At 41.0% G+C, this 47,826-nt stretch carries 47 protein-coding genes and 1 other RNA gene (1 of these 48 running past the window's edge); 35 read left to right on the forward strand and 13 right to left on the reverse strand.

Annotated elements, in window-relative coordinates; translation table 11 throughout:
• The 9 genes from tpiA to ssrA all read left to right on the forward strand — a co-directional run.
• Nucleotides 1–639, forward strand: partial view of a triose-phosphate isomerase gene (gene tpiA, locus J7E81_RS19485; RefSeq protein WP_215045107.1) — the 3' portion only. It extends 123 nt beyond the left edge of the window; only the last 639 of its 762 coding nucleotides appear in the window; the start codon falls outside the window, past its left edge; the stop codon is at nt 637–639.
• On the forward strand, nt 632–2,164 hold the full coding sequence (gpmI, locus tag J7E81_RS19490; protein ID WP_215045109.1) for a 2,3-bisphosphoglycerate-independent phosphoglycerate mutase: 1,533 nt from the start codon (nt 632–634) through the stop codon (nt 2,162–2,164). The genes tpiA and gpmI overlap by 8 nt, the downstream gene beginning before the upstream one ends.
• 27 nt (nt 2,165–2,191) lie before the next feature.
• On the forward strand, nt 2,192–3,490 hold the full coding sequence (eno, locus tag J7E81_RS19495; protein WP_215045110.1) for a phosphopyruvate hydratase: 1,299 nt from the start codon (nt 2,192–2,194) through the stop codon (nt 3,488–3,490).
• A gap of 132 nt (nt 3,491–3,622) precedes the next feature.
• Nucleotides 3,623–4,168 carry a DUF6241 domain-containing protein gene (locus J7E81_RS19500; RefSeq protein ID WP_215045111.1) on the forward strand — a complete coding sequence of 182 codons (546 nt, stop codon included), beginning with the start codon at nt 3,623–3,625 and terminating at the stop codon, nt 4,166–4,168.
• A 101-nt stretch (nt 4,169–4,269) separates the two neighbouring features.
• Entirely contained in the window at nt 4,270–4,503 is a 234-nt protein-coding gene (gene secG, locus J7E81_RS19505) for a preprotein translocase subunit SecG (RefSeq protein ID WP_215045112.1), read from the forward strand.
• 1,227 nt (nt 4,504–5,730) lie between these two features.
• A complete protein-coding gene (locus J7E81_RS19510) occupies nt 5,731–6,477 on the forward strand; it encodes an alpha/beta hydrolase (protein WP_215045113.1) in 747 nt (248 codons plus the stop codon).
• A gap of 72 nt (nt 6,478–6,549) precedes the next feature.
• Nucleotides 6,550–8,874, forward strand: coding sequence for a ribonuclease R (rnr, locus tag J7E81_RS19515; RefSeq protein ID WP_374104070.1), 2,325 nt, complete (start codon nt 6,550–6,552; stop codon nt 8,872–8,874).
• 93 nt (nt 8,875–8,967) lie between these two features.
• A complete protein-coding gene (smpB, locus tag J7E81_RS19520) occupies nt 8,968–9,435 on the forward strand; it encodes an SsrA-binding protein SmpB (protein WP_215045115.1) in 468 nt (155 codons plus the stop codon).
• A gap of 172 nt (nt 9,436–9,607) precedes the next feature.
• Nucleotides 9,608–9,942, forward strand: a transfer-messenger RNA (tmRNA) gene (gene ssrA, locus J7E81_RS19525).
• A gap of 336 nt (nt 9,943–10,278) precedes the next feature.
• Here ssrA and J7E81_RS19530 read toward each other — a convergent pair.
• The 3 genes from J7E81_RS19530 to J7E81_RS19540 form a co-directional block, all read right to left on the reverse strand.
• Nucleotides 10,279–10,686 (reverse strand): LAGLIDADG family homing endonuclease, encoded by a 408-nt coding sequence (locus J7E81_RS19530; RefSeq protein ID WP_215045116.1) that lies wholly within the window; start codon nt 10,684–10,686, stop codon nt 10,279–10,281.
• A 238-nt stretch (nt 10,687–10,924) separates the two neighbouring features.
• Complete coding sequence (locus J7E81_RS19535) at nt 10,925–11,563, reverse strand: DUF2085 domain-containing protein (RefSeq protein WP_215045117.1); 639 nt, start codon at nt 11,561–11,563, stop codon at nt 10,925–10,927.
• 79 nt (nt 11,564–11,642) lie between these two features.
• Complete coding sequence (locus J7E81_RS19540; protein ID WP_215045118.1) at nt 11,643–11,861, reverse strand: hypothetical protein; 219 nt, start codon at nt 11,859–11,861, stop codon at nt 11,643–11,645.
• A gap of 312 nt (nt 11,862–12,173) precedes the next feature.
• On the opposite strand from J7E81_RS19540, the gene J7E81_RS19545 reads away from it, so the two are divergent.
• The 4 genes from J7E81_RS19545 (at nt 12,174) to J7E81_RS19560 (ending at nt 15,595) form a co-directional block, all read left to right on the forward strand.
• The gene (locus J7E81_RS19545) at nt 12,174–13,187 is read left to right on the forward strand and encodes a polysaccharide deacetylase family protein (protein ID WP_215045119.1); all 1,014 of its coding nucleotides are present in this window, start codon (nt 12,174–12,176) and stop codon (nt 13,185–13,187) included.
• A gap of 100 nt (nt 13,188–13,287) precedes the next feature.
• Nucleotides 13,288–14,289 (forward strand): AI-2E family transporter, encoded by a 1,002-nt coding sequence (locus J7E81_RS19550; protein WP_215045120.1) that lies wholly within the window; start codon nt 13,288–13,290, stop codon nt 14,287–14,289.
• Between the two features lie 88 nt (nt 14,290–14,377).
• Nucleotides 14,378–14,611: a group-specific protein gene (locus J7E81_RS19555; protein ID WP_215045121.1), complete on the forward strand. Its 234-nt coding sequence runs from the start codon at nt 14,378–14,380 to the stop codon at nt 14,609–14,611.
• 15 nt (nt 14,612–14,626) lie between these two features.
• Nucleotides 14,627–15,595, forward strand: a complete 969-nt coding sequence (locus J7E81_RS19560) for a cation diffusion facilitator family transporter (protein WP_215045122.1) — start codon at nt 14,627–14,629, stop codon at nt 15,593–15,595.
• 356 nt (nt 15,596–15,951) lie between these two features.
• On the opposite strand, the gene J7E81_RS19565 is transcribed toward J7E81_RS19560, so the two are convergent.
• A complete protein-coding gene (locus J7E81_RS19565) occupies nt 15,952–16,464 on the reverse strand; it encodes an acyl-CoA thioesterase (protein WP_215045123.1) in 513 nt (170 codons plus the stop codon).
• A 125-nt stretch (nt 16,465–16,589) separates the two neighbouring features.
• Between J7E81_RS19565 and nadE the strand changes: the two genes are divergently transcribed.
• The 8 genes from nadE to J7E81_RS19605 all read left to right on the forward strand — a co-directional run bounded on the left by nadE (nt 16,590) and on the right by J7E81_RS19605 (nt 26,491).
• Nucleotides 16,590–17,411, forward strand: coding sequence for an ammonia-dependent NAD(+) synthetase (gene nadE / locus J7E81_RS19570; RefSeq protein ID WP_215045124.1), 822 nt, complete (start codon nt 16,590–16,592; stop codon nt 17,409–17,411).
• A gap of 193 nt (nt 17,412–17,604) precedes the next feature.
• Entirely contained in the window at nt 17,605–19,035 is a 1,431-nt protein-coding gene (locus tag J7E81_RS19575; protein WP_215045125.1) for an amino acid permease, read from the forward strand.
• Nucleotides 19,036–19,170: 135 nt separating this feature from the next.
• Nucleotides 19,171–20,019: an amino acid ABC transporter substrate-binding protein gene (locus J7E81_RS19580; RefSeq protein WP_308162242.1), complete on the forward strand. Its 849-nt coding sequence runs from the start codon at nt 19,171–19,173 to the stop codon at nt 20,017–20,019.
• Complete coding sequence (locus J7E81_RS19585; RefSeq protein WP_215045126.1) at nt 20,006–20,704, forward strand: amino acid ABC transporter permease; 699 nt, start codon at nt 20,006–20,008, stop codon at nt 20,702–20,704. The genes J7E81_RS19580 and J7E81_RS19585 overlap by 14 nt, the downstream gene beginning before the upstream one ends.
• A 22-nt stretch (nt 20,705–20,726) precedes the next feature.
• Nucleotides 20,727–21,461 (forward strand): amino acid ABC transporter ATP-binding protein, encoded by a 735-nt coding sequence (locus J7E81_RS19590; RefSeq protein ID WP_215045127.1) that lies wholly within the window; start codon nt 20,727–20,729, stop codon nt 21,459–21,461.
• 179 nt (nt 21,462–21,640) lie between these two features.
• Nucleotides 21,641–22,186, forward strand: a complete 546-nt coding sequence (locus J7E81_RS19595) for an NfeD family protein (RefSeq protein ID WP_215045128.1) — start codon at nt 21,641–21,643, stop codon at nt 22,184–22,186.
• A gap of 13 nt (nt 22,187–22,199) precedes the next feature.
• A complete protein-coding gene (locus tag J7E81_RS19600) occupies nt 22,200–23,720 on the forward strand; it encodes a flotillin lipid rafts scaffold protein FloT (protein ID WP_215045129.1) in 1,521 nt (506 codons plus the stop codon).
• Between the two features lie 428 nt (nt 23,721–24,148).
• On the forward strand, nt 24,149–26,491 hold the full coding sequence (locus tag J7E81_RS19605) for an immune inhibitor A domain-containing protein (RefSeq protein WP_251028762.1): 2,343 nt from the start codon (nt 24,149–24,151) through the stop codon (nt 26,489–26,491).
• A gap of 42 nt (nt 26,492–26,533) precedes the next feature.
• Here the strand turns inward: J7E81_RS19605 and J7E81_RS19610 are convergent, their stop codons facing one another.
• Complete coding sequence (locus J7E81_RS19610; protein WP_215045131.1) at nt 26,534–27,895, reverse strand: HAMP domain-containing sensor histidine kinase; 1,362 nt, start codon at nt 27,893–27,895, stop codon at nt 26,534–26,536.
• Nucleotides 27,896–28,234: 339 nt separating this feature from the next.
• Between J7E81_RS19610 and J7E81_RS19615 the strand changes: the two genes are divergently transcribed.
• Nucleotides 28,235–28,945, forward strand: coding sequence for a response regulator transcription factor (locus J7E81_RS19615; RefSeq protein ID WP_215045132.1), 711 nt, complete (start codon nt 28,235–28,237; stop codon nt 28,943–28,945).
• A complete protein-coding gene (locus tag J7E81_RS19620) occupies nt 28,923–30,296 on the forward strand; it encodes a HAMP domain-containing sensor histidine kinase (RefSeq protein ID WP_215045133.1) in 1,374 nt (457 codons plus the stop codon). Before J7E81_RS19615 ends, J7E81_RS19620 begins: the two co-directional genes overlap by 23 nt.
• Before the next feature lie 29 nt (nt 30,297–30,325).
• Here the strand turns inward: J7E81_RS19620 and J7E81_RS19625 are convergent, their stop codons facing one another.
• The 5 genes from J7E81_RS19625 to J7E81_RS19645 form a co-directional block, all read right to left on the reverse strand.
• Nucleotides 30,326–31,087, reverse strand: a complete 762-nt coding sequence (locus J7E81_RS19625; RefSeq protein WP_215045134.1) for a (S)-benzoin forming benzil reductase — start codon at nt 31,085–31,087, stop codon at nt 30,326–30,328.
• Nucleotides 31,088–31,227: 140 nt separating this feature from the next.
• Nucleotides 31,228–32,010, reverse strand: a complete 783-nt coding sequence (locus tag J7E81_RS19630) for an ATP-binding cassette domain-containing protein (RefSeq protein ID WP_215045135.1) — start codon at nt 32,008–32,010, stop codon at nt 31,228–31,230.
• Nucleotides 32,007–32,705, reverse strand: a complete 699-nt coding sequence (locus J7E81_RS19635; RefSeq protein ID WP_215045136.1) for an ABC transporter permease — start codon at nt 32,703–32,705, stop codon at nt 32,007–32,009. Before J7E81_RS19635 ends, J7E81_RS19630 begins: the two co-directional genes overlap by 4 nt.
• A 74-nt stretch (nt 32,706–32,779) precedes the next feature.
• Complete coding sequence (locus J7E81_RS19640; protein ID WP_215045137.1) at nt 32,780–33,649, reverse strand: ABC transporter substrate-binding protein; 870 nt, start codon at nt 33,647–33,649, stop codon at nt 32,780–32,782.
• The gene (locus J7E81_RS19645; RefSeq protein ID WP_215045138.1) at nt 33,646–34,584 is read right to left on the reverse strand and encodes a substrate-binding domain-containing protein; all 939 of its coding nucleotides are present in this window, start codon (nt 34,582–34,584) and stop codon (nt 33,646–33,648) included. The genes J7E81_RS19640 and J7E81_RS19645 overlap by 4 nt, the downstream gene beginning before the upstream one ends.
• A 237-nt stretch (nt 34,585–34,821) precedes the next feature.
• On the opposite strand from J7E81_RS19645, the gene J7E81_RS19650 reads away from it, so the two are divergent.
• On the forward strand, nt 34,822–35,484 hold the full coding sequence (locus J7E81_RS19650; RefSeq protein ID WP_215045139.1) for an FMN-dependent NADH-azoreductase: 663 nt from the start codon (nt 34,822–34,824) through the stop codon (nt 35,482–35,484).
• 37 nt (nt 35,485–35,521) lie between these two features.
• Here the strand turns inward: J7E81_RS19650 and J7E81_RS19655 are convergent, their stop codons facing one another.
• Nucleotides 35,522–36,304 (reverse strand): undecaprenyl-diphosphate phosphatase, encoded by a 783-nt coding sequence (locus J7E81_RS19655; RefSeq protein ID WP_215045140.1) that lies wholly within the window; start codon nt 36,302–36,304, stop codon nt 35,522–35,524.
• A gap of 192 nt (nt 36,305–36,496) precedes the next feature.
• Here J7E81_RS19655 and J7E81_RS19660 point away from each other — a divergent pair, with 192 nt between their 5' ends.
• From J7E81_RS19660 to J7E81_RS19670, 3 genes are all read left to right on the forward strand, one after another.
• On the forward strand, nt 36,497–37,264 hold the full coding sequence (locus J7E81_RS19660) for a DUF4931 domain-containing protein (protein ID WP_215045141.1): 768 nt from the start codon (nt 36,497–36,499) through the stop codon (nt 37,262–37,264).
• 90 nt (nt 37,265–37,354) lie between these two features.
• Nucleotides 37,355–38,524 (forward strand): FtsW/RodA/SpoVE family cell cycle protein, encoded by a 1,170-nt coding sequence (locus tag J7E81_RS19665; protein WP_215045142.1) that lies wholly within the window; start codon nt 37,355–37,357, stop codon nt 38,522–38,524.
• Between the two features lie 611 nt (nt 38,525–39,135).
• Nucleotides 39,136–39,384 carry a DUF2573 family protein gene (locus tag J7E81_RS19670; RefSeq protein WP_215045143.1) on the forward strand — a complete coding sequence of 83 codons (249 nt, stop codon included), beginning with the start codon at nt 39,136–39,138 and terminating at the stop codon, nt 39,382–39,384.
• A 35-nt stretch (nt 39,385–39,419) separates the two neighbouring features.
• On the opposite strand, the gene J7E81_RS19675 is transcribed toward J7E81_RS19670, so the two are convergent.
• Nucleotides 39,420–39,791, reverse strand: coding sequence for a DUF378 domain-containing protein (locus J7E81_RS19675; RefSeq protein ID WP_215045144.1), 372 nt, complete (start codon nt 39,789–39,791; stop codon nt 39,420–39,422).
• A 97-nt stretch (nt 39,792–39,888) separates the two neighbouring features.
• Nucleotides 39,889–40,020, reverse strand: coding sequence for a YuzL family protein (locus J7E81_RS19680; RefSeq protein WP_215045145.1), 132 nt, complete (start codon nt 40,018–40,020; stop codon nt 39,889–39,891).
• A gap of 204 nt (nt 40,021–40,224) precedes the next feature.
• Here J7E81_RS19680 and J7E81_RS19685 point away from each other — a divergent pair, with 204 nt between their 5' ends.
• From J7E81_RS19685 to J7E81_RS19720, 8 genes are all read left to right on the forward strand, one after another.
• Nucleotides 40,225–42,612, forward strand: coding sequence for a 3-hydroxyacyl-CoA dehydrogenase/enoyl-CoA hydratase family protein (locus tag J7E81_RS19685; protein WP_215045146.1), 2,388 nt, complete (start codon nt 40,225–40,227; stop codon nt 42,610–42,612).
• Between the two features lie 31 nt (nt 42,613–42,643).
• Nucleotides 42,644–43,819, forward strand: coding sequence for an acetyl-CoA C-acetyltransferase (locus J7E81_RS19690; RefSeq protein ID WP_215045147.1), 1,176 nt, complete (start codon nt 42,644–42,646; stop codon nt 43,817–43,819).
• A gap of 22 nt (nt 43,820–43,841) precedes the next feature.
• Nucleotides 43,842–45,623, forward strand: a complete 1,782-nt coding sequence (locus tag J7E81_RS19695) for an acyl-CoA dehydrogenase family protein (protein ID WP_215045148.1) — start codon at nt 43,842–43,844, stop codon at nt 45,621–45,623.
• 168 nt (nt 45,624–45,791) lie between these two features.
• Complete coding sequence (locus J7E81_RS19700) at nt 45,792–46,148, forward strand: arsenate reductase family protein (RefSeq protein ID WP_215045149.1); 357 nt, start codon at nt 45,792–45,794, stop codon at nt 46,146–46,148.
• A 45-nt stretch (nt 46,149–46,193) separates the two neighbouring features.
• Nucleotides 46,194–46,577 carry a glycine cleavage system protein GcvH gene (gcvH, locus tag J7E81_RS19705; RefSeq protein ID WP_215045150.1) on the forward strand — a complete coding sequence of 128 codons (384 nt, stop codon included), beginning with the start codon at nt 46,194–46,196 and terminating at the stop codon, nt 46,575–46,577.
• 107 nt (nt 46,578–46,684) lie between these two features.
• Nucleotides 46,685–46,924 (forward strand): YusG family protein, encoded by a 240-nt coding sequence (locus J7E81_RS19710; protein WP_215045151.1) that lies wholly within the window; start codon nt 46,685–46,687, stop codon nt 46,922–46,924.
• Between the two features lie 131 nt (nt 46,925–47,055).
• A complete protein-coding gene (locus J7E81_RS19715) occupies nt 47,056–47,412 on the forward strand; it encodes a toprim domain-containing protein (RefSeq protein ID WP_215045152.1) in 357 nt (118 codons plus the stop codon).
• A gap of 6 nt (nt 47,413–47,418) precedes the next feature.
• The gene (locus tag J7E81_RS19720) at nt 47,419–47,727 is read left to right on the forward strand and encodes a thioredoxin family protein (RefSeq protein ID WP_215045153.1); all 309 of its coding nucleotides are present in this window, start codon (nt 47,419–47,421) and stop codon (nt 47,725–47,727) included.
• Nucleotides 47,728–47,826 lie beyond the last annotated feature (99 nt).

Genomic DNA, 47,826 nt, shown 5'->3' on the forward strand with positions numbered 1-47,826 from the left:
GCACCGGCTTTATTTTTACAAAGCCTTGTCGAAGTAACAGAAGGTACGAACGTGAAAATTGGTGCTCAAAATATGCACTTTGAAGAAAGCGGAGCATTCACTGGCGAAATCAGCCCGAAGGCACTTGCTGACCTAGGTGTTCAATATGTCATTATTGGACACTCAGAGCGCCGTGAAATGTTCAATGAAACAGACGAATCTGTTAACAAAAAAGCTCTTGCAGCGTTTAACTATAACTTAACACCAATCATTTGCTGTGGTGAAACACTAGAGCAGCGTGAAAATGGTGAAACCAACCAATTAGTTGGTGACCAAATCGAAAAAGCGCTTGCTGGTTTCACCGATGAGCAAGTAAAACAATCTGTTATTGCTTACGAACCAATCTGGGCAATCGGAACAGGTAAATCTTCTACTTCTGCTGATGCGAATGAAGTTTGTGCGCATATCCGTCAAGTTGTGGCAGAGCAATTCTCACAAGATGTTGCCGATGCAGTACGCATTCAGTACGGCGGCAGTGTAAAACCAGAGAACATCAAAGAATACATGGCACAGCCAGATATTGATGGTGCATTAGTAGGCGGAGCAAGCCTTGAAGCACAATCATTCCTAAAGCTACTGGAGGCAGGTCAGTATGAGTAAATCTCCAGTTGCGCTGATCATCCTTGATGGATTTGGATGCAGAAGCGAAACAAAAGGAAATGCAGTGGCACATGCAAAAAAGCCAAACTTTGACCGTTTTTGGGACAATTATCCGCATTCCCATTTAACCGCATCTGGTGAGGCTGTTGGTCTTCCAGAAGGTCAAATGGGTAACTCTGAGGTTGGTCACTTAAATATTGGGGCTGGCCGGATTGTGTACCAAAGCTTAACGCGTGTAAATATTGCAATCCGTGAAGGAGAATTTGAAAAAAATGAAACCTTTACGGGTGCCATGGATCATGTGAAAAAGAATGGCACAGCCCTGCACCTATTTGGTTTATTATCAGATGGCGGTGTTCATAGCCATATTCAGCATATGTTTGCTTTATTAAAATTGGCAAAAGAAGAAGGCGTGGAAAAGGTTTATGTCCATGCATTCTTAGATGGACGTGATGTGGGTCCAAAAACAGCTGAGTCATATATTCAGCAAACACTGGACAAAATGAAGGAGTATGGCGTTGGTGAATTCGCGACGATCTCCGGGCGCTATTATTCCATGGACCGTGACAAGCGTTGGGAGCGCGTTGAAAAATCATACCGCTCGATGGTTTATGGTGAAGGACCTGCCTATACCAATCCGCTTGACGTTGTGAAGGATTCTTATGAGCACGGAATTTTTGATGAATTCGTGATCCCATCTGTGATTACAAAAGAAGATGGACAGCCTGTGGCTACGATTCAGGACAATGATGCTGTTATTTTCTATAACTTCCGTCCGGACCGTGCCATTCAAATCTCTAACACATTCACAAATGAAGACTTCCGGGACTTTGATCGCGGACCAAAGCATCCAAAACATTTATTCTTTGTCTGCTTAACGCACTTCAGTGAATCGGTAGATGGTTATGTGGCATTTAAGCCAACAAACTTAGACAACACAATAGGTGAAGTCCTTTCTCAAAATAACTTAAAGCAGCTCAGAATTGCTGAAACGGAAAAATACCCCCATGTCACCTTCTTTATGAGCGGCGGACGTGAGGCGAAATTCCCTGGAGAAGAACGAATTTTAATCAATTCTCCAAAGGTTGCAACCTATGACCTTCAGCCTGAAATGAGTGCTTATGAAGTAACGGATGCGCTATTGAATGAAATCCAAAATGATAAGTTTGATGCCATCCTGTTGAACTTTGCTAACCCAGACATGGTTGGACACTCAGGAATGCTAGAGCCTACCGTTAAAGCGATTGAAACCGTTGATGAATGCTTAGGTAAAATTGTCGATTTAATCCTTGAAAAAGGCGGAACAGCCATTATTACAGCTGACCACGGTAATGCCGACGAAGTAGTAACACTAGAAGGCGAGCCAATGACAGCACACACAACAAACCCGGTACCAGTGATTGTTACTAAACAGGGTGTCGAACTTCGTGATGGCGGTATTCTTGGTGACTTAGCTCCAACCATGTTAGACTTATTAAATGTGGAAAAACCAGCTGAAATGACTGGAACTTCATTAATCAAATAAATTATTCTTTTTAAGGAGAGAAATTAAATGCCATATATTTTAGATGTATACGCTCGTGAAGTATTAGATTCACGCGGTAACCCAACGATCGAAGTAGAAGTAACAACTGATTCCGGTGCATTCGGCCGCGCTTTAGTACCAAGTGGTGCTTCAACTGGTGAATATGAAGCAGTTGAACTACGTGATGGCGACAAAGAACGTTACCTTGGAAAAGGTGTTCTTAAAGCGGTTGAGAATGTAAACACAATCATTGCTCCACACCTTGTACAAGAAGAATTAAGCGTTCTTGATCAAGTAGCTGTTGACCGTGCATTGATCGAATTAGATGGTACTGAAAACAAAGGTAAATTAGGTGCAAACGCGATTCTTGGTGTCTCTCTTGCTGTAGCTCGTGCTGCTGCTGATTACCTTGGCGTAACTTTATACCAATACCTTGGCGGTTTCAATGCGAAGCAGCTTCCAGTTCCAATGATGAACATCGTAAACGGCGGAGAGCACGCTGATAACAACGTAGATATTCAAGAATTCATGATCATGCCTGTTGGTGCTCCAAACTTCAAAGAAGCACTTCGCATGGGCGCTGAAATCTTCCATACATTACGTTCTGTATTAAAAGGCAAAGGCTTAAACACTGCAGTTGGTGATGAAGGCGGATTTGCTCCAAACCTAGGATCAAACGAAGAAGCACTTCAAACAATCGTAGAAGCGATCGAAAAAGCTGGTTACAAGCCAGGTCAAGAAGTATTCTTAGCAATGGATGCTGCATCTTCTGAGTTCTACAACAAAGAAGACGGTAAATATCATCTTTCTGGCGAAGGTGTTGTAAAAACATCTGCTGAAATGGTTGACTGGTACGAAGAGCTTTCTTCTAAATACCCAATCATCTCAATCGAAGACGGTTTAGATGAAAACGACTGGGAAGGCCACAAACTATTAACTGAGCGCCTTGGTAAAAAAGTTCAATTAGTAGGTGACGACTTATTCGTTACGAACACTAAGAAGCTTGCTGAAGGTATTGAAAAAGGAATCGGCAACTCCATCCTTATCAAAGTTAACCAAATCGGTACATTAACTGAAACTTTTGATGCAATCGAAATGGCTAAGCGTGCAGGTTACACAGCAGTTATCTCTCACCGCTCTGGTGAAACAGAAGACAGCACAATTGCTGATATCGCTGTGGCTACAAACGCTGGTCAAATCAAGACTGGTGCACCATCACGTACTGACCGTGTAGCGAAGTACAACCAATTACTTCGTATCGAAGATCAATTGGCTGAAACAGCTCAATACAACGGCCTTAAATCTTTCTATAACCTGAAGAAGTAATTCTATATAAGGTAAGCCCTCGTTTCTAGTGAACGGGGGCTTTTTTAATTCCTGAAAATGTCAAGCAGGGAAATCGCAAGGTTGTGTTTAATAATACAATAAACAACTTGCGATAGGGATTGGGGTAAAACGATGAAAAACTATTTCAAACAACTATCATGGGCACAGCGTGTGATGATTATGATTGCAGTTATGGTCTTAGGTATCTTTTCTTATTATCAAACGACAGGTTCACTTCCTTTTCAAAAGAAACCTGTCACGGTAATGGTACAAACATCAAAGGATGGTCAATCAGCGATTAAAATCGATGACCCGGCCAGCAAAGAAATTGAAAAGGACTTTCCTATGAATATGACAGAAGATGAAGTCATGGATGCGATTCATAAAATGTCTCATCAAAAAGTGGAAGCCAGTAAGAAGTGGGGAGCAATCCCACTGACACCCGGCCGTGTCAATCAACTTTTAAAAGTAGTTCAAAAGAATGCTAATCACTATGCCAATTCCTCTGTATACATAGACATTTTAGAGCGCTGGTCTAAAGGGGATTTTTCAGCGGTAGACAAGGATCATAACAGAATTTGGAATTTGCAAGGAGGAACCATAGGCAAGGCAGTGGGGATTTTATCGGTGGAAGAAGAGAAGGCGTATATTGAAGAGAATTATAAGATTAAACGATAAGGCTTACGGTAACTTGTCACAATAACGACTATTGTCTAAAGGGAAATTGTATGGTAAATTTAATATACTGTGAACTGTACGTCTAACAGGAGGTGGCTTACATGCATGCATTAGTCGTAACATTATTAGTTATCGTTAGTATTGCTCTTATTGCAGTTGTTTTACTACAGTCTGGTAAGAGTGCTGGCTTATCTGGTGCCATTTCTGGCGGTGCTGAAACTTTATTCGGTAAGCAAAAGGCACGAGGAATGGACTTGATCTTACACCGAATTACAGTTGTATTATCCGTATTATTTTTCCTGCTTGCCCTTGCGGTTACTTATTTTAAAATTTAATGTAAACATCCAAACCTAGCCGTTGTGCTGGGTTTTTTGTTTTTTATTTGGGGATTTGCTGTGTGGGTGCGGAATTAATCAAGAGACACGTGGAATGGTAGGCTGGTGCGAGCCTGTTTTGCGGAAATACTTCAGAAATCCACGGAAATAATTGGAGAACGTACGGAATTAATTAGAGATCATACGGAAATAAAGATCAAGTTCGCGGAATTAATCCAAAAGTACACGGAATTCAAGGTTGGGGCATGCCTCAAATTAGGAGTTTGCGGAAATAATTAAGAAATCCACGGAATTAATTGGAAAACGTACGGAATTAATTAGAAATCATACGGAAATAACGATCAAGTTCGCGGAAAAAATTTATAATTTCACGGAATCCCAGGTAGGAGCATGCCTACAATGGGGAGTTCGCGGAAATACTTCAGATATCCACGGAATTAATCGAGGAACGCACGGAATTAATTAGAAATCATACGGAAATAAGGTTTAAGTTCCCGGAAAAAATCAAATAGTACCCAGAATTCAAGGTTGGAGCAAGCCTCTAATGTGGAGTTTGCGGAATTAATTTAGAAATCCACGGAAATAATTGAAGAAGGTACGGTATTATTTAGTAATCATACGGAAATAAAGATCAAGTTCGCGGAATTATTCCAAAAGTTCACGGAATCCAAGGTGGAGGTATGCCTCTAATAAAGGAGTTCGCAGAAATATTATTTAAGAAACCCACGGAAATAATTGAAGAACGTACGGAATTAATTAGAAATCGTACGGAAATATCGACCAAGTTCGCGGAATTAATCTAAAAGTTCACGGAATCCAAGGTTGGAGCATGCCCCAAATTAGGAGTTCGCGGAAATAATTAAGAAACCCACGGAAATAATTGAAGAACGTACGGAATTAATTAGATATCATACGGAAATAACGTTCAAGTTCGCGGAAAAAAACCAAAAGTTCACGGAATCCCAGGTAGAAGCAAGCCTCTAATTAGGCGTTTGCAGAATTAATTCAGATACCCACGGAATTAATTAGTAAGCATACGGAAATATCGATCAAGTCCAGGGAATTATTTCACAAATCCACGGAATTAATCAAAACAAGCAAAGTATCCCATCCCCACATTCTCCAGCTAATCGTTTTGCTAACACCCCACAAGGCTTTTTTCTGGAATGTTACCTCTTTTAATGCTTAAACTAAGAGAAGCTACTAGAATTAAAAGGAGTTTTTAACATGAAAGTTGCACCACCGAAACCATTTACCTTTGAAGGAGGAAAACGCGCCGTCTTGCTGCTCCACGGGTTTACCGGAAATTCAGCAGATGTCCGGATGCTGGGCCGCTTTTTAGAAAAAAAAGGCTACACCTGCCATGCCCCGCACTATAAAGGCCATGGCGTACCACCGGAAGAACTCGTCCATACCGGTCCCGAGGATTGGTGGCAGGACGTCCTTAATGGATACCATTTTTTAAAAAATAACGGACATGACGAAATTGCTGTCGCCGGACTTTCACTTGGCGGCGTATTTTCCTTGAAATTGGGTTACACTGTACCTATAAAGGGTATTGTACCGATGTGTGCCCCGATGCATATAAAAAGTGAAGAAGTCATGTACCAAGGAATTCTCGATTATGCCCGCGAATATAAAAGGTATGAAGGAAAAACAGACGAACAAATCGAAGTGGAAATGAATGAGTTTAAAAAGACCCCCATGAAAACATTAAAAGCACTTCAGCAATTAATTGCCGATGTGCGTAACCATGTAGATATGGTCTATGCCCCAACATTCGTTGTCCAAGCACGTCACGATAAAATGATTAATACCGAGAGTGCCAACATCATTTACAACGAAATTGAATCGACCATAAAAGAAATCAAGTGGTATGAAGAATCAGGACATGTCATTACCCTAGATAAAGAGCGTGAACAGCTTCATGAAGATGTTTATGCTTTCTTAGAGAGTCTAGATTGGCAAGTATAAATAAAGCACCCCAAAGGAGGGAATAGTTTGGAAGATAACATTCAAAAGCACATCGATAAGCTTTTGCAATATATGAGAGATGAAGCCTACAAACCATTAACCGTGCAGGAACTGGAAGAAGCATTTGGCATTCAAGATTCCGGCGACTTTAAAGAGTTTGTTAAGGCCCTAGTTCAAATGGAGGAAAAAGGTCTTGTTGTGAGGACACGCAGCAACCGCTACGGGCTCCCGCAAAAAATGAATTTAATTCGCGGCAAGCTGATTGGACATGCCAAGGGCTTTGCATTTGTGGTACCAGATGAACCGGGAATGGACGATATTTTTATTCCGCCCAATGAAACGAATACCGCTATGCATGGCGATATCGTGCTTGCTCGAGTTTCATCAGAAACATCCGGTACTCGCCGTGAAGGTAGTATTATTCGGATAATTGAACGCGGTGTCCAGCAAATTGTGGGGACCTACGTCGAGAGCAAAAGCTTTGGCTTTGTGATTCCGGATGATAAAAAGTTTGCCAACGATATCTTTATCCCGAAGAATGCATCAAAAGGAGCGGTCGAAGGACATAAAGTGGTCGTTAAACTTGTTACCTACCCGGATGGACGTAAAAGTGCAGAAGGTGAAGTCATTCAAGTTCTTGGGCATAAAAATGACCCAGGCGTAGACATTTTATCCGTCATACATAAGCACGGGCTGCCAATGGCATTTCCTGATGATGTATTAACGCAGGCCAATGAGACACCTGATACGATTGATGAAAGTGAACTAGCGAACCGCCGCGATTTACGTAATGAAACCATTGTGACGATTGACGGTGCCGACGCAAAAGACTTGGATGACGCTGTTACCGTAACAAAATTAGACAACGGTAACTATAAGCTTGGTGTCCACATTGCCGACGTCAGCTATTATGTTAAAGAGGGTACGCCGATTGACGTGGAAGCAGAGGAACGGGCAACGAGTGTTTATTTAGTTGACCGAGTGATTCCGATGATTCCTCATCGTCTTTCAAACGGGATTTGTTCTCTTAACCCAAGAGTAGACCGTCTTGTATTGTCCTGTGAAATGGAGATTTCATCAGAAGGAACCGTTGTTTCGCATGAAATTTTTCAAAGCGTTATTAAAACAACGGAGCGGATGACGTACTATGATGTGAATCGAATCCTTACCGACAAGGATGAAGAGACACGCGCAAGGTATGAATCGCTTGTTCCGATGTTTGAAATGATGGAAGAACTTGCAGAGATTCTCAGAAACAAACGAATGAAGCGTGGTGCCATCGACTTCGACTTCAAAGAATCCAAGGTTTTGGTTGATGAAGAAGGCAAACCTACAGATGTTGTTTTACGCGAGAGGTCTGTTGCGGAGCGGTTAATTGAAGAATTCATGCTGGCTGCCAACGAAACGGTTGCAGAGCATTTCCATTGGATGGAAGTTCCGTTTATTTACCGGATTCACGAGGATCCTAAGGAAGATAAATTACGGAGATTTTTCGAGTTTATTACCAACTTTGGCTATATCGTAAAAGGGACAGCCAACGATGTGCATCCTCGTGCACTGCAGGAAATCATTGAAGAGGTTCAAGGCAAACCAGAAGAAATGGTGATTTCGACTGTCATGCTCCGTTCCATGCAGCAGGCTAAATATTATCCGGAAAGTCTTGGACACTTTGGGTTATCGACCGAGTTTTATACCCATTTCACATCGCCAATTCGCCGTTATCCGGATACGATTGTCCATCGCTTAATCCGTACCTATTTAATTGAAGGAAAAATCGATTCGGCCACGCAGGAAAAATGGAATGCCCGCCTGCCTGAAATTGCCGAGCATTCTTCAAAAATGGAGCGCCGTGCTGTCGATGCCGAGCGCGAAACAGATGAGTTGAAGAAAGCCGAGTACATGGAAGATAAAATTGGTGTTGAGTACGATGGCATTATCAGCTCTGTGACCAACTTTGGTATGTTTGTGGAACTGCCGAATACCATTGAAGGACTTGTTCATGTCAGCTATATGACTGACGATTATTATCGTTTTGACGAGCGTCATTATGCGATGATTGGTGAGCGGACTGGAAATGTTTTCCGAATTGGTGATGAAATTACCGTTCGTGTCGTAAAAGTAAATAAAGACGAGCGTTCAATTGATTTTGAAATTGTCGGCATGAAAGGGACGCGCCGTGAAAGACCAGAAACGACAAGAGTCTTTAGTACAGGCAGCGATACTCATAAGCCGCGCCGGAATAAGCAGCAGGGCGAAGGCAAACAAGGACAAGGGCGCAGCCGGAATGGCGGTCAAAAGTCTGAATCTGTCGGCGGACAGGGCGGCAAAGGCAAAAGTAAACGTAAGTTTTATGATAATGTACCGAAATCTAAGAGCAGAAAAAGAAAAAATAAATAAAAGGAATGGGGCCCTTATCACACAAGGCCCCTTTCTCGTTGTACAGGATATGTAAATCTGCTAAAATAAATCCATAGAGTTGAGGTGAAACAAATGCCAAAAGGTGCAGGAAAGGTAGTCGCGCAAAACAAAAAGGCTTACCATGACTATTTTATTGAAGAAACGTACGAAGCGGGGCTTGTGCTGCAAGGAACTGAGATTAAGTCAATTCGTGCGGGGAAAGTCAATCTGAAGGATGCCTACGCACGGATTCAGAATGGTGAAGCGATTCTGTTTGGAATGCACGTCAGTCCTTATGAGCAGGGAAACATTTTTAATCACGATCCATTACGGACACGCAAACTGTTACTTCATAAACGTGAAATTAATAAACTGCTTGGGGAAACAAAAGAAGCAGGTTATGCCCTCGTCCCATTAAAGCTTTATTTGAAAAATGGCTTCTGTAAGGTTTTAATTGGTTTAGCAAAGGGTAAAAAGAATTATGATAAGCGTGAATCGCTTAAGCAAAAAGAGGCGAAGCGGGAGATTGAACGAGCGTTCCGTGATCGTCAAAAGATGTAACTGGAAATTATTTTACAAATAGTTACAATTGAAAAATGTTCTGAGTGTGTTATAATAAGTTTGTCGCTGATAAAGCGGCAAAATCTTTTGCTCTGACAAACGTGTTGAGCAAATCCTAACGTCTGTTGCGAGAAATCTTAACTGATTTCAGCACATTTTATAATGGGGACGCTACGGATTCGACAGGGGTAGTTTGAGCTTAGGTTGCGAGTCGAGGGGATCGGCCTCGTTAAAACGTCAAAGCCATAACTGGCAAAACTAACAACAACCTCGCTTTCGCAGCTTAATACTGCATAGCGGTTCCTCCCTCCATTGCCCATGTGGTAGGGTAAGGGACTCACTCTAAGTGGGCTACGCCGGATTCCACCGCCTGAGGATGAAGGAAGAGAACAACCAGGCTAGCTGACCGGACGCCGGTCGATAGGCAAAAGGATCAGTGAAACGCCAATATATCGACTACACTCGTAGATGCTTAAGTGCCGATATCTTTGGACGCGGGTTCGATTAATTTTTAGTCGCCTTGTGTGGTAACATACAAGTGATAATCTGGCTTTATCGGTGAAACCTAAGTCGCTCTTGAGCGATAGGGCAATGCCGAGCGGTATGTGAAGTAATTCAACAGCCGTGTATCGACTTATAGGCTGCCTTGCAATAAGGTAGTACTAGGATGCGATTCCTGCCTTGAAGAGGTAAATTTATGTTTCGCATAAGACGCCAGAGGGCCTGTTTTTTGACAGGTTCAAGATATAGTCAGTGCCATGTCGAAAGCATGGAAGAGCACGTCCCGCCGTCTCCACCATACATAGGTGGATAACAAGACTAGCAGAAATTGCTGGTCTTTTTTTATATTTCAAAGAATTTTTCTTCAAATATGATCTTTTTCTCTAGTAAATCAGCGTTGTATTTACCATTCCGTTGGGTGACTTTTTCATAGTTATCAAGTATCCATAGAGCGCGATTTCTTTTTTTATCCACTCTAAGAAAAGGTGAAACGTCCCTTAATAAGTTTAAAACTGTTTCTTTGTTCTTTATGTACAGTGTATAGGAATCCTTATGGCGGATAGGGTCGTAGTTCTTTTTACTATTAATTCTGCCATTAGTTAATTTTTGAATATATTCTAGAAGCTCTTTATCAATAGATGCAATAGTAACACAGGGGCGGCGATGTTCCTTTTCATGCATTCTTGTTAACGTAATGGTTCCTTCTCCATCAATAATTCCGGCAATATATGCTGGTTCCCAAATCTCCATATATACCCCCAAAAAACGCAATTCAAAACATACGTTCCCCTATATTATATTTTTTCCTACTATTGTTATCAAGCAGAAAATCTAAAATTAAGCTCAAAAACCCTGCTTAGATATTTCAAGGAAGGGCAGGTATTTTATAACTAAAACAGGCAGGAATAAATCCGTAAGAATGGGAAGGACGATCTAATTGAACTGTAGGGATTTTTTAGGATGTGGTTATTTATAAAGTTCTAATGATTTATAAAAATTGAACCAGCCAAGCATGTAACAAAGACAAACAAGAGAGAAAAAAGAGACTAAGAATAATAGAAATAACCCCTTTATAGTAAGTTTGTTTAACAAATGGAATCAAGAAAGAGGCACATAAACTAAACCAAACAATAATAGTAAAAATAATGAAACTATCTAAGAGGTAATAAGGTAATATACCGAAATAAAATAATCCTCCTAAAATACTGCTGCCCAAAAAGGGAACCCAAAGATCCATCCTTTTTTGAATAACAGGCTCAGATGATTGGTCAAGTGACCTTCCCAAAAAGAGCGGATAAAGAAAATAAGGAAGCACGAAACCAAAGCAAATACCTGAAACTAATCTCCTGACGTTGTTACTTTGAAATAAATGAGTGTATGACCCCAGACCATCAATCATCAAAGGAATCATTAGTAGTAATAGAAGGAAGCTAATTTTAATAGTGGGTATGGTGAGTTTTGATTTCCGTTTAAAAATATGTAAATACAATAGAGTGGAGAAAATCCCGATGTAAATTCCGGTATCTCGGGCACAAACAGAAAGTGCTAATCCAGATACATGAAGGGAACGTTCATCTAATTGGTGGCAGATAGCCCTTCCAAAAAAGTCGAATATCGCTTGGATCAACCGCTATCCCCTCCAACTGAGAACCCAATTTTCTATTATACAAAATTGGGTTCCTTTCTCCTGCAAATTTTTATAAACTTTAATACCCCGAAACCGCCGGCATGATTGACAATGCCGAGGCAGCAAACCAGCAAATACAGCTTAAAATCGTCACCACAATCGCGATAATTAAACAATTCTTCCCCACAACTTTCTTCTCAGGTTCCGGATCGTTCATCCAAATAATTCCTAAAATAATCCCAACAATCGGAATAAGTATCGATAGAATATAAAAAAGTGCTTTTTGTCCACCTGACACTCATTTCACCTCCATCTAAAGGCTTGAATTTGGATAGGAGAAAAATCTTGTTCAATGATATGTATGTTAACCTGTAAAGTAATTTGCCTGTCTCCCTTTTTGAAATTTCAGAATTATTTTCGTTTATGCCCCTTTTCCCATTTTTATTGGTATAATTGGTTGGTAAAACCTGTAATATATAAAGTGGCAAAATACCCATGCCATTCGAATGATTTAATGGAAATGTAATAATTTTAATAGATTTGAAACAATTGGATAGGAATTTCGTCTATAATGGGGGAAGTGAAATAAACACCAAAGAGGGTATGAACAATGGGGAATTTAAAAAGAAGCTGGCCACAAGGGACATTACTTGTCCTTATTGTCTTTGGTTTCTTATTTACAGGGGTAATTCTAAGCCATTATTCTCAGGAAAACGTCATAAATAAATCTACTAATCCAGCAAAACATGAACCTATTCATCGGGCATTGGCCAAGGGGGCAGCACCTGAATTGATTAGAAGGGATACCAAGGATGGACTGCTGGAAAAAGAACAAATTCGGAAACATCAAGCAGAAGCGGTTGCTTGGAGAAATCAACAAGAACGAGACAATAGCAAAGTTAAGGAACCGACTCCAACAGAACCTGCCTCAAACCCAACAACTACTGCCGAGCAGCCAAAAAAGATAACAATTCCAGCACAATCTGAGCAGCCGAATACGCCGCCGCCAGCTAATCCAAGTTCAAAAAAAACGATTTATTTAACCTTTGATGACGGTCCATCGGCCTATTCCGCTCCGATAATCGCCTTGCTTGAAAAATATCAGTATAAAGCAACCTTTTTTATGATTGATGGCAATATTCGCCGTTATCCCAATGCTGTTAAATTAATGGTCCAGTCTGGGGAGACCGTTGGCCTGCACAGCGTGTCACATGATCGGAAGATTTTTTATGCATCTGTGACATCGATCATCTCGGAATTAACACAAAACCGTCTTACCTTAAAAGAAATCTCAGGGGTAGATTCCTATATTATGAGAACCCCGTATGGCAGTGTTCCGTATATGACAGAGGAATATCGAAAGGCTGTACATGATCAAGGATATTTGATGTGGGATTGGAATATTGACAGCCGGGATTGGGATTATAAAGATGCCCGATATGTAAACAGCGTCATCGCACAATTAAACCGAATGGTTAACCATAATGGACCGATTGTCATTCTGCTGCACGAAAGGAAAGAAACGCTAGCACACTTGCCACAGCTGCTTGATTTTTTATCGAAACAAGGCTGGATCAGTAAGAAGATAGACAGCTCGATGACGCCGGTTCAATTTAACCCATAAAAGAAGTCTAAAACAGACAAATTAGGGTTAAGATTTGATATAATTAAAAAAAGTTAAAAAACTTACTACTAGTAAATATAATGGGGTTCGATCAGTATCTATGATAAATAAACTAATGAATAGCAGCGGTTTTAAAAGAATAGCTATATTTGTCCTTATTGCCCTCGTTTTATATGCAATGAGGTCGATGATAAATTTAATTTTACTTACCTTTATCTTTACCTTCTTAATGGATCGGTTAGTTCAATTTATTGAAAAAAAGATTCCGCTTAATCGCAAGTTAATTGTCGTGATTTCTTATGCCTGCATTGTCGGGTTACTTTCCTATTGTTTGGTTATGTATTTACCGATGATTATTCAGGAAATTACCGCCCTAATCAAGCAATTAACCGCTTTTTATACTGCAAAGCACGATAATATTATTCTAAATTATCTGGTCAACCGGATGGAAGAAATCAAGCTGTCGAGCTATCTCGAGCAAGGCGTTACTTTTATCATAAAGTATTTTAAAGATATTAGCAGTATTACGTTACAGGTGTTATTGGCCTTGCTGCTGAGCATTTTCTGCTTATTGGAAAAGCCGCACTTAATCGAATTTACAAAGAAATTCAGAACTAGTAAAATCGCCCCTATCTATGAAGAAATTGAGTTTTTTGCCCGGAAATTTGTTGGGACATTCGGTAAGGTGATCGAAGCACAATTAATTATTGCGGTTATTAATTGTATCCTTACTACCATTTTTCTATGGCTGTTAAAATTTCCGCAATTAGGCGGTTTATCGATTATGATCTTTGTACTGGGACTAATCCCAGTAGCGGGGGTTATTATCTCGTTAATCCCGCTTGTGATCATCGCTTATAGTATAGGCGGATTAATGAAGGTTCTTTATGTGGGTATAGCGATTCTGATCATTCATGCGATTGAAGCTTACATTCTAAACCCAAATTTAATGAGTTCAAAAACCAATCTTCCTGTTTTCTATACATTCATCGTCTTAATTTTCTCCGAGCACTTTTTCGGTGTATGGGGGTTAATTATCGGGATCCCTGTATTTGTTTTCCTTTTGGATGTATTAGAAGTGACAGACCATAAAAAGGTGTAACCGAAAAGTCCAGTTGCTTGGGCTTTTTTCTTTTGTATCTTTTCTGCTATGCTAAACGTATATACCTTAATGAGGAGGAGAGAACGAAATGAGCGAATGTAAACTGAATCACTCAAAGGAAGATGTGGAAAATAAATACGAATCGCAGGCAGCTTTTTTGCCTGAAGACATGAAGGGATTATTCAACCGTTTTTTTGCAAACGAGCATTCACAAGAACTGTTGAATGAAGTCTTTCATTTATTGAAAAAATATGACTTAGCATCTTCCGAAGAAAAACAGGAAAGAAATAACCGGTTATATTTAGTGTTAAAAAACGTTTAAAGAATTGAGGATAGAATGGGAGAATTAATTCAGTTATTAAAACGAGGGAATAAATCGGCCTTTCTGGCAGCCATTATCAATGCCATTATTGCGATTATTAAAGGGGTGGCCTTTTTCTTTACAGGAAATGTCGCCATGTTTGCTGAAACAATGCACAGCCTTGGCGATGCAGCCAATCAGTTCTTTGTATTCGTTGGATCCGCACTGAGCAAAAAAGCACCGACAGAGAAATATCCCAACGGCTTTGGCCGATTAGTCAACCTTGTTCTCTTAGGGGCGGTGTTAATTGTAGGGATTATGGCGTTTGAAACGATCAAAGAAGGCTATCACCATATTGTCCATCCAACAAAGTCGACCGGTTTTTTGATTAATATTCTTGTTTTAGCATTAGCGACCCTGCTCGAAACCTTTGTCTTGTTTAAAGCCATGAAGGAAATTTTGCACGATATCGAGGTGGAGGCAAAGGGGATCAACATTTTTACTATGGCCTTTGCCAATTTGGGACGAGCCAAGCCGGCGACAAAGCTTGTCTTCATGGAGGACATGGTGGCCACTTTAGGCGGTTTGTTAGCCATCATAGCCGTTGTTCTAGCCCACTTTACCCCCTTGCATCAGGCAGAAGGTGTTGCCTCTGTACTGATTGGTGTGATGATGCTTTTTGTAGTCGGGAAAGTCTTTTTAGATAATGCAGCTGGGGTAATTGGTCAAGCGGATGAGGAAATGGAAAATAAGATCGGTGTACTCGTGATGGAGGATCCTGATGTAAAGGATATCCAAGACATAACCGTTATTAAAGAGGGGGAAGACCTCCACGTTGAGCTCGAAATCGAGATTGACCCTCAATTAACAGTTGCCGCGGCCGATGATATTAAAGATCGAATTCATGAAAAAGTTATGGCAGAAAAGGGCGTCGTTGATGTCACGATTGAGATTGATGAAGCCGATGACGTGATGACGTGGCAAAAACCAAAACCCACACAATAAAGTTAAAGATTAAGTAAAAAGTAGAGGTACGGCAGATAAGAGGAGTTCATAAGCCCTGAAGGGGACCGCACCTCGGAGCTACGACAGATAAGAAGGCTTGATAACCCCTGAAGGAGACCGCACCTCGGAGCTACGACAGATAAGAGGGCTTCATAACCGCTGAAGGATTCTGCACCTCGGAGCTACGACAGATAAGAGGGTTTCATAACCGGCAAATTCCCGAGCCCTTGTGTCCGAATCTTTCCAATATAAAAGTCAATACAAAAATGGATGGCCCGGAGAAGACTCCGGGCCATTGTTTAAAATGAGCACTGATCGCAACTAATCACCTTAAAAACCAGTTACTCTCGCTTTCCCTATTCCCAAGGCTTATGCATCGTTAAAATCCTCGCCAATTCTTTACTGCTTTTTCGATGTTCTTTCCGCTTTTCTGCACGTTCTTTCCCGGTTTCATACAGTTTTTTCTCTTCATCGGTTTCAGGAATGATCGCCGGAACCTTTGTTGGTTTTCCGTTCTCATCTAAGGCCACAAACGTTAAAAAGGCTGTAGCAGCAATTTTTCGGTCACCGGACATGAGGTTTTCTGCAATCACTTTCGCAATAATTTCAATCGATGAGTTTCCGGTATAGGTTACAAAGGTTTCAATACAAACAGAATCCTTTGGTGTAATCGGACTTAGGAAATCAACAGAATCAATCGATGCGGTAACACACTCCGCTCTGGAATGGCGCACAGCCGAAATGGATGCAATCATATCGATATCACTAATCAGCTTTCCACCGAAAAGGGTATTATGGTTATTTACATCATTCGGAAAAATTCGGCTAGTTCGGACTACTCTTGTCTCATTACATGTTTTGGCTTCCATACAATCCCTCCAAGTTTGTCATCTATATTTTGTCCACAATCTAATTTTTCTTGTTTCTTTTTAGGTGAAATTTAGGTAAATGTGGTACATTACATATATCAATTAATTGGTCAGGAGGTCAACAAATGAGTTTCCAAGAACAAATAATGAAAGAGTTAAATATCAATCCCAGCATTAATCCGGCAGAAGAAATCCGAAAGCGAATTGATTTTTTAAAAAATTACTTGTCAAAAACGAAGGCTAAGGGCTTTGTTTTAGGAATTAGCGGCGGACAGGATTCCACATTAGCGGGACGCCTTGCCCAGATGGCTGTTGAAGAATTGCGGAAGGAAGGTAATGATGCTCTGTTTATTGCCGTTCGCCTTCCATATGGAGTCCAGCAGGACGAAGAAGATGCGAAGCGCTCGTTAGCTTTCATTCGGGCCGATCGCGAAGAAATTTTTAATATCAAGAGTGCCGTTGATGAGGTACAGACTGAATATAATGCCAGTATTAAAGGATCACCATTAAGTGACTACCATAAAGGAAATGTCAAAGCGAGAATGAGAATGATTGCCCAATATGCGATTGGCGGCATGGAAGGTCTCCTTGTTATTGGTACCGATCACGCAGCGGAGGCTGTAACGGGATTTTATACGAAATATGGGGATGGGGGCGCGGATATCCTGCCGCTGACCGGATTAACGAAGAGGCAGGGAAAAGCACTTCTTAAGGAGCTTGGAGCGGATGAACGTCTCTATTTAAAGGTTCCGACAGCCGACCTCCTCGATCAAAAACCAGGACAAGCAGACGAAACCGAATTAGGAATTACCTATGATGAACTCGATGATTATCTGGAAGGGAAGCCCGTTTCACCGGAAGTCGCTGATAAAGTCGAGAAACGGTATATCCTTACCGAACATAAACGGAGACTGCCAGCCAGCATGTTTGATGAGTGGTGGAAATAAACAAAGAGTAGAGACTGTCAAATTGGCAGTCTCTTTTTATAAGGTGAAAAATAGCACAAAAAAACTTTATTGAGATAAAAATTCCCATTGACTAAATGCCTGGAAAATCCTATATTTAGTAGGGTTCAATACTGATTATCGACGATCAAAAAAGTTATTTTAATATATATAGTACTTTGAGGAGGGGAACACCGTGGGGAAATCAAATCAATTAGGGTTTTGGGTGTTAACAGCCCTTGTCATCGGAAATATGGTTGGTTCGGGGATTTTCATGCTGCCGCGTTCACTATCTGAGGCAGCGAGTCCTGCAGGTGTCATTTCGGCTTGGCTTGTTACTGGCTTAGGAGTTTTGCTGCTGGCCCTTGTTTTTGGCAGCTTGGCGGTACGTAAACCGAATTTAACCGGTGGACCGCAAATCTATGCAAAAGAACTGTTTAAGTCTGGTTCACATGCTTCAACCTTATCAGGATTTATGACGACATGGGGTTATTGGATTGGAAACTTAGCTGGTAACATTGCGTTGATTACCACTTTTGCCGGATATTTATCGACCTTCTTTCCCATTTTAACAAGCAATGCTGACTGGTTTACGTTGGGCAGCCTTACAATAAAAGTAGGGAATGGACTAACATTCCTAGTATGTTCTTTACTTCTTTGGGGTACCCACTTTATTATTCTGCGTGGAATGGAAAGTGCGGGCAGATTAAATTTCCTAGCGACGGCAGCAAAAGTAGCTGGTTTTTTCTTCTTTATTATTGTCGGCTTGTTTGCGTTTGAACAGAGCAACATCCTGCCGTTTATGGCTCCAAGAATGGATGAATCCGGACATGCACTCGGAATTATGAGCCAAATCAACGGTGCTGCAGTCAATACGTTATGGGCGTTTATTGGAGTGGAGTCAGCCGTTGTATTTGCGTCCCGGGCCAAAAAACAATCAGATGTGAAAAGGGCGACCATTCTAGGTTTACTTATTGCACTGGGTATCTATATTGGCATTAGCACACTTGTCATGGGAATGCTCGATCAAAACACGCTTATTCATTCTGATAAACCGTTAATTGATGCCATTCAAACCATTTTAGGACCGATCGGCGGCAAATTATTAGCAGGGATTGGATTAATTAGTTTGTTTGGCTCAGCAATTGGCTGGTTAATGTTAACGGCTGAAGTTCCCTATCAAGCCGCCAAACAAGGATTATTTCTGCCTGCTTTCCTAAAAGAAAACAAAAAAGGCCTGCCGGTGTTTTCAATGATTGTTTCCAATGGATTAGGACAGCTTTTTATTTTTTCAACAGTATCAAAGTCAATTTCTGGAGCGTTTGACTTTGTCATTGTGATTGCGACCTTAGCCTATTTAGTTCCATACCTTATTTCATCTGTCTACCAATTGAAACTGGTCGTGACAGGAGAAACATACACAATTGGAAGGGAAAGAATCAACGACGGTATAATTGCGATCCTGGCCACTGCTTATTCGATTTGGGTCATCATTGCTGGTACAGCTGATCTTAAAACGTTTATGTACGGGATGATTTTACTTGCGAGCGGTATTCTTTTCTATCGACCTAATACAAAAAGGAAAAAGTCAGGTGAATTGAAAATAAAAAATGCACGATCTGCTTAACCTATCAGGAATTTTTCTGGTAGGTTTTTATTTTTAAGAAAAGGGTAAAATAAGCATACTTCAGATGTAGCATACTCTCGGATTTAAGTTGATTAAATCCGAGAAAAAATACTAAGAATTAGGGGGATTTACAACGTGAAAAAACTAATGGTATTCTTGGCATTGCTGCTAAGCTTTACGTTCATTTTATCAGCGTGCGGCAAAGATAAGGAAAAAGCAAAAGAAGATCAAAAGAGAGCGGTCAATACGGAAGATAAAGGAAAAAAAACCGCTGATAATCAAGATCTACTGAAAAAAATCCAAGACGATGGAAAAATCACCATTGGTACTGAGGGGACATATCCGCCGTTTACTTTCCATGATACAAACGGTAATTTAACAGGATTTGATGTCGATTTAGCAAATGAAGTCGCCAAACGTCTTGGCGTCAAAGCAGATTATAAAGAAACGCAATGGGATGCAATGTTTGCGGGCTTAGATGCCAATCGCTTTGATATGATAGCCAACGAAGTGGGAATCCGTCCTGACCGCCAAAAGAAATACGATTTTTCTGATCCATATATAACGTCTGCGGGTGTTCTAATTGTTAATACTTCTAACACAAAAGTGAAAAAATTTGAAGATATTAAAGGATTAAACGCTGCCCAATCTTTGACAAGTAACTACGGGGATATAGCTAAAAAATATGGAGCCAATCTTGTTGGCGTAGAAGGATTCCAGCAAGCCGTTGAATTGTTAGCACAAAAACGTGTGGATGTAACGATTAACGATAAACTTACCTATTTAGACTATAAAAAACAAAAGCCAGATGCCCCAATCAAAGTGGCGGCAACGGCAAATGATGCGTCTTCAAGTGGATTTATGTTTCGAAAAAATAGTGACAAACTCGTTGATGAAGTCAATAAGGCCTTAAAAGAGATCGTTGACGACGGCACTTATAAAAAAATCTCTGAGAAATGGTTTGGTGAAGATGTACTTAAATAGTATTTTTGCTGATCCGGAAAGAACAGCAAGGTTATTTGACATTGCAAAAAGTTCCCTCCAGCCGCTGCTGGAGGGGGCTGTTTTTTATACGATTCCGTTAACGCTTATTACCTTTGTTTGTGGGATGATTTTGGCTATTCTGACCGCTTTAGCCCGAATTTCAGAGGTAAAAATTTTTCAAATCATCGCTCGAGTGTATGTTTCAGCGATTCGTGGTACACCATTACTTGTGCAATTATTTATCATTTTTTACGGACTGCCGAATCTCGGAATCACGTTAGATCCTTATATTTCGGCGGTCATTGGTTTTTCTCTAAGCGTCGGTGCCTATTCGTCCGAAATTATCAGAGCGGCGATTTTATCAACGCCAAAAGGACAGTGGGAGGCGGGCTATTCCATTGGCATGACCTATTCACAGGTCCTTAGAAGAATTATCTTGCCGCAGGCAGCCAGGGTCTCGATTCCTCCATTATCTAATTCATTTATTAGTCTTGTTAAGGATACTTCCCTTGCTTCCTTGGTATTAGTTACCGAGATGTTTCGCCGCGGACAAGAGATTGCTTCCACGAACTATGAATTTTTACTGGTATATTCAGAAGTAGCACTCATTTATTGGGTTATCTGCTTTTTCCTTTCCATCCTTCAAGGATACTTGGAAAAGAGACTGGGCCGCTATGGGGCGTAACTAGGAAAAAGGGAGTGTTATCATGATAAAAATCAACGGTTTATATAAACAATTTGACCAGTTGCAGGTGTTAAAAGGGATTGATTTAGCGGTAGAAAAGGGAAAAGTGGTGGTCGTAATTGGACCGTCTGGCTCCGGGAAGACGACCATGCTTCGCTGTTTGAACGTGTTGGAAACTCCAACCAAAGGTGTCATTTCGATCGAGGGTCAAAGCTTAGATTTTTCAAAACCGGTGGGGAAGAAGGATATTGCTTCTTTTCGCCGATTAACCGGGATGGTATTTCAAAGTTATAATTTATTCCCACATAAAACAGCCCTTGAAAATGTCATGGAGGGGCCGATTGTTGTAAAAGGGGAAAATAAAGAGACGGCTCGAAAAAAAGCGCAAACCTTACTTGAAAAAGTCGGACTGGCTGATAAGCAGGACTATTATCCAGCACAGCTTTCAGGCGGCCAGCAGCAGCGTGTCGGTATTGCCAGGGCGCTGGCGATGGAGCCGGAGGTTATGCTATTTGATGAACCCACCTCTGCACTCGATCCAGAATTGGTCGGTGAAGTGTTGAAGGTGATGAAGGACCTGGCAGCAGAGGGAATGACGATGATTGTTGTGACCCATGAAATGCGCTTTGCCCGTGATGTGGCAGATGAAGTGATTTTTATGGATGGAGGTATTGTCGTCGAACGAAATAAGCCAGACGAAATTTTTACCAATCCAAAAGAAGAACGAACCAAGAAGTTTTTGAATATGATTCAATAAGGTGCTGTAGCTCAATAGCTATGGCACTTTTTATTATTTAATGGGAAAAATTAGTTAAAATTTGTGAAACTTTTCCTATTCTTAACCGTAATACTTTATAATTAGGGTATGGAAAGGAAGGATGTCTACACGTTACTTTCTCCTTTCAGTATCAAAATTTATCATAAGGAGGGATAGCCTTGGAACCTTTCAGCATTCCTTTAGAAACGATTTATTTATACGGCTTAATAATCTCCGGTATCATCACGATTATTTTTGTATTGTTCGCTGATGTCTTTCATTTTCATGGGGCAGGGGAAGGGCTGGAGTTTCTTAATCCGGTATTAATTTTTGCTTTTGTTACGATTATGTCTGCGAGTGGATACTTATTTGAAAAGCTATCATCCATCCATTATTTACTTATACTGGGAATTTCCATCGTGATTGGATTGATTCTGGTCACTCTTTTACATGTATTTGTTCTTGTACCGGTATCCAAGGCGGAGGAATCGCTTGTTTACAAAGAATCGGATTTGCAAGGAAGGGTTGGTACGGTGATTACCTCCATTCCCGCTGATGGGTTTGGCGAGGTGATCATTGAAAGTACGAGCGGTCGAATTGCTAAACCTGCAAAAAGTTTTGACGCTGATTCTATTCCCAATGGTACAAGGGTACTTGTTGTTCAGGTGAAAAACGGTGTACTTGAAGTAACCGTTTATCAACAATTAGAGAATTTTACTTTATAGGGAGGTTAAGAAAATGGGATTTGGATTTATTTGGATTATCATCGGGGTTGTAGTATTGATCCTGCTCGCATTAATCGGTGTTTTTATTACAAAGTATAAAACAGCGGGACCAGACGAAGCCTTAATCGTAACAGGTAGCTTTCTTGGGAACAGAAATGTCCACGTGGATGAATCGGGGAATCGAATCAAAATTATCCGCGGCGGCGGTAGTTTTATTTTACCTGTCTTCCAGCAGGCAAAACCATTAAGTTTGCTATCTAGTAAACTTGAAGTAACCACTCCAGAGGTGTACACCGAACAGGGTGTACCTGTCATGGCGGATGGAGTGGCGATTATTAAAATCGGCGGCTCGATTAGTGAAATTGCCACCGCTGCTGAGCAGTTCCTGGGAAAACCAAAGGAAGACCGGGAAAATGAAGCGAGAGAAGTGCTTGAGGGACATTTGCGCTCCATCCTCGGTTCGATGACGGTAGAAGAGATTTATAAAAACCGTGATAAATTCTCCCAAGAGGTCCAACGGGTTGCCTCACAGGATTTAGCAAAAATGGGGTTAGTCATTGTATCCTTTACAATTAAAGATGTTCGTGATAAAAACGGTTACCTTGAGTCATTAGGGAAACCACGAATTGCCCAAGTAAAACGGGATGCCGATATTGCAACGGCCGAGGCTGAAAAAGAAACGCGCATTAAAAAAGCAGAAGCAGCTAAGGAAGCGAAACGCAATGAATTAGAGCGAGCTACTGAAATTGCTGAAGCAGAAAAAATCAATCAGCTGAAGATTGCGGAATTCCGCCGAGAGCAGGATATTGCCAAAGCCCGTGCGGACCAAGCCTATGATCTAGAAAGTGCAAGGTCGAAGCAGGATGTAACCGAGCAGGAAATGCAAATCAAGATTATTGAGAGACAAAAGCAAATTGAACTAGAGGAAAAAGAGATCCTTCGCCGTGAACGCCAATATGATTCTGAAGTGAAGAAAAAAGCGGACGCTGATCGTTATTCTGTAGAGCAATCTGCTGCGGCAAATAAAGCCAAGGAAATAGCGGAAGCGGAAGCGAATAAATACCGGATTGAAGCAATGGCAAAGGCTGAGGCAGAACGAATCCGTCTCGATGGTCTGGCAAAAGCGGAAGCACAAAAAGCACAAGGTTCCACAGAAGCCGAAATTATCCGCCTTAAAGGTCTTGCGGAAGCGGAGGCAAAGGAAAAAATCGCTGAAGCCTTCGAACAGTTTGGTCAGGCTGCTATCTTAGATATGATTATCAAGATGCTTCCTGAATATGCAAAACAGGTGGCTGCACCTCTTTCTAACATTGATAAGATTACCGTAGTAGATACAGGCGGCGGTTCTGGATCAAATGGCGGTGCCAATAAAATCACTAGTTATGCGACCAACTTAATGGCTACATTGCAAGAGTCCTTGAAGGCTTCGAGTGGGATTGATGTGAAGGAACTAATTGAAAACTATTCCGGAAAATCGAATGTAAGAAAAAGCATTGAAGATTTAACGGACGAGATTAAACAAAAAGCTGAATAAGACTAATGAACCTGAACCTTATCATAACCTTGATAAGGTTTTTTGCATATGAACCTGTAACTTTTGGAGTGTTTTTTTACGAAGTAGTAGTAGGCTAAATTACTTAAATTTCGAAATTCGAAGTTTAAGTTTTTAACAGAAGGAATAGATAGAAGGGATAAATTAGACTAAAAGGTTTTATTTCCCAGCACTTCACCATGTTTAATTACCTATATTTCTTTTGCTATTTTCCTGTTTTGGTTTTAAATACCTATTTTTATATAGTAAATTATCACTATATTCATATTATTTACAATATTTATACTAGTCTGATAAAATGATAGAGCACTGTTCTTCTAGTGGAACATTGCACTATATAAAATGGGGGGAATAAACAGGTGAAGAAAAAAAATACCTTAAAGGTCTTATCCAGTCTTGCGGCTAGTACCATGGTAGCTACGACCATGTTCGCAGGCGCATTTGCTGGAAGCACGGTTGCACCTAAACCGGCAGCGGCGGCAACAACCATCTCATCGGCTCCAATCGACTTGAATGTGGTTGATATCGATCGTCTTGGTAAAGCGCTCCAAAAAAGAGGACTAGTTGCGAAAAATGCAACACCTGAGGAAATTACAAAAGCAGCGAAGGCCTACATACAGAAAAAACAAGGCCAAAAACCAGGTAAAGCAGACAAAGCCCAAACAAAGGGACAGCAGGAAATAGACAAAAAGGCAAAAGATTTCCTTACAAAACAAAAGGACAAGCTGACAAAGCAGCTTAACAAAGGCCACGAAAACTTTAAAAAGGGCAAGCCAACTGGGGCAGTAAAAGTAGATTCTGCCAAGCAGGCTGCTTATAACGGCGATGTTCGAAAAGATGAAGTACTCGTTCTTTTAGTTGAGTATGCTGACTTTAAGCACAATCAAGTCGAACAAGAACCTGGGTATATGTATGCAAAAGACTTCAGTAAAGAGCATTATCAAAAAATGTTATTTGGTGATCAAGATTTTACCCTTTTCAATGGTGACAAAATAAAAACATTTAAACAATATTATGAAGAGCAATCTGGCGGCAGCTATACTGTGGACGGAACCGTTTCGGACTGGCTAACGGTACCGGGAAATGCGGCTGATTACGGCAGCGATGACCCAGAAGGTGGAAACGATAATAAGCCGGGTACAAAGGGACCACGTGGATTCATCAAGGATTCCTTAGATGCTGCGGTTGCATCTGGGATAAATTTAGCGAATTATGATAAATTAGATATCTATGACCTTGATGGCGACGGGAATATTAACGAGCCAGACGGCTTGGTTGACCACTTGATGGTTATTCATGCTGGTGTTGGTCAAGAAGCAGGCGGCGGAGCTCTTGGTGATGATGCAATCTGGTCACATCGCTGGACATTGGATGGTGTTCATCCAGTTGCCAACACAACAGCTTCGGTTGATTACTGGGGCGGAAAAATGGCAGCCTACGACTATACCGTGGAGCCAGAAGATGGTGCAGTTGGTGTATTCGCCCACGAATATGGTCATGATTTAGGTGCTCCAGATGAGTATGATACACAATATACTGGTAATGGTGACTCAGTTGCCCAATGGTCGATCATGAGCGGTGGCAGCTGGAGCGGTCATATTGCTGGTACACAGCCCCCAAGTTTTTCACCACAAGTGAAAGAATTCTATCAAAAAACAATTGGCGGAAACTGGGCTAATATTACAGAAGTAAACTATCAGGATATTGATAAAAACGGTTTAGCTACAGTAATCGATCAAAGTGTAACTAAATCTAAGAATCCAGGTATTGTGAAGGTAAACCTTCCTGCTAAAAAGGTTCCTGGAATTCCAGTAGGATTTGGTGCGAAATATTACTACAGTACTAAAGGCGATAACCTTAATACAGTACTTGAGACTCCTGTCTTTGACTTAACAAATGTTGCATCTGCAAAATTTGATTATAAGCAATATTATAAAGTTGAAGCTGGCTATGACTACCTAAATGTTAATGCGGTGACTGAAGATGGCAAAAGCGTTAAACTTGATACAATTGGCGATCAAAACACCGCTGGCGGTTTTGAAACATCTCAGGGTAATTGGGAAGACAAGACCCTTGACTTGACACCAGTCCTTGGCAAAAAAGTAAAACTAGTATTCAATTATGTAACAGACGGCGGGCTTGCTCCAGATGGATTTGCAATCGACAACCTACAATTAACGGTTGATGGACAAGTTGCATTCTCAGACGATGCTGAAGGAACACCAAAAGTAACGTTAAAAGGCTTTGAAGTTTCTGACGGCTGGATTCAAAAACCACATTACTACTACCTAGAGTGGAGAAACTATGCTGGTTCCGATACAGCTCTTCAATACTCTCGTGACGCAAAATATAATACTGGTTTAGTAGTTTGGTATGGTGACGATACATTCACAGATAACTGGGGCGGCGTTCACCCTGGCGAAGGCTTCCTAAGTGTAGTGGACTCTCATCCAGAAGCGCTTATTTTTAACCTAAAGGGTCAAGACTCAATCAGCCAGACAACTCGCTACCAAGTTGCAGACGCTGCGTTCTCATTAGACCCATCACCTGCATGGAGTGTTAATTCTCCAACTCGTGGAATCTATGATTACAAAGGTCTTCCAGGTGTAACAGAATTTGACTCAACAAAATCTTATATCAATAATGTGATTCCTGATGCCGGCGTTAAAGTACCATCACAATATCCAATTAAGGTACAAGTCATCGGCGAAGCAAAAGACAACACTGCTGGAGCGGTTTGGATTCACAAATAAGAAAGAGAAGAGACATCGGGAATTTCCCGATGTCTCTTTTCCTTATAAAATTATCTTAAAAGTCGTTCCAACACTTTGGCTGCTTACTGCCTCAATTGTTCCTCCGTGTGCCTCCACTAGCTGCTTAACAATGGAAAGCCCAAGACCAGAACCACCCAATGCACGGGTTCTTGATTTATCAACCCGGTAAAAGCGTTCAAATATCCTCGGTAAATCTTCTTTGGGAATCCCTTTCCCTTCATCTTGAACCTGGATATGAGTTTTCCCTTCAACTTGCCATACGGAAACGATTATTTTGGTACCGGGTTCAGAATATTTCCTGGCATTATCGAGGAGGTTTAGAATGACCTGTTCAAACCGGATCGGATCAATATGTGCATAAAGATGTTCAGAACAATTAAGCTCAATTCTCATCTCATTCTCCTTTAGAGCAGGTGCTACTTTCTCGATGATGGATTGAAAATAGGGGGACAAATGAACCTCTTCTTTTTCAATCGAAAATGTGTTTTCATCCATTTTTGCTAGATTAAATAATTCCTTAACTAGCTTAGCTAGTTTAACCGACTCTTCATGAATAATCTCTAAATAGTGATCCTTATCTTCTTTAGTCGTATTACTCCGGCGGGCAATATCGGCATAACCTTTAATGTACGTCAGCGGAGTTCTCAATTCATGAGAGATACTGGCTAGAAATTCATTCCGCTCATTTTTTAAAATTTCTAAGTCATTCGCTAACACCTTAATTGCTTCACCAAGGTCGCCGATTTCATCCTTCCCAAGTTTCGGAAGCGAGACGGAGAGGTCGCCTTTACTAATTCGTTTCGTTGCCTCACTCATCTGAATAAGCGGGTGTGTTACATATCTGGTTAAGAAGATAATAATCATCATCGTAAATAGAAGCGTAAGCAGACTGGCAAGAAGAAAATGCTTATTTAATTCAGAAATTAAATCCCTAATCTTCTGTGTAGTTTGAAACATAAAGACATAACCGGCAATTTTCTTGTCGACCATCACGGGACTAACAGCGGCAATGGTAGCTGCTGTTTTCCAATCTTCTACTAAGATTAATCCATCATGGGGAACATGTTTAGGAATAGACTTCATCGTTTTTTTCATTTCATCTGTCACTTTATTAGATGACATATAGATAGAGCCATCTGGCTTCGTTAAGACGACTTGTGTATCGGTCCGCGCTTCCATCATGGCAATGTGCCTGACCGTATCTTCGTGAAACGACGCCTCTAGAACATCGCGGTGATTATTCCCCCTTGTCTGAAGTGCAGATAATTCTTCATGTACACGAGAGTGGATGATATTATTGTGTAAAAAAAACATCGAAATTCCTTCTAACAGACAAATAGCTAGAAAGAAAAGCAGACTAATTTTAAGTGATATTTTATTCATGTCAGCACCTCACTCCATAAGAATACTACATGTCAGGCCGTGAGATAGCATTCCTTTGTTGCAATTTTATAAAAAAAGTGGGTGTCCCGTTTAACTGGGACACCCTTTATAGTAGAGAGGTTAATTTTGGGATGAGTAAGATGGCTAAAAAACCAGTGTACTCAATTGATAAAGAGCCGATCACCATAACTTTGGGGAGTTCAAGGTGTCAACACTCTTCACATGATTTATCTTAGCGAGAAAAATTGAAGATGTTATGAAGAAGTTGTGGTGAATTTGTGAAGTTACAAAAATCACAGATCAGAGATGATATAGTAAGGGTATGGGGAGTGATGATTCATGAAGATTCTATTAGTGGACGATGAACGCAGAATAGTAGAAGTCCTTGAAGCTTATTTAGAGAGAGAAGGCTATGAGATTCATAGTGCTGATAATGGGATAGATGCTTTGAAAAAAGCGAAAACAATCGAACCTGATTTAATGATTCTTGACCTCATGCTGCCTGATATATCTGGTGAAGAGGTTTGCCGGCTCGTGCGAAAAGAGTCGGATGTCCCGATCCTTATGCTGACAGCGAAATCGGCGGAGGATGACCGCATTAACGGGATTGTGATGGGAGCGGACGACTATTTAACCAAACCTTTTAGTCCAAGGGAAGTGGTTGTTCGTGTTCAAGCCATTCTCAGACGCGTCAAAAAGGCAGACAAGGTCGAACGCCTTGAATTTAACGGCAAAAAACTTTCAATCGACTTAGTCAAAAAAGAGGTAACAGTAAATGGGGAGTATGTAACGTTAACCCCGATTGAATATAAATTATTAACCAATATGGCTGTCAATCCTGGCCGTGTCTACAGCCGAATGGATTTGCTTGAAAAAATTCAGGATGAAGGCATGTACTATGATGGCTATGAACGGAGTGTGGATACCCATATTAAAAATCTCCGTAAAAAAATAGAGTGGGATTCACGGCAGCCGGATTTTATCGTGACGGTTTTTGGGATGGGCTATAAATTTGGAGGGGTACTAGATGCTGCAAACGCTCCGGTCTAAAATACTTTTTTATTTAGTCTTCATCTCGATGATTGGAATTTTAATTGTCAGCTTCTTTATTCAGTACGGCTTTGAGGAGAGCTTTACTAGTTATTTAGACCGTAATCGTGAAAAAAAGATTGATCGAATTATTACGGAAATCGAGAAAGACTATCGAAAAAATGGACACTATACCACGGATCCGGTCTATGGTCTACTGCATGAGAATGCTATGTCTGATCAACTTTATTTTCAATTATATGATCGATTCGGGAAAATGCAGATGGATACATCAAGTATCCGCGGCATGTTAAATAGCTTTGGGTTAACGGAACCCGAGCCTAATGGAGAAAAGTGGCACAGTAAAACCTATACGTTGAAGGTAGACAATGCCATTATCGGCAAGCTCGTCGCCATTTATCCGGTAGGTCCAATTGATGATGAATACACCTTTATTCAAACGATTCAATTGTATATCTTAGCTGCCGTTTGCTTAACCATAGTTTTAGCGATACTCTTTGGAATGATTTTTTCTAAAAAACTAACCGCCGGGCTAAAGAAGCTCTCGTTTGCAGCAGGTGAGCTGCAGCAGCATAATCTTGATATCCGTATCCCTTTATCCGGTCTGCCGACAGAGGTAAAGCAGATCGCGATTTCTTTTAATAAACTTGCTGAATCGCTAGCTAAGGAAGAAATGCTGCGGAAACAATTTACAGGCGACCTTGCCCACGAGCTGCGGACCCCGCTTGCTACGTTAAGAAGTCAAATTGAAGCTTTCCAAGATGGAATTTGGGAGCCAACACCACAGCGTTTGCAGGTTAGTCATGAAGAGCTCATGCGGTTAGTAAGGCTGGTGAATGAGTTAGAGAAACTGCTTGCAGCGGAAAATCCGCAAATAAGACTAGAGAAAATGGAACTGGAGGCAGGCAGCGTATTAGCCGCTTTATGGGAAATGTTTTTGCCCATATTTAAAGAAAAGGGTGTAGGTCTGCAAATTGAAGAACCCTACCAGGAAGAAATGTTTGAAGCAGATAAAGATCGTTTGATGCAAGTTTTGTCCAATGTTCTTAATAATGCTTTAAAGTATACACCGGAAGGGAAAAACGTCACCATTTCGGTTGTGACTGACAAAGAAGGTTACGTGGGCTTTAAAATTCAGGATGAAGGTTCCGGAATGGCTGAAGACGACATCCCCCATATTTTCGAACGTTTCTATCGGGGAGATAAATCCCGTGATAGAAAAACGGGCGGTGTAGGAGTGGGGCTCTCGATTGTAAAGGCCTTAATGGATGCCCATAAAGGCTTAATTAACGTAAAAAGTAAGTTAAATAAAGGAACCAGCATCACCTTATGGTTTCCACAGGAAGAGTAAAGGCCGTTCTTCAATGAACGGCCTTCTTTCTATGATTCTAATAATTCCTTTATATGGTATACCCGGCCGCTTTCGGGTGTGCCGCGCAGCACTAGGTCCACTAAACCATTCGCCACTGCATCCGTTTCCAATAATAGATTCTTTTCTTTAAACTCTTTAAATTTTTCTAGCTCCTTAAAGGCAGCTTCGGAGGAAGAGCGGATCGTTTCCTGCATGCCGGTATCCATGATGCCTGGACTAAAGCCAATAATGGTATTCTGGGTTTTTAATTCTGCCTGTTCGATGGCGGTTGTTTGGGTGAACATGTTTAACCCGGCCTTTGAGCTGCAATAAACACTCCAGCCTTCGATCGAGCGGACAGCGGCACCAGACGTGACATTGATAACGGTTACTTTTGTATTGGTTAACTGTGCCTGGCTTAAAAATAAATTGGTAATCAAAATAGGCGCAATTAAATTTACTTTTATATTTCGAATAATTGGAGTTTGATCTAAATTTCCGACCGTTTGAATGGGTTCAATCACACCGGCATTATTGAAAAGCAGGATCTCAGTTGGGTTCTTTTCAAAAAGACAGTGGGCAATCTCCATAAAGACCTCTTGTATTTCTTTTTCTAATGAGAGATTGCAAGAAATATGTTTATAGTTCATTCCCTTTGAGATGGCAAGATTCTTTAACTCGCTATTCTCTGTCCGGGAAACAGAAACTACCGCAATTTGCTCCTGCAAAAGGTGTTTCGCAATACTTTCCCCTAAGCCCTTAGAAGCCCCGGTTATGATTGCATATTTCATGGAACACTCCCCCTAAAGCTAGTTTCATTATGTATATTATCTATTTTATTCCTCAAAAAAATATTAAGCAAATTTGGAAGAAATATAAAAAAAGCAGCTCCATTCAAGGAACTGCTGCTGCATTTTTAGGCACTAAACCGTTAACCATTTTTCAGGCTTGAACTGGGGATTAATTTACTGCCCGTTAATGCAGGATAGAATTTCTTCCACTCATTTAGGAAGGATTGGGTGGAAGTGTTGGGATGTTCAATGACCAGTGGGGTTGGTCCTGTCTGCTTTTCTTGACCATTGACAATTATTGAAAGCCGATTTGTCAAATACTGAATCTCCATCAAATCATGGCTGACAAACACAGTAGTAGTTCTGGTGTCTTCTAAAATCTGTTTGAAATCTTCCATTAAACGGATCTTTGTTGGAAAATCTAGTGCTGAAAAAGGTTCATCTAGAAAAAGTATTTCCGGCTCCACAATCATGGCGCGAGCAAGATTAACCCTTTGCGCCTCACCGCCTGATAAATAAAGAGCATTTTTTTTTGCTAAATGGCTAATGCCAAACAACTCGAGCCACTCAGCAACTTTTTCTTTGATGATTGGTTTGGATACCTTCCTTAATGTTAGGCCAATAGCAATATTTTGAAAGACGGATCCATCTAAGAGAAGGGATTGCTGTAAGGCAACCGAGAAGCTTCTTCGCCATTCAAGCGGAGGATTGCCAATTGGAACGGGTTGATTCCGATAGAGGAACTCACCGCTTGACTGTTTTTCCAGAAACGAAAGGACCTTCAGTAAGGTGCTTTTTCCAGCACCGTTTGGCCCCATAATACCAAGAAACTCACCATCATAAATCTTGAAGGAAGGAATATCAAGAATCGTCTTCTGCTGGGCTTGATAGGTCATGTTTCTTAGCTCAATTAACGGGTTCATGATATTCGCTTCCTTTGCTGTAAAAATGTTAAGGCAGCCGTTATCAATAGAGCAACGGACAATAAAATAAACGAAAGGGCTAAGGCAATGTCAAAGTTTCCTTTCGATACTTCCATTACGATGGTCGTGGTTAAGATGCGAGTATCGCCTTGAATATTTCCGCCCACCATCATTGCTGCCCCCACCTCGGCAATCACGCGGCCAAAACCCGCCATGACCGCCGCTAAAATGGCCATTTTTAATTGTTTAATCAGAATAAACAATGTCTGCAGTCTTGTGGCCCCAAGTGCCTTAATTTGCAGCAGCATCTTATCACTGATTTGCTGAAAGGCTGTACAGGTAAGGCTTGTGACAATGGGCAGGCTGACTAAGATTTGGGCCATGACAATGGCGGTCGGCGAATAGAGCAAGGAGAAATCACCTAATGGGCCGGAGCGCCATAAAAGCATGGTAATCCAGAGTCCCGCCACAACTGGCGGGAGCCCTAGACCAATATTAATGAAAACTAGTAATAATTTACGGCCTTTGAATCTAGTTAATCCAAGGAGCATACCAAAAGGCAAGCCGATTAGTGTACTAATGAGAATGGAAATGAGGCAGACTTTAAGCGTTAAAGCCGTAATCGCTAACACTTCTTGATCACCAGAAAGGATGATTTCGATTGCCTTTTTGATTCCATCTACTAGTAATTCCATACCGTCGTGCCTCCAGTAATTTCGTATGAAGTTGACAGGAGGCGGACTCGTTTAGAAGAACGCCACTCTATCATTTATTCTGTGTATTTAATAAAAAGTGATCTTCCAAATTCTTTTTTACCAAAGTTCTCAATTACATCTTGTGTTTTTGGAGCTACCATGAAATCTACAAACTTTTTAGCATCTGTACTATTCACTTTATCATGTTTTTCAGGATTTACTTCCATTACATGATAGATATTCATTAAATCTTTACCGCCTTCAACCACAATTTTTAGTGTATCTAGATTTTTGGATTGGGCAAGCCAGGTTGCACGATCCGTTAAGACATAGCCTTTCTTCTCAGCAGCAACTTGTAAGGTTTGGCCCATTCCTTGTCCGGTTGAAACATACCAATCGCCTGCAGGTTTAATATTGGCAGTCGTCCAAATAGCCAGTTCTTTTTTATTTGTACCAGAGTCATCGCCGCGTGAAATGAAAGGTGATTTGGTTTCAGCTAATTTCTTAAACGCCGCGACAATATCATCACCTCTAACGCCTGCTGGGTTTTCCTTTGGACCTACTAAAACAAAATCATTGTACATAACGCGTTTATAGTTAATGGCATCCCCTGCATCAACAACCGCCTTCTCTGCTGCTGGAGCATGAACCAGCAGGGCATCTGCTTCACCCTTTGTACCCATTGCTAATGCTTCGCCAGTACCGACAGCAATTACTTTTACTTTGACATTATTTTCTTTTTCAAACATAGGGATAATGACATCCAATAAGCCGCTGTCCTGTGTGCTGGTTGTGGTCGCAAGAATCATGTTTGTTGGAGCAGGTTTAGCTGCTGCTGGCTTCTGTTCTTTAGCGGCCGAATCTTTTGATGTTGTATTTCCACAAGCTGATAAAACAAGAAGCATGAGTGCAAATAACGCAATTACGAAACGATTTTTCTTCATACAAGTTCCTCCGTTTGACTAGTTTGATAGATGACATTTCCTAACTCTTGAATCGAATAGCCTTCTAAATCTGTCAGGCTATCTTTAAAACTAGCAGATTGTAAATAATGAATTAACGCCAGTAAATCCTCTTTGTTCTCTGTGGTGAAGCGAAAAACAAGATCAAACTTTTCCTGCGTGATCGGGACGAAATCAAGTCCTAGGTGGCTTGCGGCGGATTGGATTCCAAAGGTAACATCCGCAATTCCTCGATTTATGTAGGAAGCCGCAGATAAATGGTTCCATTCTTCCTGTCCATAACCGTTTATTTTAGTTGGATGAATCCCATAGGCAGAAAGCTTGGAATCGAGTAAAAACCTTGTTCCCGCTCCTTTTTGCCGGTTAATAAACTGAACGTCTTTTCTAGTAAGATCCGTAAAATCAAGAATACTCTTAGGATTACCCTTTGCGACAATGAAGCCTTGCTGCCTGGCTGCAAATCGTATGACCGCAATATTTTCATAGACAAACAGCTGATGAATAAATGGCAGATTATATTCTTGTGAAGCTGGATCTAATAAGTGGATTGCCGCAATATCGCATTGACCGCGGTAAAGCATCATTAATCCTTCTAAACTTCCGATGAAAGAAGGCTGGATTTGCAAATTTAAAGCGCTTGCAGCTTGTTTGGCGAAAAGTTCTACGAGAAAATCATGGCTGCCAGAAAGACGGATCGGTGCCGTTGGCATGCTGGTTACGTGTGGTGCATCCATACTTTTTTTAGCAGGCGCTTTCATGCTTTCCTTATAACGCTCGAGTTCGGCATGCTCGATTCTCATTTTATTTCCAATCTTAAAGGCGTGTAATTCACCTCTTTTAATCAACTCATACACTGTATGTTTAGAGATTTGAAAGATTTGCGCTACTTCATCGGGAGTATAGGCCCGTTCGTCCATTTTTCACCCTCCTTTTTCCAGTTCATTTTATAAAAAGAATAGCACAAGATATGTGACTTTTGTTAAGTTTTGTTAAGTTTCGTTAGGTTTTGTTTAGAAATGTCATGATTTGTACAAAAGAAATGTTCATGAGTCACACAATCTTCACAAACGTCACTTATTGTTCAATCGTGAGCATGGGAATTTGTTGTAGTATGTTCATAGAGGGAAAATTTCTAGTTAAGGGAAGGGATGTAAATGTCGAAACTTTTGTATATTACAGCAAACCCTAAAAATGATATAAAACGATCAAAAGGGATGCAAATCGGCGAAGTATTTTTAGAGGAGTTTAAGGCTGCCCAGCCGGATGTGGAAATCGAACGGTGGCACTTATATGATATGGAAATCCCAGATATTGACATGGATCTTTTATACGCACGGGCTAAATTATCCTTTATGGGTTATACAAAAGAGCAATTATCGGAAGCGGAACGGACCAAGCTTGAAAAAATGCATGAACTTGCTGACCGATTTATTGATGCTGATTACTATGTGTTTGTGACACCGATTTGGAATCTTGGCGCCCCTTCGATTTTGAAAAAGTTTATTGATAATTTATTTATCGTTGAAAAAACGTTTACCAATACACCAGATGGTCCTAAGGGACTTTTAACGGGCAGAAAAGCGATTCATATTCAAACCCGCGGCGGTATCTATTCTTCCGGTCCAATGGTAGACTTCGAGTTTGGAGACCGCTACTTACGCAAGGTATTCGAATTCCTTGGTTTAGAGAGCTTGGATACCGTAATTGCAGAGGGAATGGATCATTTTCCAAAACAGATACCGGAAATTATGGCCAAGGCAAAAGAACAAGCAGCCGAAGCAGCACGCGAAATGGCAAAAGAAACGGTTAACATCTAAAAGAAAAATGCGACTCGCTCTGAGCCGCATTTTTCTTTTAAAATTTGCCTGTAAATTGAAAGAATAATACAAGAATCCCTAATGCCCAAACATAAATCGCAAATGGCTTTAAAGAATGATTTTTTAAATAGCTAATCATCCATCTAACGGCAACGTAGCCGAAGAGAGCAGAAGCTATAATCCCCACAAGTAATGCCGATAGGGTGATGGTTTCGCCTTGGCCTTCGAGTAAATCCTTCGTCTGCAGGACAATCGCACCGGCAATCGCTGGTGTTGATAAAAGAAAAGAAAAGTAAGCAGCAGTTTCCCGGTCTAATTTACGCCAAAGTGCGGCAACGATGGTCATCCCCGAACGTGAAATGGCAGGCATAATCGCCACCGCCTGAAAGGTACCAATGATGAAGGCATCTTTATAGCCGATATCATCCATTTTTTTATACCCATTTTTAGCCGAATCGGCAAGCCACAAAAATATTCCCGTCATTAAAAATTCCCAGCCAATCGTCACACCTGTTTTCGAGATTTCATCAATATAATCTTTAAAAGCAAGCCCAAATACAACCGCAGGAATCGTTCCCACGATTAACAAAAAGGTTAATTTGCTAAACGGGTTTTTAAGTATTTTGATAAACTCAGCTTTATAAAAGACAAACACAGCCAATAAGGTCCCGACATGCAGCATGGTATCAAGCAATAGCCCCGCTTCTTGAAGGCCGAATAAATTTCTTCCTAAGTAAAGATGTCCTGTACTGCTGATGGGCAAAAATTCAGTTAAACCTTGAATAATTCCGAGGATTAATGCTTCCAGTTTTGTTAACATACGCTCCCTCTCATTCTAAAGTGATCTAAGCCTGTACACTAATGAATATGCAGGAAAGAACGATTTCATGAAGTCCTCTTCCATTTTAGGAGGTATTAAATAAAAGATTGATAGATGAAATCAAAATAAGTGCAAACCGAACGACTTCTCCCATAAAATAGGATTATACTTGCCTGAGAGGAGAAACGTATTGTGGAAAATTCTCATCTTCATTTTAATACGTCTATTGGGGTCAAAAAGCCAGAAAATATTCGAAACAAAGAACAGGCATGTCCATTTTGTGAAAGAGACCAGTTGACCGGCATCATTGCTGTTGATGGCCCGATCATTCTCTTGAAGAATAAATATCCTGTCCTAGAAAATACGTATCAAACCGTGCTAATTGAAACAGACGATTGCCATGGCGACCTCTCCACCTACTCCAATGAGCATCTCCATCGGTTGATTCGATTTGGCCTTACTGCTTGGTTAGACATGGAGAAATCAGGCCAATACCGATCGGTCATTTTTTTCAAAAATCATGGACCGCTGTCGGGAGGGACCATCGCCCATCCACATATGCAGATTGTCGGTTTGCGTGATATTGATTATCGAGAAAAATCGTCACATGATATGTTTGAGGGGCTACTCATTGCCGAGAACCCTGGTGTCCGGTTTACCTTGTCAACAAAGCCGCGTGTGGGCTTTTATGAATTTAATATTGAAATGGAGGATTCCGGATACAGGGAGGAGTTCGCGGAATATATTCAAAAGGCGGTCCACTATATTCTGAATCATTTTCCTTTTAAAGCGACAAGCTATAATATCTTTTTTCATCATCTGGATGATAAAATTTATGCAAAAGTGGTCTCCCGGTTTGTGACTACCCCGTTATACATTGGGTATGGTATTCCACAAGTCCCGAGTAATTTAGAGTGGATGGCTGAAGAGGTACGAAAGATCTATTTTGAAATCATGTAAATAAAACCAGCAGCCGGTTATAAGTTGAGATTTGTCGTTTTTCAAAATATAATGGAGGAATGGACAAGTTTTTTGTAAGGTGGTACCAATATGACTTCAAATCGCAATACAACTTCAAAACTTGATTACAGCCTTGTTTTTATATTAATCTTGCTTTTTCTAGCGAGCTGTTTAGCGATCTACAGTGCCCAGGCAAGCGGACAGTATAAGGAGAACTTTTTAATCAAGCAAATCGTCTGGTATGTAGTTGGGGGCGGTATTATTACCATGGTAATGACCCTTGATTCAGACCAATTGAAAAAATTAACGTGGTACGCTTACGGGTTGGGCATCTTCTTGCTAGCTTTTTTAATTGTTGCACCAGCAAGTATTGCTCCTGTCATTAATGGAGCAAAAAACTGGTTTGTGCTCCCAGGGGTAGGCTCGATCCAGCCTTCTGAGTTTGTTAAAATTTTTATGATCCTTGGTCTTGCACGTGTGGTTGATCAACATCATTTGAAAAATCCAGTTAAAACACTGCAAACTGATTTTTGGCTGTTAATTAAAATGGGTATCGTCACGATGGTTCCGTTGGGGATGATCATTAAACAAGACTTAGGGACCTCGCTTGTTTTCTTGGCTATTTTAATTGGCATGATTTTCATTTCTGGAATCTCATGGAAAATTTTAGTGCCGATCTTTGCGTTCGGTATTGTCTTAATTGGTACGATATTTTATTTTGTTCTTTGGAACCCGGATGTTTTGGAAAAGTATCTGGGGGTTGGTGAATATCAGCTTCGCCGGATCTACTCTTGGCTTGATCCGTATAGTTATGAGGGGACGGATGCTTACCAGCTGACGAAGTCCTTGCTTGCCATCGGCTCCGGTCAAACAGGCGGTAAAGGCTTTGGCAACCGTGAAGTCTATTTACCTGAAAGTCAAACGGACTTTATTTTTAGTGTCGTGGGTGAGGAATATGGCTTTATCGGTTCAAGTGTGCTAATCAGCTTATTTTTCCTGCTTATTTACCATATTACGAAGGTTGGTATGGAAACAAAGAACAATTTTTATACGTATATTTGTGTTGGTGTCATCAGTATGATCACCTTCCACGTGTTCCAGAACATCGGCATGACCATTGGCGTTCTGCCAATTACCGGTATCCCGCTGCCTTTTATCAGCTACGGGGGAAGTGCCTTGATGGGGAACATGATGGGATTGGGATTAATTTTCTCGATTCGTTATCATTATAAAAAGTATATGTTTTCTACTTCGGCATAAAAAGAGCGACATGGTTCGCTCTTTTTTTTGTGCTTTGTCTAAATTGATGGCAAGGAATCAACGAGTCACTTCTCAAGTCAAAGTACAGTTCGCGGAATTTTTTCGGAAGTTCGCGGAAAAAACATAAAAAGATACGGAATTAATCCTGAAGTACACGGAAAAAATCCAAAAATCCACGGAAATATCGCCCAGACCCGCGGAATTAACGAATCAAATCTCAAGTCAAAATACAGTTCCCGGAATTAATTCGAAGGTTCGCGGAAAAAACATAAAAAGATACGGAATTAATCCCGAAGTCCACCGAAAAAATCCAAAAATCCACGGAAATATCCAACAGACCCGCGGAATCAACGAATCACCTCTCAAGTCAAAATACAGTTCGCGGAATTATTTCGCAAATCCACGGAAAAAACTTAAAATGATACGGAATTAATCCAGAAGTTCACGGAAAAAATCCAAAAATCCACGGAAATATCGTCCAAGTCCGCAGAATTAACCCCAAAACCCTGCCCACTAACAAATATGGTAAAATGATATAAACAGTTACAAGCAACAAAAAGCGGTACTAAACCTGCACCGTACGCAAATAGCATGGATGGAAGGTGTCAAAAATGGAGAAAGAATTTACAGCTCAGTTTGAAGCATTACTCGAAAAATACAGTGAGCTCCTCGTTGGCGAAAGCAAGGAAGAGACAAAAGAAAAAGTGAAGATTTGGGCTTTATATTCACATATTGCCAAATCCATGCCAGCCCTAGCAAAGCACTGGAATGAACTTTACCCCGATGCCAAAGAAGAAATAAAACAAATCAGTCTAGAAATAAAACAGCTAAATGAGCAGCATCGAAAAGCAAAGAAATAATAAAAACGGCCATGCAGGTGACATGGCCGTTTTGCTTACATTTGGTCGTCCGATTGATTGCTATCAGTAGGTTTGTAAGTCTGGCTTGATTGAGAATCAGATTGTTTAGCTTGATTATTAATATCTGTCATATCATTCTCTGCACCAAACTCGGTTGCATAATTAGCCTGGCCGTAGTTTTGACTTTGACTGGTCGTATCCGTTTTGGACTCGCCCAATGGAGCAAATAATAGCGGAAGACAAGCAAGTCCACTAAGTCCAACAAGACTATAAATGATTCGAGATAAAGCTGAATCTTGCCCGCCAAAAAGGGCTGCTACTAAATCAAATTGAAAAAACCCAATTAGTCCCCAGTTAATGGCCCCGATAATCACTAAAACTAAAGCAACTCGTGATAAGGTCTTCATGTACCTTCACCTCCCGAATAGAGTATAAAAATATCGTTTTTAGCATTTGTATTAACCCCAATTATCATACAGCCCTAATAAAACTAAATAACTCAGCCTAGCGCTTGTATTGGCTATTTTGGCTGTTTCGTTTATCAATGCTGGCTTCTTCATTTCCTGGTCCGGCATTGCCCTTCACACTTGCCGCGCTTACACCAGCTTTGGAAGGGTTCTTTTTCATTTTTGCCATCATTATCACCTCATGAATAGGATGCCCAGCCTCATAAAAATATGTAGTGAAAAATGTGTTTAAAAAAAATTAAAAATATCGGGTTTATTGATTGCACAAATTTTCGAAATATTTTATATTAAATAGTAGCAGGACTCATTCATCAATGAATTTTTTTTGCTATAAAAATGAATGAGTATTCATTCAAAGTTGAAGGGGGAGACAATGTTGAACCAATTGATTAAAAAAGCAGCTGTCCTTGGATCAGGAGTAATGGGATCTGGAATCGCAGCTCACTTAGCAAATATCGGAATCCCAACACTATTATTGGATATCGTGCCCAAGGAATTAACAAAGGAAGAGGAAGCCAAAGGGCTTACCATTGCAGATAAACCCGTTCGCAATCGAATTAGTGCACAAAATATCCAAAAATTATTAAAACAAAAGCCTGCACCACTCACCTCTAAAAAGAATCTCGCCCTGATTGAAGCAGGTAACCTCGAAGATGATTTAGTGAAACTGAAGGATGTTGACTGGGTCATTGAGGTAGTCGTCGAAAACCTTAATGTAAAGAAACAGGTTTTTGAAAGAGTCGATCAATACCGCAAACCTGGCAGCATTGTCAGCTCAAATACCTCTGGAATATCAGTCGAAGCGATGGTGGAAGGACGCTCCGAAGATTTTAAAAAGCACTTCTTAGGAACACACTTCTTTAACCCGCCGCGTTATTTAAAATTACTTGAAGTCATCCCAACTCAATATACGTCGCCAGAAGTACTATCATTCATGAAAACGTTTGGTGAGGATGTATTAGGGAAAGGCGTTGTAATTGCTAAGGATACCCCAAACTTTATTGCCAACCGGATTGGTACATATGGGCTCCTTGTTACCGTTAGAGAAATGGTAAAAGCTGGATTAAGTGTCGGCGAAGTAGATTCCATCACTGGACCATTAATCGGCCGGGCAAAAAGTGCCACTTTCCGGACACTGGATGTCGTCGGACTAGATACTTTTTATCATGTAGCCGGCAATGTCTATGAACAAGTAGAAGGCAAAGAGAAAGAAGTTTTTGAAATTCCTGCCTTTCTTAAGACAATGGTCGAAAAAGGCTGGCTCGGCAGCAAGTCGGGTCAAGGGTTCTTTTTGAAAAAAGGTAAAGAAATACTGGAGTTAGATCCTGCTACATTAGAATATGGGCCTCGTAAAAAATTAACAACCCCAGCGGTTGAGTTGGCTAAGCAGGAAAAAGGCACAGCTAATAAATTGAAAGCGCTTGTATATGCAAATGACAAGGCTGGTCAATTTTTATGGAAAACCTTCACTGAATCGTTTATATACTCTGCTCAATTATTAGGTGTGATTGCGGATGATATCGTGGCAATTGACCGGGCGATGAAATGGGGCTTTGGCTGGGACATGGGGCCATTTGAAGCCTGGGATGCGATCGGTGTGGAAAAATCTGCGCAAAAGCTGAAAGAAGCAGGCGTTGAAGTACCTGTTTGGGTAACCAACATGCTTGAAAAAGGGCATACCTCCTTCTACTTAGAAGAGAATGGCGAGCAGTTCTATTATGATAACGGTCAATATCGACTAGTGGAAACAAATCCAAAGGCGATTGACCTCAAGAAAATTAAGAAACAAAAGGGTGTTATTAAAAAGAACAGCGGTGCAAGTTTGATTGATATCGGTGATGGCGTTGCCTTACTCGAATTCCATTCACCTAACAATGCGATTGGTCTCGATATTGTTCAAATGATCAATTTTGCAGTCGATGAAGTCGAGAAAAATTATAAGGGATTGGTGATCGGCAACCAGGGGAAAAACTTCTGCGTTGGGGCTAACCTCGCGATGATGTTAATGGAAGTGCAGGATGACAATATTTATGAGTTAGATATGATCGTCCGTCATCTTCATAGCGCTTTGTTAAAAGTGAAATATAGCTCGAAGCCGGTCGTAGCCGCTCCATTTGGCATGACACTTGGCGGAGGCGCTGAGGTTTGTCTGCCTGCAGCCCATATTCAAGCATCATCGGAAACGTACATGGGTCTTGTGGAGGTAGGAGTCGGTCTTCTTCCAGGCGGAGGCGGAAACAAAGAACTTTACATGAAGCACTTAGAGAACCTGCCAAACGGAGTTCCATTTGATTTGCAAAATATCGCCAATAAAGTGTTCGAAACCATTGCCACCGCAAAAGTATCAACATCTGCTGCAGAAGCACGCGAAAATAATTTCTTGAGTTCGTCTGATGGCATTAGTTTTAACAGTGATCATCTCATTTATGATGCCAAACAGGCTGTACTTGCTTTACATGAACAAGGATATAAACCAAGAGTACGCCGGAAAGTCCCAGTCGTGGGCGAAACAGGCTATGCCACCTTATTGCTCGGGGCGGAAGCAATGCGTTTATCCGGTTATATTTCGGAGCATGATTTAAAAATTGCCAAGAAGATCGCGTATGTAATTGCGGGCGGCCGCGTACCGTTTGGAACAGAAGTCGATGAGCAATACCTTTTAGATTTAGAGAGAGAGGCTTTCTTAAGTCTGATTGCCGAGCCGAAATCACAGCAGCGCATGCAGCACATGCTCGTGAAAGGGAAACCGTTAAGAAACTAATACTAGATTAAGAGAAAGTGAGGGAGATTCGATGAGAGAAGCAGTGATTGTTGCCGGGGCACGGACCCCTGTTGGTAAGGCAAAGAAAGGAACGCTTGCTAACGTTCGTCCTGATGACTTAGGAGCATTGGTCGTAAAAGAAACACTAAAGCGTGCCGGAAATTATGAAGGGAATATCGATGATTTAATCATTGGCTGTGCGATGCCCGAAGCGGAACAAGGAAACAATATGGCCCGCAATATCGGGGCATTGGCAGGTCTTCCCTATACAGTCCCTGCGATTACTGTTAATCGTTTCTGTTCATCCGGATTGCAGGCGATTGCCTATGCCGCACAAGGAATCATGCTTGGGCATACCGATACAGCGATTGCCGGCGGTGCCGAATCGATGAGCATGATTCCCATGATGGGGCATGTCGTCAGACCGAATATTAAACTTGCGGAAACAGCACCGCAATATTATATGGGAATGGGTCATACAGCCGAGCAGGTTGCCCAAAAGTACGGTATTTCCCGTGAAGACCAAGACGCATTTGCGGTCAGAAGCCATCAGCGTGCCGCGAAAGCCATTGCAGAAGGAAAATTCGTTGATGAAATTGTCCCTGTCGATGTAACCATTCGTACGGTTGGAAATGACAATAAACTTGTTGAAAAAACAGTTCAATTCTCCATGGACGAAGGAGTTCGCCCGGATACCAATTTAGAGACACTTGCCAAGCTTCGTCCAGCTTTTTCCGTAACGGGTTCTGTAACAGCAGGTAATGCCTCGCAAACAAGTGACGGGGCTGCCGCACTTATGGTCATGGATCGTGAGAAAGCAGAAGCACTAGGATTAAAGCCGCTGGCAAAATTCCGTTCGTTTGCCGTGGGCGGCGTCCCGCCTGAAATTATGGGTGTCGGACCTGTTGTCGCGATTCCAAAAGCAGTTAAACTCGCTGGCCTAGAGTTATCAGATATTAACTTATTTGAATTAAATGAGGCATTTGCATCCCAATCCTTGCAAGTCATCCGGGAGCTTGGTCTAAATGAAGAGATTGTCAACGTTAACGGGGGTGCCATTGCCCTAGGACACCCGCTTGGCTGTACGGGAGCAAAATTAACTCTCTCTTTAATTCACGAGTTAAAACGGCGCAATGAACAATTTGGTGTTGTGACGATGTGTATTGGCGGCGGAATGGGTGCAGCCGGAGTATTTGAACTATTGTAGTAAAAGAATAGGAGGAATTTTAATGACGGAAACAAAAAAAGTTGTCAAAGGCGGAAGCTTTTTAATTGAGGATCTTTCCTATCAAGATATATTTACACCAGAAGATTTTAATGAAGAGCATTTAATGATTGCTCAGACTGCTGCGGACTTTGTAGAAAAAGAAGTGGTCCCGCAGATTGAGCATTTAGAAAACCATGAATTTGACCGCACTGTAAAACTGTTAAAGAAAATGGGCGAGCTTGGTCTATTAGCTGTTGACGTGCCCGAAGAGTTTGAAGGTTTAGGCTTAGATAAAGTCACTTCGTCACTGATTACTGAAAAAATGGCGGGTGCAGGCGGATTCTCCCTTTCATATGGAGCACATGTCGGCATTGGTTCCCTGCCAATTGTGTTATTCGGAAATGATGAGCAGAAGACAAAATATTTACCAGCCCTTGCATCTGGCGAAAAGATTGCTGCCTATGCCTTAACAGAACCGGGCTCAGGATCAGATGCCTTAGGTGCGAGAACAACAGCAAAACTAAATGCTGCTGGAACTCATTATATTTTAAATGGTGAAAAGCAGTGGATCACAAATGCCGGTTTTGCGGATGTATTTGTCGTATATGCAAAAATCGATGGCGAACACTTTACTGCATTCATTGTAGAAAGGGACTTTTCGGGAGTATCAACCGGTGCCGAAGAAAAGAAAATGGGCATCAAGAGCTCCTCTACTCGCACCTTGATTTTAGAGGATGTAGCGGTTCCTGTTGAAAATCTATTAGGTGAGTTTGGAAAAGGCCATGTCATTGCCTTTAACATCTTAAACATTGGTCGTTACAAATTGGCGGTCGGTGGTGTTGGCGGTTCAAAGAAAGCCTTTGATATGACGGTTAAATATGCGAATGGCCGCAAACAGTTTAAAACAGCGATATCTCAATTTAACTTAACAAAAGAGAAGTTCGGCACGATGGCATCGAAAATATATGCTGCTGAAAGTTCAGTCTATCGTACAATTGGTTTATATGAAGAAAACCAAGGAAAGCTTTCCACTGAGGATGCGAAAGATCTTAAAAAGGTGGCAAATGCGATCGCAGAATATGCGATTGAATGCTCGGTAAACAAATTCTTTGCGAGTGAAGTTTTATCCTATGTAGTCGATGAAGGGGTACAAATCCATGGCGGCTATGGCTTCATGCAGGAATACCCGATTGAAAGAGCCTATCGTGATGCCCGGATTAACCGGATATTTGAAGGAACCAATGAGATTAACCGCCTGCTTGTACCTGGAACACTAGTGAAAAAAGCAATAAAAGGCGAGCTGCCGCTATTCCAAAAGGCTTTAGCGCTGCAAGAGGAATTAATGATGTTAATGCCAGAAGAGCCGGGTGATGAGCCGTTAGCACAGGAAAAATACCTTGTAAGAAATGCCAAAAAGATTGCCTTATTATCATCTGGTTTAGCAGCCCAAAAATTTGGTAAGGCATTAGAAAGGGAGCAAGAAATCTTAGCCAATATTGCAGATATCGTTTCGAATGTCTACGCGATGGAATCCGTTGTGCTCCGTACAGAAAAAGCGATTGCTAATGGCGGCTTAGACAAGAATCAGCAAAAACTTCTCTATACCCAAATTTTCTGTCAAGAAGCCTTTAATGAAATCGAAGCAACTGCGAAAGAATCGCTCGTAGCGATTGAACAAGGCGATACACTTCGAATGATGTTAACTTCGCTTCGTAAGTTTACACGCCACCAGCCAATCAACGTAATTGCCAAAAAACGGGCAGCTGCAGACGTAGTGATTGAAGCAGAACGTTATACAGTTTAACTATTCAGGAGCCCCTTCATTTTGATGGGGCTCTATTATATTTTTGAAGTGGGAAGGAAAAAATACAAAATGTGTCGAATTTTTCCTATAAGGAGTGCGGTCCATTAGGATTTTAGAAGGCCATATGATAAACTTTTTATGAATGAAACGGATAGGGTGGTGAAACGATTGGCTTTAACCTTTTACTGGTATCCCAAATGCGGCACCTGTCGAAACGCAAAGAAATGGCTGGATGCCCATCATCTTTCCTATGAAGAAGTACATATTGTTGAGCAAGCCCCATCACGCGAGCAGCTGCAGGAATTTTATCAGAAAAGCGGCTTGGAATTAAAGAAATTTTTTAATACAAGCGGTTTAAAATATCGTGAATTAGGGATTAAAGATAAAATGAAGACGGCAACAGAGGCTGAACTGCTTGATTTGCTGGCATCAGATGGGATGTTAATCAAAAGGCCAATTCTGACGGACGGCGAGCGTGTTACCGTTGGTTTTAAGGAAGAAGAGTTTGCAAAAACTTGGCTTTAAGAAGAGTTAATCGATGTTTATTAAGAAACTGGAGGGATTTTTAAAATGAGTTTACCAAAAGAATTGCGTTATTCTGAAGAGCATGAATGGGTAAAGGTTGAAGGAGAGAAAGTCCGCGTTGGGATTACTGACTTTGCGCAGCATGAACTAGGCGATATCGTTTTCGTTGAACTTCCAGAGGTTGGTGCAGATGTATCAGCTGACGAACCTTTCGGCAGTGTAGAATCTGTTAAGACGGTTTCCGAGCTGTATGCACCTGTTAGTGGTAAAGTCGTTGAAATCAATGAGGAATTGAGTGACAACCCTGAATTTGTCAATGAATCCCCATATGAAAAAGCATGGATGATTGTGATTGAGCCTTCAGATGTAAGTGAAGTAGACAATTTAATGTCTGCTGAGCAATATGCAGAAATGATTAAAGAAGACTAATTTTCTAAAGCACCTATTTATGGGTGCTTTTTCTCTTAAATTTCCACTCTTTTTCTTATCCAGCCGGGACAGACTAAACCTAATCCATATCGAAAAGGGTGGAAGAAATGACATTAAAACAGCAAAAGATTGATGTAACTGACCGAGTGGTTGGAAAATTAAAGAATGGTGAACTAGAACTGTTTCTTGAAAATACAGCAATAGGAAAAATAAAGCTTTCTGATCAGATGCAAGTCGAATTGGATCATCACTTTGAGGCTGAACAGCAAAAAATTTATCAGCATGTCACCGTAACTGAACAGCCGAATGCTAAGTATACCGACTGTGATGATGGTGGATGGTGTTAACATAACTTCAAGCAAATACCTATTTCTTGGCGGACAATCATGTTATAGTTAACTTACTAACAAGATGGTACACGAAATCAGTATTTTAGAATATGTTAACATAAACAACTTTATATTACAGGTGATGGGATATGAATGATTCGTGTGTTGACAAAGTTCTTATTGTCGAAGGAAAATCCGATAAAAATAAGGTGAAGAATATTGTGAAGGAACCTGTGGAGATTATCTGCACAAATGGAACAATCAGTCATTCTAAACTTGAGGAATTGATTGAGTTTCTAGAGGATAAGGATGTCTATATCCTCGTTGATGCAGATGATTCGGGTGAGAAGCTTCGCAAACGATTTAAGCGTGAATTTCCCCATGCGGAGCATTTGTATATTGACCGGATGTATCGGGAGGTAGCAACGGCGCCTGAACACCACCTGGCAATGGTCCTATTAGGGGCTAATATTGATGTCCATGCTGAGTTTTTAGAAATGAGTTAATGTGTGATGAATGAATGGAATCAAACTGAATTGGCTGATTTCCTCGACCATGAGGGAATCGGTCTGTTATATTTTTATACTCCTCTATGCGGCACTTGTCAGGTAGCGTCTCGAATGCTTCAAATCGTCGGGGAACTTGTAGATGTGACAATGGGAAAAATGAATTTGAATTTTTATCCGGATTTGGCTAAGAATTTTGCAATTGAGAGTGTACCCTGCCTGTTGATTATTTGTAATGGCGAGGTTCAGGAAGCTGTATATGCGTTTCATTCTGTCCCTTATTTACTTGAAAAAATTAAATCTTATCTTGAGTGAGCAGATGCGGGGTGTTGCATCTGCTTTTTGTATGGGTTGGGGTTCCAAAGAAGGATGAACTTTAATGAATAAAAGTGGTTCATACCCCCCGAAGAAGAA

It is taken from the genome of Bacillus sp. ISL-18 (assembly GCF_018613415.1).
GTDB lineage: Bacteria > Bacillota > Bacilli > Bacillales > Cytobacillaceae > Neobacillus.

Excerpts from the sequence above, each read along its gene's own strand:
- gpmI (WP_215045109.1), top strand. The coding sequence starts at position 632 with ATGAGTAAATCTCCAGTTGCGCTGATCATCCTTGATGGATTTGGATGC.
- eno (WP_215045110.1), top strand. The coding sequence starts at position 2,192 with ATGCCATATATTTTAGATGTATACGCTCGTGAAGTATTAGATTCACGC.
- J7E81_RS19500 (WP_215045111.1), top strand. The coding sequence starts at position 3,623 with ATGAAAAACTATTTCAAACAACTATCATGGGCACAGCGTGTGATGATT.
- secG (WP_215045112.1), top strand. The coding sequence starts at position 4,270 with ATGCATGCATTAGTCGTAACATTATTAGTTATCGTTAGTATTGCTCTT.
- J7E81_RS19510 (WP_215045113.1), top strand. The coding sequence starts at position 5,731 with ATGAAAGTTGCACCACCGAAACCATTTACCTTTGAAGGAGGAAAACGC.
- rnr (WP_374104070.1), top strand. The coding sequence starts at position 6,550 with ATGAGAGATGAAGCCTACAAACCATTAACCGTGCAGGAACTGGAAGAA.
- smpB (WP_215045115.1), top strand. The coding sequence starts at position 8,968 with ATGCCAAAAGGTGCAGGAAAGGTAGTCGCGCAAAACAAAAAGGCTTAC.
- J7E81_RS19530 (WP_215045116.1), bottom strand. The coding sequence starts at position 10,686 with ATGGAGATTTGGGAACCAGCATATATTGCCGGAATTATTGATGGAGAA.
- J7E81_RS19545 (WP_215045119.1), top strand. The coding sequence starts at position 12,174 with ATGGGGAATTTAAAAAGAAGCTGGCCACAAGGGACATTACTTGTCCTT.
- J7E81_RS19550 (WP_215045120.1), top strand. The coding sequence starts at position 13,288 with ATGATAAATAAACTAATGAATAGCAGCGGTTTTAAAAGAATAGCTATA.
- J7E81_RS19555 (WP_215045121.1), top strand. The coding sequence starts at position 14,378 with ATGAGCGAATGTAAACTGAATCACTCAAAGGAAGATGTGGAAAATAAA.
- J7E81_RS19560 (WP_215045122.1), top strand. The coding sequence starts at position 14,627 with ATGGGAGAATTAATTCAGTTATTAAAACGAGGGAATAAATCGGCCTTT.
- J7E81_RS19565 (WP_215045123.1), bottom strand. The coding sequence starts at position 16,464 with ATGGAAGCCAAAACATGTAATGAGACAAGAGTAGTCCGAACTAGCCGA.
- nadE (WP_215045124.1), top strand. The coding sequence starts at position 16,590 with ATGAGTTTCCAAGAACAAATAATGAAAGAGTTAAATATCAATCCCAGC.
- J7E81_RS19585 (WP_215045126.1), top strand. The coding sequence starts at position 20,006 with ATGTACTTAAATAGTATTTTTGCTGATCCGGAAAGAACAGCAAGGTTA.
- J7E81_RS19590 (WP_215045127.1), top strand. The coding sequence starts at position 20,727 with ATGATAAAAATCAACGGTTTATATAAACAATTTGACCAGTTGCAGGTG.
- J7E81_RS19600 (WP_215045129.1), top strand. The coding sequence starts at position 22,200 with ATGGGATTTGGATTTATTTGGATTATCATCGGGGTTGTAGTATTGATC.
- J7E81_RS19605 (WP_251028762.1), top strand. The coding sequence starts at position 24,149 with ATGGTAGCTACGACCATGTTCGCAGGCGCATTTGCTGGAAGCACGGTT.
- J7E81_RS19610 (WP_215045131.1), bottom strand. The coding sequence starts at position 27,895 with ATGAATAAAATATCACTTAAAATTAGTCTGCTTTTCTTTCTAGCTATT.
- J7E81_RS19615 (WP_215045132.1), top strand. The coding sequence starts at position 28,235 with ATGAAGATTCTATTAGTGGACGATGAACGCAGAATAGTAGAAGTCCTT.
- J7E81_RS19620 (WP_215045133.1), top strand. The coding sequence starts at position 28,923 with ATGCTGCAAACGCTCCGGTCTAAAATACTTTTTTATTTAGTCTTCATC.
- J7E81_RS19625 (WP_215045134.1), bottom strand. The coding sequence starts at position 31,087 with ATGAAATATGCAATCATAACCGGGGCTTCTAAGGGCTTAGGGGAAAGT.
- J7E81_RS19630 (WP_215045135.1), bottom strand. The coding sequence starts at position 32,010 with ATGAACCCGTTAATTGAGCTAAGAAACATGACCTATCAAGCCCAGCAG.
- J7E81_RS19635 (WP_215045136.1), bottom strand. The coding sequence starts at position 32,705 with ATGGAATTACTAGTAGATGGAATCAAAAAGGCAATCGAAATCATCCTT.
- J7E81_RS19640 (WP_215045137.1), bottom strand. The coding sequence starts at position 33,649 with ATGAAGAAAAATCGTTTCGTAATTGCGTTATTTGCACTCATGCTTCTT.
- J7E81_RS19645 (WP_215045138.1), bottom strand. The coding sequence starts at position 34,584 with ATGGACGAACGGGCCTATACTCCCGATGAAGTAGCGCAAATCTTTCAA.
- J7E81_RS19650 (WP_215045139.1), top strand. The coding sequence starts at position 34,822 with ATGTCGAAACTTTTGTATATTACAGCAAACCCTAAAAATGATATAAAA.
- J7E81_RS19655 (WP_215045140.1), bottom strand. The coding sequence starts at position 36,304 with ATGTTAACAAAACTGGAAGCATTAATCCTCGGAATTATTCAAGGTTTA.
- J7E81_RS19665 (WP_215045142.1), top strand. The coding sequence starts at position 37,355 with ATGACTTCAAATCGCAATACAACTTCAAAACTTGATTACAGCCTTGTT.
- J7E81_RS19670 (WP_215045143.1), top strand. The coding sequence starts at position 39,136 with ATGGAGAAAGAATTTACAGCTCAGTTTGAAGCATTACTCGAAAAATAC.
- J7E81_RS19675 (WP_215045144.1), bottom strand. The coding sequence starts at position 39,791 with ATGAAGACCTTATCACGAGTTGCTTTAGTTTTAGTGATTATCGGGGCC.
- J7E81_RS19680 (WP_215045145.1), bottom strand. The coding sequence starts at position 40,020 with ATGGCAAAAATGAAAAAGAACCCTTCCAAAGCTGGTGTAAGCGCGGCA.
- J7E81_RS19685 (WP_215045146.1), top strand. The coding sequence starts at position 40,225 with ATGTTGAACCAATTGATTAAAAAAGCAGCTGTCCTTGGATCAGGAGTA.
- J7E81_RS19690 (WP_215045147.1), top strand. The coding sequence starts at position 42,644 with ATGAGAGAAGCAGTGATTGTTGCCGGGGCACGGACCCCTGTTGGTAAG.
- J7E81_RS19695 (WP_215045148.1), top strand. The coding sequence starts at position 43,842 with ATGACGGAAACAAAAAAAGTTGTCAAAGGCGGAAGCTTTTTAATTGAG.
- gcvH (WP_215045150.1), top strand. The coding sequence starts at position 46,194 with ATGAGTTTACCAAAAGAATTGCGTTATTCTGAAGAGCATGAATGGGTA.
- J7E81_RS19710 (WP_215045151.1), top strand. The coding sequence starts at position 46,685 with ATGACATTAAAACAGCAAAAGATTGATGTAACTGACCGAGTGGTTGGA.
- J7E81_RS19715 (WP_215045152.1), top strand. The coding sequence starts at position 47,056 with ATGAATGATTCGTGTGTTGACAAAGTTCTTATTGTCGAAGGAAAATCC.
- J7E81_RS19720 (WP_215045153.1), top strand. The coding sequence starts at position 47,419 with ATGAATGAATGGAATCAAACTGAATTGGCTGATTTCCTCGACCATGAG.